Source organism: Paenibacillus sp. GCM10023252 (genome assembly GCF_042653305.1).
Classification (GTDB): Bacteria; Bacillota; Bacilli; order Paenibacillales; family Paenibacillaceae; genus Pristimantibacillus.
Genome location: NZ_JBHSHW010000009.1, coordinates 1 through 57,671, shown reverse-complemented (window position 1 = coordinate 57,671; position 57,671 = coordinate 1). Strand labels below are relative to the sequence as shown.

Here is a 57,671-nt window from a genome sequence, read left to right as displayed (position 1 = left end):
CGGCTCTATCACCATGTTCTGTAAGGAGCTGGTGGATGCATGCAGCGCCCAAGGGGCGTATGTATACTTCTTCACACCCAATCAGATCGGCAGCAGCCTGAATACGGTAGAGGGCTGGGTCTATACGGGCAGCTGGCGCCGTACAACGGTTCCTGTCGCCGATGTCATTAATAACCGGCTGACATCCCGTAAGCTGGAGAATAAACCCAGCGTACAACATTTCATAAGAGAAGTAAAATCCAGGCATGAAACGAATGTATTCAATGAGAAATTCCTGGATAAGACCGAGGTGTTCGATGCGCTTAAGCACGACTCCTCTCTAACGAAGTACTTGCCGGAGTCCCATCTGCTGAGGAATTACACCATGCTCAAGTCCATGTGCTCCAAGTACAGCAATGTATTCCTTAAGCCGGTTAGAGGCAGTCTGGGCAAAGGAATTATTCGCATAACGAAGCTCGAGACAGGAAGCTATCTCGCTCTGTTCACAACCGCAGGGGGGACTCGGCGGCAGCAATACGCAACGCTCATGAAGCTGTTCTCCACGATCTCTGCCAAGATGAAGACGGTCAAGTATCAGGTACAGCAGGGGCTTCAGCTAATTGAGATTGGGAAGCGGCCGGTTGACTTCAGAGCACTGGTCCAAAAAAATACGAGCGGGACGTGGACGATCACTTCCATCGTCGCCCGGACTGCCGGCTCCCAGCACTTCGTATCCAATCTGGCTCGAGGCGGCACGCTCAGCACGGTCAAGGAAGCTCTCGCGAAGTCCAATCTTGCCGCAAGCAGCAGCAGGCAGGATACCGCCGGCAAGCTCCAGCAGGCTGCTCTGGATATTGCAAGAGGAGTGGACACCCATATCCCCGCACACTTCGGAGAGCTCGGCATTGATCTTGCCATCGACGTCCACGGCCGGGTCTGGCTGCTTGAGGTGAATTCCAAGCCCTCCAAGAACGATAATACTCCGCTGACAGACAACAAGATTAGACCCTCTGTCCGCATGATGATTCAATATTCCCGATTCCTATCGGGCTTCTAAGGGAGGCAGCCATGTATCCCCTACTCCTTCAGCTAGGCATCTATGTCACTCGTATACCTGGAAGCAGCGCCTCCCCTGATTCGGTTCCATCTGTGCCGGAGGACAGCTTCTGCCGCTCCTTGAGCAAGGCCGCTGCTTCCATGGGCATCCTGCTGTTCCTGTTCTCACCCGAAGAGCTTAGCGGGGGGAAGTTCTACAGCTATCGCTTGCAGGGCGGGGTATGGAAGCGAGAGCTGTCGGCTCTGCCTGATCTTATCTATGATCGCTGCTTCTATAAGAATAATGTAGAGCGGATGCGATGCCGCGCCGTGCTCCGAGCCCTGCACACCCGCAAGCCGCATCTCATGTTAAGCGGAGAGCTGCCGAGCAAGTGGGATGTCTATGTGGCATGGAAGGATGATGTCCAGCTCAGCCCTTATCTTCCTCAGACACAGAGGTATGACACACTTCTTCGCGCATGCGTATTATGCAAGGAACAGCAGCTGTTCCTCAAGCCGTCCTCAGGTATGCAAGGCAAGGGAGTCATCCACCTGTCTTACTTGCCCTACGAGCAGCAATGGAAGCTTGCCGGGCGAACGAGGAGGAATCGTCCCTTCGAGATGAAGTTCAGCGACCAGACCGCTTGCGAGGCATGGATAGTCCGATTCATCGGCAATACCAAGTATCTGATTCAACCTTATCTAGAGCTCACGGGCACAGATCGCAAGCCGTTCGATGTGAGAGCTCTCGTGCAAAAAGACGATAAAGGCAGATGGCAAATGACCGGAACAGCCGTCCGAACAGGTGCGACTGGCTCTGTAACCTCTAACCTGCATGGAGGTGGCGACTCTTCTGACGCAGCAGGCTGTCTTGCCAGCTTATATGGAGCGAGGCAAGCGGAAGAGCTGCTGCAGCAGATTGGAGTCATCAGCGAGCTCGCAGCAGAGCGGCTGGAAGGTGCTTTTGGCCGATATGCAGAGTTCGGTCTGGACTTCGGAATCGAGCCCAGCGGCAGGCTCTGGCTGATCGAAGCGAATTCCAAGCCAGGCAGAGCCTGCTTCCGCCTGCAGCCTGATATTCAGAAGGAGTCGCTGGAGAGGCCGCTGCGTTATGCGAGGCTGCTGTCCAGAAGACTAGCAGCCACCCGAGAAACGCCTATCTTCCCACTTCCGTCCATCCGCCAATCCAGCCGTGACGCCAATGAGAACCCAACATCATCGGACAACGTTCAGGAGGTTCATCCATGAGTTTGACAACTTGCAACGTGCATTTCTCGCAACAAACTGACAAGGTTATCTATATCTCAAGTCCGCTCATTAGGCTGCTTAAGCTCTCAGGCAAGAAATCTGTCCAAGTGAAGCTGGGCGGCGAAGTTGTTCAAGCACCGCTGAAGACGATCAAGCGGCAGGGCAATCATCTCTATCTGTCCGCAGGCCTCAGACAGAACATTCGCGTCCCTAAGACAGGGAACGTCTACTTGCATAGCGGCAGTGATAATGAACTACAGCTAGGACCTCTCATCGGCATTCTAAGCGATGCAGCAGTCCGCTCCTCCGTCAGCCCCTTCGGTACGAGAACGGGGTTCATTAAGGAGCTTATTCGCACCGGTGAGAAGAAGGCCTACCTGTTCGCCTTCACCCCGAGCGATATTAATTGGCAGCAGGAGACGGTGAACGGATACTTCCTGAACGCTCAGGGCGGATGGTATCGCAAGGTTACCTCTCTGCCGGATGTTGTCTATAATCGCCTGCCTAGCCGCAAGGCAGAGACCTCGAATCCTATTAATTCCTTAAGAGAACGGTTCGTCCGCCGTAAGATTCCGTTCTTCAACTGGAGTTTCTTCAATAAAGCTGATGTGTATAAGCTGTTAGACAACGACCCGGAAGCGCTGCAGCACTTGCCCGAATCGGTATCCGGTCCTACCTCTGACAAGATCAAGGAGCTGCTGGAGAAGCATCAATTCCTGTACTTCAAGCCGACTGCAGGCAGTCTGGGCATTGGCATCTACCGGCTCACGTATCATCCGAAGAAGGGATATTTCGCCCGCTATCGCAAAGGCACCAGCAATGTCCTCCTAAGGTTCACGAACTTCCAGAGCCTCATGCGGATGCTGCAAGGCAGGCATGGCAGCTCGCTCAGCCATTATGTCGTTCAGCAAGGCATTCGCCTCGCAGAGATAGACAGCTGTCCGCTGGACTTCCGCTTCCATATGCATAAGAATGGTAAAAACGAATGGGTTGCTGCCGGCATAGGCGCCAAAAAGGCTGGCCGCGGAAGCGTGACAACACATGTGAAAAACGGCGGATCCCTAATGACGCCGGGCTATGCACTGAGCAGAACGTTCGGAGCGCAAGCAGACGAGGTGCTCGAGAAGGCCAAAAGGGTCGCCGTGAAGCTGAGCGAGGCGATTGAACGCAACTATCCTCATCGTCTTGGCGAATTAGGCCTCGATCTAGGCATCGACAAGGAAGGTGAAGTATGGATGTTCGAAGCCAACGCCAAGCCTGGCCGCTCCATCTTCAAGCATCCTTCGCTCAAGGGGGAAGGCCGTGCATCCCTCGGGTACATTCTGGAGCACTGCCTGTACCTGAGTCGATTCCAAGGAGGGGACAGCTGATGGAGAGCGTAATCCTCGAGGAATACAGCCGCTTGGATCTTACCGCCAGACGCCCTGTTCTCGCCATTCTCACCATTGAAGATGAGGTGCAGCTGTTCCGGGGCAACCGAAGCAACTTCGCGGACCTAATCTTGATGGGCCAGAGCATGGGCTTCATCGTCTACGTACTAACAGTGAAGAATCTGTATCTAACGCGCAGCCAGCTTCGCGGCTTCGCCTATGAGGAGGAGTCACAGAGCTGGAAGCTGCAGCTCTTCCCCTTCCCTGACATTATCTATAATCGAATTCCGCAGCGCGAGGATGAGCTTCTCCCGTCCGTGAGGAAGAAGCTGGCCGCGTGTGCGAAGAGCTCACGGGTGAAGCTTTTCAACCCATCCTTCTTCAATAAGTGGCATCTGTTCGAATGGCTCAAGACAGCGCACACGACGAAGCCGTTCATTCCCTGCACACGCAAGCTCGTGTCGCAGGTCGGTCTAGGGCGCATGCTTCGGACACATCCTTATCTCTACTTGAAGCCGGAGAGCGGCAAGGCCGGCAATGGCATAATGACGATTCGGGTGAACGGGGAGAAGGAACTCCCCTATCGCCTTAAGATACAGGAAGACAAAAAAAGCGCTACGTACAAATGCTCGAGCCTGTCGAAGCTGTGGACTCGCATTCAGAAGCAGACAGCAGGCGAAGCTTATATAGCTCAGCAAGGGATCGTCCTGGCGGCCTTCAACGAGCGCAGATTCGACCTGAGGGCGCTTGTTCAGAAGAATGGCAGAGGCCAGTGGGATATTACCGGAATAGGTGCAAGAGTTGCCGGCTCATCCAGCATTACTACCCATGTGCCGCGGGGCGGCAGCATTGAGGATCCGGAGAAGCTGCTCATCTCCTCCTTCGACGCTGATCTAGCGCGCAGAATTCTCATTCGGACGAAAAATACGGCACTGCTCATTGCGAAGCAGATTGAACGGGGAAGCGGAGCCATACTCGGGGAGATGTCCATGGATCTTGGCATCGATAGCAGCGGCAACATCTGGTTCTTCGAAGCCAACTCCAAGCCAATGAAGTTCGATGAACCGCATATTCGCAAAAAATCGCTGGAACGAATATTCCATTACGGACTATTCCTCACGCAAAAAAATGCCGAGCAGGCAGGAGGAGCATAGTGCGATGATCATTCAGCAGCTTACCCCGGAACAGTGGCTTAGCCTGCGCAAGAGACTTGTAGGCTGTGCCCGCAGCTTCGGGGATAAGCGGCTAACCGTTCATGCCCTCGATGCCTTCCAGCAGGTGCAGGCCGCATCGCTTCTTCCAGAGACGGCGGAGCCCCTGCGGCCTAGCCGCTCTATCATTCTTCTAGCGAGACAGGAGCGGCGATTAGTCGGTCTTAGCTTCGCTGAGGACGAAGGAGAGGGAGCTTGCATGCTCGCTGTTCATCCTGAAGCGAGGGGCCAAGGCATAGCGCGCGCCCTCCTCACAAGAATGGCGGAGCACTGGGGAGGACGCCTCGTCTGCCATGTGGCAATTGACAATACGCCAAGCATCGCCGCCTGCTTCGGTGCGGAGATGGTTGCTGTAGCCATGCATACCGGGCCAACCGGTAAGCCGACGCTTCGATTCGAAAGGAGCAATGTTCATGACGCGGCCCGTCCTAGGCATCCTCACACTATACTTGAATAATGACGGCTTGCTAGAGGAGAGAAGTATCTATCAGAAAATGACGCTCGCCGGCAAAAAACTGGGACTTGATCTATTCGTCTTCACCCCTCAGGATGTCAACTACAAGGAGAATCGCATTCATGCGATGATCTATGACCCTATAGAGCGGAAGTGGTCTAGGAAATGGACCTCCTTCCCCCATATGATCTATGACCGCTGCCGCATCCAGCGCTCCCCACGCTTCGAGCAGCTGAAGCAGTTCCGCTCGCAATACGGTCACCTTACCTTCCTCAACCGGACGCTTCGCAATAAGTGGACGGTTCATCGCACACTCTCCAAGGAGGACAGCTACCGGTCCTATCTGCCTGCTACGAGAATATACGATAGCATGGCGGATGTGACCGAGATGCTTCGCAAGTACCCGCTCCTCTACTTGAAGCCCATTAACGGTACGGGCGGGAGAGGGATACTGCGCATTGAACGGAGGCAAGACGGCAAGCTGCTGCTTCAGGGCAGAGATCAATCACGTAAGATCATTAAGCCGCGGCAAGTTCCGGCCGCTTCTCTCTCTGCTCATCTATCCACTTGGAATCTGAAGGGCGCCCGCTATATTATTCAGCAAGGCATTCAGCTCAAGCTCCCGAGCGGACGCGTGCATGATTATCGAATGCTCGTGCAGAAGAATGGAGAAGGTAAGTGGCAGCTGACAGGCTGCGCAGGCCGTATCGGTGCAGCGGGCAGCGTCACTTCGAACCTTCATGGCGGAGGCAAGGCTTCCTCGATGGATGAGTTGCTGGGCAAGTGGATTGGCGATGCGGATAAGGTGAAGGCTGTTAAGGAGGAGGCGGAACAGCTGGGGATCGGTGTAGCAGCCTGCCTGGAGCAGGCGTATGGCCGATTATGCGAGCTCGCGCTCGACCTGGCCATTGACCGGACCGGTCATATCTGGCTGCTTGAGGTGAACCCTAAGCCAGCTAGGGAAGTATTCGCTCAAGCCGGGGAGCTGGATACCTATAATAATGCCATTCTGCGCCCACTTGAATATGCCTTATGGATGTATGAACAGAAGATGAAGCGCAAGGATAAGAAGAAGACCTCTTCCTCCACTTAGGGGAAGAGGTCTTCTATGGTGTAGTCCAAGAGAAGGCTGCTAATCATTCACTACCTTACCGAACGTTCGTACAAGCTGAGCAGCTCACGGAAGTCGGAGAGCAGGACATCCGCACCGTCTAGCTCAGCCGCTCGCCCATAGACAGCATACGCGCAGCCGATAACAGCAAGACCATTCTCCTTGCCTGCCTCCACATCGGAGGAACGGTCGCCCACCATCCAGGCTTGCTCAATATGATGATCCTTAAGCAGACGCTGCACGAGGTTCACCTTGCTAACCGTCCCATACTCCCCTGCGCTGTACAGGCCGTCGAACAAGGGGGAGATACCCTTGTGCTGAGCTACTCCCTTCACGTAGTGCTCAAGACCGTTGCTCGCTACGAACAACTTCACCCCATGCTCCTTAAGAGCGGTAAGGGTCTGGGCAACATGCGGGTACAGCTCGCCCTCTCCGTTCTCCAGCCCTTCCAGCTCGTATTGCAGCAGCAGCTCGTCCGCTCTAGCGCGAGCTTCCTCTGAGCCGTCCGGCATCACTTGCCGCCATATATCTTCGAGCACCATGCCCAGACAGCCGAGCAATCGCTCAACGGGTGGTGTAGGCGAATGATAGAGCCCCTCTGCTCGAAGTGTCTGGAACAGCCTCTCATGCACTCCTATGAGCAGCGTATCTGTCTCGAACAAGGTTCCATCCATATCGAATATAATCGCTTGCGGCTTGTTCAGCTTAACGTTGTCAGGCATTGAAGCGTCACTCCTTATCCAGTATGTGCCTATCATACTGCATAGGAATAGATGGCTGCAATGCGCAGATGCAGACCTTCAGAGGAGACTGCTGTTCACCAATCTCCTGTAACGCTCGGGAGTCTGGCCGATCTGCCTCTTGAACACCCGGCTGAAGTGAGCGAGATGCTTGAAGCCAAGGGAATAACTAACCTCCGTTAAGGACAAGGACCCGTCAAGCAGCAGCATAATCTTCGCTTGGTTAATACGCCGCTGGTACACATAATCGAAGATGGTCACGCCGGTCACTTCCTTGAACAGCTTGGACAGATAGTGCTTGCTCATATGCAGCTCTGCCCCTAGATCATCGAGACCGAAGCTCTCTGTATAGTGAGCCTCCACATAGGTAATGATGGCTTGAACGGTGCTCTCACGATCATAGGATTGCTCCTTCTTGTCGCTCAGCGGGAGCTCGCACAGCTCGTAGATCAGGTAGAGCAGATCAGCGAACGCCAGCGCACATCGATTAGAGCCCAGTTCATCCCCCCGCTGCTGCAGCTCATGCATCTGTAACAATCTCTGTTCAATTCGCACACGATCCTCGCCATGAAGGCGAAGCCGGTAGTTGCCAAGCTCCTGGAATGGCTTAAGGAAGTTAATACTGCCGGAGAGCTGCAGCAGCGGCAGCATCCCCGAAGAATTGAAGTGAATCGTAGTCCGAATATAAGGCACGTCCGGGCCAATCTTCGGGCAATGAAGCGTCATGCCGTTCATAAGAATGAGATCGCCTGGAGCTAGCACATAGATTCGGTCGCCAATGAGATAATTACACTTGCCGCTATGGAAGTAATAGACCTCATAGAAGGGATGGGAATGGAAGACAGGCTCAATCGGTCTATCCGATCGGTAGGAGATATGAACAAGCTGTGAAGGGGGAAGCTGTGGTGTTCCTCCATCATAGGTCCAGTCTCCCATCTCCTTACAAGCTCCTCATGAAGTCAGCGAAGTTCTGAAGCATAGCAGGTGAAGTTGCATACTGTCCGCTGAAGTCCTCCACTCCATAATATCCATCGTAACCTGAAGCTCTAAGAGCATCAACGACCTGCTTCCAAGGCACCATGCCCTCATTCAGCGGGGCCCAGCCCGATTGCCACTTCGCAGAGCCGTCTTCATTCATGCCTTCCGTTATCCATGAAGCATTCTTGACATGTACATGAGCGAGGTAAGGACCAAGCAGCTCTATGCCCATCTTGTAATTCTCGAAGCCTTCATGAACCATATTGCCGGGATCGAACAGTACGCCAATGTGATCAGGGTCAAGCCCTTGAACGAGTGCTTGAGCTCCGCTGGCACTTGCGGTAATGGTCTTGTGATGGGTCTCAACTAACCCCTTCACTCCATACTCCTTGCATAGCGGCTGGACTACTTCGAGATAATCCCGTCCTTGCTTGTAGAGGTCACGGAAGTGAACGGTTCCGTCATAGACGGGAACACCAACCCGGATGAAGGACGCCCCCAGCTCACGGGCTGCCTGCAGCACTCGTTCCGTGCCGGCAACATCCCCCGCTCCTACGTATGGGGTCACAGCGAGGGAGATTAATCCTTCGTTCTCTGCAGCCTGCTTGTAGCGGCTCAGTTCAGAGAGCGGAAGATAGGGGGAGATGGAGCTGCGGTTGTTGCCCCAGAAGGAAGGCTCATCGTCCTCTGCACCTTCGGGTACTTCCTTGTAGCGCCACTCGATACCCTGCAAGCCTGCTTCCTTCGCTGCAGCAGCCAGCTCTTCAGGCGATAATTCCGGTGTTGCGACGGTGAATATGGATAACTTCATCTTGTACTGCCTCCTCTATCTTATCGTTCGCTATTATGAATCCGGATGGCATCTCTCTGGGCAATGAGGCACAGCTCCGCCGCCTTGAAGGTATGCTCCTGTGTCATGGCAAGTTCCGTTCGATTCAAGCAATCTAGAATGAGTTCACCGAAGTAAGGATAGCCGACCTTGCCTTGCAGATTCATATGCTTCTCTCCGCCAGCATTGACCAGGTACAGCTGATCCCCCCCGCCGCCGCGAGCAATATCGACATACTTACGCAGCTCGATGTAGCCTGTCGTACCCATGATGACCGTCCTGCCGTCTCCCCAAGTGCTTAGGCCATCCGGCGTCAGCCAATCGACACGGAAGTACCCGGCAGCCCCATTATCTCCTGTGAGCGAAGCATCGCCGTAATCCTCCAGCTCAGGATACTGATGATTGTTGTAGTTCGCGATACGAGCGCTGTTAATGTGAGCATCCTTAGCGCCGGTATAGTGCAGGAACTGCTCAATCTGATGGCTTCCGATATCACATAGGATGCCGCCGTACTTCTCCTTCTCGAAGAACCAGGACGGACGGGACGACGCATTCAAGCGATGAGGGCCAAGGCCAAGCACCTGAACGACACGCCCAATTGCCCCTTCCTTAATGAGCTCACCAGCATACACACCGCTCTCCGTATGAAGCCTCTCACTGTAGTACACGGCATACTTCCTGCCTGTAGAAGCCGTCGTCAATCTTGCTTGCTCCAGTTGATCAAGTGAGGTGAACGGAGTCTTGTCTGTGAAGTAATCCTTGCCATGCTCCATCACCTTCACGCCAAGCGGACCACGCAAGGAAGGGATAGCAGCGGCGGCTACGAGCGATACTTCCGCATCTTGCAAGATCTGTTCCTCCGACTCCGCAGCCTGCGCTTCAGGGTATGTCTCCAGGAATCGCTTCACCTTGTCTGCATCGGCATCATAGACCCACTTCAGCGTTGCTCCTGCTTCCCTAAGTCCGTTGCACATCCCATAGATATGTCCATGATCCAGTGACATGGCTGCGAAGATATAGTCTCCTCTGCCGACGACGGGCTGTGGCTTGCCTTGTGGTGCATAATTCATTCCATCCTTATTCGTCATAGCTCGTGTGCTCCTTAATGAGTTCCGCCTACGTTAAGCGTGACCGCTTCCGCTGACGGCTTCTTGTAGGATGAATTCGCAATCTTATCCTGCAGATGGGAATAGAACAGATCTTCATCAATCGGGAGGTCAACCCAGTTGTCCGTCCAAGTGGACAGCAGCATTGCATTAGAGATCATCAGACCCTTGATGCCTTCTTCACCTGGAGCAAGCAGAGGTGAACCTGTCAGTATAGCATTAACCCAGTTCTGCGTAATGCCTTGATGCTGTGGATTGTCACCTGGGGCTGGTATATCGAACTTCCAGCACTCCGGTTCACCGAATCCGCCTTGATAGGTCTGGTTGAATTCCGTCTCCGACACACGAGTACGCCAGAAGGTCATCTTGTCATCCTCAATGACGATCTTGCCGCGGTCCCCAGTAATCTCGAACCGATTCGTGCCCGGCGTCTCGCAGGTGGAGGTAACGAATACGCCTGTTGCGCCATTGTCATACTCGGCATATGCCGTTACTTCATTCTCAACTTCAATATCGCGATGCTTCCCGAAGGAGCAGAAGGCTCGGATTCGCTTCGGCATCAGGCCTGTCGTCCACTGCCACAGATCCAGCTGATGCGGATCCTGATTAATGAGCACACCGCCGCCTTCGCCAGCCCAAGTTGCCCGCCAGCCGCCGGAGTTATAATAGCTCTGGGAACGATACCAGCTTGTAATGATCCAGTTCGTACGGCGTATCTCACCGAGCTCTCCAGAGGCAATAAGTTCCTTCAGCTTCGCATAGAGCGGATTCGTCCGTTGGTTGTACATGATGCCGAACACTTTATCTGACTTCGCTGCTGCTTCATTCATCTCTCTAACCTGCTTCGTATACACACCGGCCGGCTTCTCTACGAGCACATGGAGACCTTTCCCCAGCACCTTAATGACTTGAGCTGGGTGATCATAGTGAGGAGTGTTCACGATTACTCCGTCAATTAAGCCGGAATCCAGCATTTGGTCCGCGTCCTTGAAGCAAGCAACGCCTTCGCCAAGATTCTCCTTCGCCCACTTCAGCCTATCTGGATTAATGTCGCATATAGCCGTAAGCTGACCGCCCTTCACCGCGTTTTTAATTAAATAATTGGCATGACCCGTTCCCATATTGCCTAGTCCAATAATGCCGATTCGTACGGTGCTCATTCGCGCATCATCCCTTCGTTATGCATGAATTGATTGATTAGTATAATACAATTGTATCATGTAAGCGTCCGCACAATTTCACTAGGGTTAATCAATATCGGCAATTCATTTAACTGTGGTTGTTGTCATAGAGATCGATGCGGATTCCACTAGCATAACAAGTTACATAACAAAAAGGTTATTCCTCAAACGGAATAACCTCGAATAGTCGTTATGTACCTGCTAGAACACCTTCTTCTTCCCTCTGTCGTCCTTAATAATCTCGACCGCTTCCCGGAAGCGAAGGGCATGAATAATCTCACGCTCCCGCAGGAACTTGAGACCATCCTGCAGGTCCACATCGTCCGTCATGTCGATTAGCCACTGATAGGTAGCTCGGGCCTTCTCTTCCGCAGCAATATCTTCATACAGATCCGCCAGAGGATCGCCCTTCGCCTGAATGTATGCGGCTGTCCAAGGTACACCCGAGGCATTGGCATAATAGAGTGCGCTATCATGGCTTACATAATGAGGACCTAGCCCTGCTGCCTCCAGCTCCTCCACAGTCGCATCCTTCGTCAGCTTGTAGATCATGGTAGCAATCATCTCCAAGTGTGCGAATTCCTCAGTTCCAATATCTGTCAATAACCCTACAACCTTGTCCGGAATCGTATAGCGTTGATTCAGATACCTCAGGGCTGCCGACAATTCACCATCTGCACCTCCGTACTGCTCGGTCAAGTACTTTGCCATACGCGGATCGCATTTGCTCACCTTGACTGGATATTGCAGTTTTTTCTCATAGATCCACATTCCTTAGCTCTCCCTTCTACACCTGCCACGGCCAAGGCCCAGCAGACCAAGCCCAAGGATATCTAGAATAACTGCGCCCGTACTGCAGCAGCGGACCATATTCCAGCTCATATTGCTGAGCGATTCCCTGTCGCTGCTGCGCCAGTTGATTGAACTGCTGCAGCGCCGTTAGGTCATTCGGATGGGTGTCCAGGTACAAGGTCAGCTCGACCAGGACGAAGTCCAAGCTCTGCAGCTCCTCCAGCTTCTTGTAATAGGCTTCATCCAGCGTAATACTCATTCGTCATGCCCCCCATGTCTCTTGGATGAATATGGGCTGTATAGAGCCGGCCACAGCGTTCCTAGACGGAGCGCCTCTCGCGGAGACCATTGCGGCAGATTCATCGGCTGATAAGGCATATATTGGTTAGGTGGTACGACATACGTTCTCACCCTCATAGGCGGACAAGGATCATACGGAGAGATGAACGGCTCCCATTCTCTAAGCTGGCTCCGATCGGACTCTGACTGGTTCACATCATGACCTCCTCGGTGTAGGTATAGCAGCATACTACATTATCCATTACTATCCAATCTATGCTTCGGTGTAATCCGTTATGTGGCGTGTGCATTCCATACCCAAAAAAAAAAGGCCAACTCCGAAGAGTCAGCCTTCTACCGCCCAGCAGCTAATAGCTGCTATAAGCGAATCTTGATCTGGAACAGTCCCGCCTTGCGGGCTGCCATATAAATAATGATAACAAGCGGGCCAAGGAACACGCCGATAACCCCGACCAGCTTGAAGCCCACATAGAGACTGATCAGCGCCGACAAGGCTCCAATACCGACGGCATCTCCTAGTATCTTAGGCTCAACAATTCGTCTGAACACCGTGATGAACACGAAGAGAATGATAAGTCCAACCCCGCCATATGCGTTGCCAGTAAGCAGCAGATACGTTCCCCAAGGTACTAGTACGGATCCCGTTCCGAGAATCGGCATGAGGTCCACAATGACGATGAGCAGCGCAATGGCCAGCGGATACTTGATGTCTAGAATTATCAACCCGATCAGGGAGATCACATACGTCATCGCACTTAAGATGAACTGGGAGCGAAGGAACCCGAAGATCGACCTCTTCAAGTTGTTCAGCACATCATTCACTTGGGGCCTGGAAGACTCTTCGAAGATAGAGAGAATAGAGCCCTTCATCGTATCCAGAGAGAAGCTGAACATATAGACAGCAACGATGAAGACGATGAAGAAGATGAACATGCCCGGTATCCCAGAGGCGAAGGCGACGATCGTCGTCGACAGTGAGCTGACCATCTTGCTCAGGTAGGAGGTAAGGCCGGTAATGGAATTCTCAAGCTGTACGACAGCCTCCGGTGACAAGTGATCGTACAGCGCCTTCGCTTGATCCATCTTCAAGGTAATGAAGCCGTTCGCATCTTGGAAGTATCCAGGGACCCGGTCCCAGAATGCAATAAGCTCGCCTACCAGCTTCACACCAAGCAAGCCGAACAGACCGAGCAGCAACAGGGTGAAAATACTGCTAGACACCGTCGCGGCCGCAAGCCGGTTCATTCTGAACTTGCTGATAAACAGCTGATTCAATGGCTCTAAAAAGATAGCGATAATAATGGCGAGCATGAATGGGGCGCCAACTGTGAAAAACAAGTACAAAAGAAACAGCCCAACTGCAATGAGCACTAACGTCTTAATGGACACATCCGGCCTCCTCTTCTAGTTATCCTTCCTCTTGATCCTCTTCCAGCTCTTGCTCTTCATCCTTGTTCCGGTAGATATGAACTCTAAGCACCCGCAGACGCTCGCACTCTGCTACCTCGAAGGTATAGCCTTCATGCCGAATGGATTGTCCAGGCGCTGGATGACCTTCGAGCAAGGTGAACATCCATCCGCCAATCGAGTCCACGTCCTGGTCCATAATCTCAAGTCCGAATAGGTCATTCACTTCTTCGATTAGCATCCGTCCATCTACGGAAGTGACATCCCCTGTTATTACAATACTCGGAAGCTCGTCATCAAATTCATCATGAATCTCTCCGACGATCTCCTCGAGAATCATCTCGGTTGTAAGCATCCCCGCAGTGCCGCCATACTCATCGACGACGATCGCAAGCTGAGAATGCTTGCGCTGCATGAGCTTCAGCACCTCGCTAATCTCCATCGATTCCGGGACACTCAGTATCGGGCGTAGGAACGAACGAAGATCATGAATCTCATCAGGGTCAGCAGTCAGTATATCTGTAATGTGAACGAAGCCGATAATCTGATCCTTGTCCTCCAGCCCCACTGGATACCGAGTATGCTTCGTCGTGTACACATGCTTCAGATTCTCTTCGTAGGTAACATGGCAGTAGAGGCAGTCCATATCTGTACGTGGGAGCATCACCTCGCGTGCCAGCCGATCGGAGAATTCGAAGATATTGTCGAACAGCTTCATCTCATCCTTGTCAATAATGCCGCTCTTCGCACTCTCATTCATGAGAATCCGAATCTCTTCCTCCGTATGTACGCCCTCCAGCTCCCCGGCCGGGGCAATCCCGATCAGCCGCAGCAGACGATTAGCCGCTCCGTTAAGGAGCCAGATTGCGGGCAGGAACAGCTTATAGAAGAACATGAGAGGCAGGGCCAGCCACAGGGACGCCGCTTCAGACTTCTGAATAGCGAAGGACTTCGGGGCAAGCTCTCCAAGCACGATGTGGAGGAACGTGATCACAAGGAACCCAATCACGATAGACAAGGTTGGAATGAATACACTCTGCGTAATTCCCAGCTGATAGAACATAGGCTCTACGATGAGATGTGAGATAGCAGGCTCTCCAACCCATCCTAGTCCTAGAGATGCGAGAGTAATGCCGAGCTGTGTCGCTGATAGGTAAGCATCCAGCTTGCTGTTCACCTTCAGCGCATAACGAGCCCGCCTATTGCCTTCATTAGACAGCTGAGTGAGCCTCGTCTGACGCACCTTAACTAGCGCGAACTCTGCCGCAACGAAGAACCCGTTCATCAAGACAAGAACCAGAACAATCAGCAGGTTAATTGCAATCTGTCCTGGCAGGAATTCGGTATGGTTCAATGCGACGTCTCTCCTTCAGTTCTAGAGTACAGCCCTGCGCTCATGAAATTCGATATCCTTGTAATACATATCCTTGACCAGCAGATTCGGTCCGCAGCAGTCTGCTCCAGCACAGAAGCAGTTCACGCTGCCCGCAAGTGAACCCGTAAGCCAGCTCTCGAAGATGTCGTCAAGCTTGTCATTCTGTATACGGCCGAAGGAAGGCACGCTTGAGAAGTCTGTCACGAACACTTCTCCGGTAAATAAATTAACGTTAAGCCGGTTGCGGCCGTCCGGATCATTGCGCATCGTCACATTCGGCTCCGCAGCCAGCCTCCTTAGAAGCATGCGCTCTGACTCATCCTCGCTGCATGCATAGAACGGCAGCGTGCCGAACAGCATCCATACGTCCTTGTCTCTCGCGTCCAGCAGCGACTCGACTGAGCGCTTCATCTGCTCCCTAGTAATGACAGGCAGATTCTCGGCGAATGAGCTTGGGTACATCGGATGCACCTCATGCCGCTGACAGCCCATCTCGAGAATAAGCTTATGAATGTCCGCCATCTTCGCATGAGTCCGATAGTTAATCATAGATTCAGCGGACACGAGTACTCCCGCCTCACTTAAGCGGCGAGCATTGTCGATCATCCGGTCATACAGCTTCACCGCGGTTGCGCGGGTTACTTCATGTCCGGAGCGCGCGAAGCCCACCTGATGGAAGTCATCTGCCGTCGTATAGTTGAACGAGATGTGCATGACATCCAGATAAGGAGCCATTGCTTCGTAGCGGCTATAAGGAAGAGTTACATTCGAATTAATCTGCGAATAGATCCCACGGTTACGTGCATAGCTCAGCAGCGGAACGATATAGTCATGAACCGTTCTCTCTGAGAAGGACGGCTCGCCGCCGGTAATAGAGATGGTCTCTAGGTGTTCGACTTCATTAAGCCGCTCCAGCATGAGAGGTAGGGGGATTTTGCCAGGCTCGGCTAGCACTAAGGTATCGCCTACGGCGCAATGCTCACAGCGCATGTTGCACAGGTTGGATACGGTCATCTCTACGGAGGTCAGCTTATGCCGGCCATGCCTGCGCATCGAATGGATGGGATCCCATGGATCATTAGTCGGGGATAGAGCTAGCGGCTGCGGAGCAGCCGTATTCTTGTACAATATATTCATGATTCAGCACCTTACTTATATCGTATATAGGATGATTATTCACTCTATTGTAATGTTCATATACGACAGAAGCAACTAGACCTGTTGGCCTTGGCAGGGAAGATCAGGCTGTCTGTACCAAAAAGGAGCCTCACCCGGGCTCCCGTTCACAGCTTACTGAAATCTATAGACTGACTGCAGCGGGAACGTCACACTGCTCATCATTGACGTTAACAATCATCGTATTGAGCTGCTTGGACAGATCCGTCTCATACGGACTGCGAAGTTCTTCCCCAGCTTCATTATAGAGAACCCTTACAATCGGACGATGCGGATAGGAAGAATTCAGATCAACGACAATCCCCTTCTCACCGGTGTGCAGCATGACGGTTATGCCAAGCGGATAGATGGCAACCTTGTCCCGGAATTGCTGCACCATATGCTGCTCATACAGCGTTCCCGTACCCGCATACAGCAGCTCAACGGCATGATGAGGCAGCATCGGAGAGCGGTATACTCGGTTAGTTGTCATCGCATCGTAAGAGTCGACTAGCCCGATCCACTTCGCGAAGTCATGAATCTCATTCCCGCGTATACCTCTTGGATAGCCGCTGCCGTCCAGCCGCTCATGATGCTGGTATGCACAATGAGCAACGACGAGAGGAACATTAGGCTCGTCCTTAAGCAGTCGATACCCAATCTCTGCATGCTGCTTCATCTGCTCGAATTCATCCTTCGTCAAGGAGCCTGGCTTCTTCAGCACATCTACTGCAATCTGCGTCTTGCCAATGTCATGAAGCAGGGCACCCATGCCAAGCATCATCAGCTCATCCCGTGTATACCCGTGGGCCATCCCGAGCATCGTCGTATAGATGCACACGTTCAGAGAGTGCTGGAACAGATAATGATCAACAATTCCCATGTCCATGAGCATAATCATCGCATCGTGATGAGAGGACAGATCATCAATAATCAGATTCATCATTTCCTTGAAGGGCTGAGCGATGTAGGGATACGTGACTCCCTTGCGCTGAGCCGGACGATTCATCATGCTGCGGAAGTTCGTTCGGATTTCCTTGAGGGCGAATCGCAGAGTCTCATCGCTGATGACCTCAGGCAGGATGACATCCTGCGTACGCGGATCAGCGACATAGACGTATTGAATTCCGCTTTCGGCTAAGCGGGTAATTAATCGTGAACTTAATTCGACATTTTCTCCTAGTAGGACCAGACCTTCCTGGGAGAAGATTTTTTTGGCCAGCTTCATACCCGGCCTGCACTGCGATATGGGCACTAACCGCATGGTACGCTCCTTCCCCTAACGCATTCCTACACTTAACATCGGTAAAAGATGGGCTAATTGTTAATGTTAATGTAAGGGAAAATGCAGGAAGAATCAAGGATTTATTTGCGATTATTCGACAAATTAAAACATTATTCCCCATCGTTCCAACGTCGCAGCTGACATTGCCTAAGTAAGTCCTCATTCTGAAGCTCCTCAGCGAGCACATCGCGGATGAATTCAGGCAAGAAGAACTTAGGCTGAGCTCCTAGGCTGAGCGTCTCGTAACCGACTCGGAACGTGAACATATCAATCGTTCCAACCGAATAGACCGCCTCGTTCACAAGCTCTCTGCCATTCACTAGGACAGAGGTTATTCGCTCCAGCGGCGGCCGCTTCAGATCATAGGCAATCGTGAGCCCGTCCACGGCCAGGCCGCCCAGCACTTCCCCCCGGAAGCCGAAGCCCTTAATCGGCTTCCGAGTGTACTCGCAGAGCAGCGACTGCTCCAGCGCTGCTCGAAGGTTCGTGCCGGAGAGGAGCAATCGGCACGGATTGATAGGCGAAGGACAGAGGGCGTGCAGCTGGCCCGCTGTCACTTCGCCAGAGGGCAGCCCGCCGAGCAGCTGCCCGGTGTTGACGATGCCGATCTCGGCATCGGTCCAGCGCCGCAGGCCTGCGGCTAGCAGGTTGCCGAGCGGTGACTCCCGCTCGGTGCTCGCGGGCAGCGGCGCACTCAGCCGGGTGATGATCCGGCTGAGGCGGCGGTCGCCCGCCTCCTTGAAGCTGCTGATGATCGCAGCAGCTTCGGGCTGCTCCTCGAGTGCGGCTACAGGTACGCAGGAGGCTCGGAACAGAGGGCGCGAGGTGATGGGATCAAGCCCAATCTCCACGCGCCCGAGCTGCTCGCCGAACTTGCCGGCAGCGCAGATGGTCGTATCCCCAATCACTAGCGGCTCTTCGAGCAGATGATGCGTATGACCGCCTAATATGAGGTCGACGCCATGAAGCTCTTCCGCAATTCGGCGGTCCATAGGCAAGCCCAGATGTGACATGACTACGATCACATCAACCTGCTCGCGAAGCCTCTTCACCTGCTGCTGAATGGTCTCAAGCGGATCGGACACCTCCCAACCCATCAGCGTGTAGAAGTCGGTGAATCTGGCGGTGACGCCGATTAAGCCTATGGTTAGGTTTTTTTTTACAAGTACAGTTGAAGGCACTGCCCATTCCGGGAGCTCTCCCGTGCTCTGATCAACCAGATTGGCACATACGACCTTGAATCTTCCATGGTTATAATAAGCCTCATGCAAGTCTTCAGCGGAGTAGGTCAAGCCTTCGTTATTGCCGATCGTAACGGCCTCATAGCCAGCTGAGTTCAGCAATGCAATATTGACCAGGCCATCGCTGCCCTCAGTCTCTGCGCGCATCCGGTCCATATGATCTCCGACATCTACGGCCAGCACTCGGCTGCTCCCGTACATCCGCCGTTCCTCTGCGATATAGGAGGCTATCTTGGCTGCATTCTCAAGACGACTGTGTATATCGTTACTATGCAGCAGCACAACTTCTGTCTTCATGCTAGCAGCCTCCTAGACTCCAATGTTCCTTATTCCTTCCTGCGCAAGTCGCTTAGAGAGAAGTGATTCTTGAACCCGTAGGAAGCCTCCTGCACGCCGCCGCTCGGCTCGGAGAAGCTGAAGGTCAGCTTGACCACACTCTTCACGTTCAGGCACTTACTGCTCCCGTTCGGCACGTACAAGCGGATAGGTCCGTTCTTGCTGAGCGGCATACCGCTCTCGTCCTCAGCGAACAAGATTGCCGCCTCCTTCAGCTCCTCCCAAGGGATGGCAGCCTCGAACGTATCTGCTGCCTCAAGCAGCAGCTGTGTGGGATTGGGCGACTGGCTATCCAGCCCGCCTGAGCTGCGCCACGCGTTGTACCACTGCAGGAAGTCGATAGCCTCTCCAGCTGTATCCGGAACCCTTAGTGCTATCGGGAACGTGTTCCCGGCAAGATCAGCCATAGCTCTCGGTGTAGTGCTGCTATCCTGCATGCCCTCATGCTTAATCGTTATGTTGGCCTCTGTCCATGCAGCGGTAGTAGTCGTTGAATCAGACATCTTGTTCAACCTCCTATCTGTGACATACGCCGTTCAGTCGGCACATGGGTCAATGCTTCATCAGCCAGCTTGGCGGCCATCTCGTGATTCTCCGGCTTAACTGCCATTGCCTTAGCGAACACCGCTTCAAGAGCAGCAGCATCTCCTAACGCTGGCTTAACGTTAAGCTCATCGACCCAGTAGAGACAAGGGTTAATGGAGCCGTCAGCGGTTAAGCGCAGCCGATTGCAGCTCTTGCAGAAGTGGTCGCTGACCGGATGAATCAGGCCGAAGGAGCCGATGCCCCCCTCCATCTCCCAATCATCAGATGGTCCATTACCCTTCACATTATGCTTGCGTTGAACGGAATATCCGGCCACGGCTGCTGCATCCAATACACTCGTCAGCGGCAGATAATGATTCTTCCAATTGTCATCGGCATGACCTATTGGCATATATTCAATGAACCGCACATGCAGCGGCTGTTCATAGGCGAGACGCAAGAAGTCGGTAATCTCGTCTTCGTTAATTCCCTTAAGTAATACACAATTCAGCTTGATTGGAGAGAAGCCGACACGTGCTGCCTCTTCAATGCCTTCCATCACACGCTTCAGATCTCCGCGCCTTGCGATGAACTTGAAGCGAACTGGATCCAGGGTGTCCAAGCTTATATTGACACGGGTTACTCCTGCAGCGCGCAAGGCCGCAGCCTGACCGGCGAGCAGAACCCCGTTCGTGGTTAGCGCGATATCTTCAATACCGGGAATTCCAGCAAGCCGGACGATTAACTGATCGAGATTCGCTCTTACAAGCGGTTCCCCCCCGGTAATTCGCAGCTTGCTAATGCCAAGCTTCGCTCCCGCCTCTACCACTTGGACAATATCATCGAAGCTAAGAAGATTCGAAGACTCCGTGAATGCCACACCTTCCTCGGGCATGCAATACAAGCATCGCAGGTTACAGCGATCTGTTACGGATATACGCAGATAATCATGTACTCTTCCCCATCGATCGGTTAATCCGGACATGCTGATGCACTCCCTTCTATGTCCCTCTACGTCCTTCTAGCATAACATTATTCGAATGATTATGGTATGCTATACCCATATTGTATAGAAGAGATGAGAGGTAATCTGCCATGAATTACAGATGGACTATTCACTTGTTCGCAGGACTTCAGGAGAGGCTGGGATCCTCTTCCATCGTACTGTCCCTTCCGAAGGAGAACATGTCTGCAGCAGAGTTGAAGGCTGAACTGACGGAACGCTATCCTGATCAGTCCGATAGCATTCGCATCAGCTTCATCGCCTGCAATCAAGCCTACGCGCAAGATGAGGCGATATTAAGCAACAAGGATGAGCTTGCGCTATTGCCTCCTGTCTCAGGAGGTCAAGATGGCACAGGGATTGAAGAAGAAGGAGACGAGTGCTCTAGTCGATATTCAGTAACGGAGGCTCCCTTATCTGTTGATGCTGTCATGTCCCGGGTCATCGTTCCTAAGCACGGTGCCTCACTCGTGTTCGTCGGTACCACGCGAGAGTGGACCCACGGCAAGCGTACCGTCAAGCTCCAGTATGAGGCCTATGTACCTATGGCTGTGAAGACTCTTCAACAGATTGGAGACGAGCTCGAGCAGCGCTGGCCCGGTACAATTGCCGCCATCTCCCACCGTATAGGCGTCGTTGAGATTGGCGAGGCCAGTGTCGTCATCGCTGTATCCTCGCCGCATCGTGACAGCTGCTACGAAGCTAGCCGCTACGCCATTGAACGGCTGAAGCAGATTGTCCCAATCTGGAAGAAGGAAGTATGGGAGGACGGCACCGAATGGCAAGGTCATCAACAAGGCAGCCCGTGGAATCCGATTCATGCTCTGTCAGAATGGCAGAGGAAGGACTAAGATGAATAGATATGCTAGACAGATCAGATATGCTCCAATCGGCGAGAGAGGACAGAGCGCGCTCGGAGGCAGCTCTGTTGCCATAGTTGGCGCGGGAGCGCTCGGCTCCGTCATTGCCCAGCATCTCGTTCGTTCAGGAGCAGGACGAGTTAGAATCATAGACCGCGATATCGTGGATTGGAGCAATCTGCAGAGACAGAGCTTGTATGATGAGGAAGATGTACGCCGAATGCTCCCGAAGGCAGAAGCTGCCGCCGTTCGCTTACGCGCTATTAACAGCTCCATCACCATTGAATCGGTCATTGCCGACGTCACTCCAGCCAATGCAGAGTCTCTGCTAAGTGATGTAGACTTGATTATAGATGGTTCAGATAACTTCACCGTTAGATATCTGCTGAACGACATCAGCATCAAGCATAATATTCCATGGATCTATGGCGGCGCTGTCGGGGCCAGTGGGATGTCCATGACGATTGTGCCGGGTGAGACCCCCTGCTACCGATGCATATTCCCCGAGCAGCCTGCCGCAGGAGCAGCCGATACGTGTGAGACAGCAGGCGTAATCTCACCTATAGTAGATGTAATCGGCTCACTTCAAGCGACGGAAGCGTTGAAGCTGCTTAGCGGCAACCGCCAGGCTCTCCATGGAACCTTATTCCAGGTTGATCTATGGCAAGGACAGTGGATGCCCCTTCAGATCAAGGAATCCCGCCGAGCAGACTGTCCTGCCTGCGGGAAGCATCACTACGATTATCTATCTGAAGAGATGAGTCATCGTGCTGCTGCCGCCTTATGCGGCCGTCACACGGTTCAGATTACGCCCAGCCGTCCGCTGGAAGCCCCCCTGCACGAGCTCGTCAATCGACTACGCCCTATCGGTCCTATTGAACACAACCCGTTCGTTATGCGGCTTCAGCTCGAACAGAACTTAACCTTCATCTTGTTCCCCGATGGCCGGGCACTCGTTCAAGGAACCGATGATCTAACGGCAGCTAATCGAATCTATACTGAATTACTAGGAATATAGTCTCATACGATTAACCTCATATTGCCAATCCTATGATTCATTGTTACTATAGAAGCTATTAACTACTATATTCCAATCAGGGGTGTCTTGATGAGGGTTCATGTCACAGACTTACAGAACGGAGACCGGTTAACGAATGATACATTCAACGGCTACGGCCTCCACGTACTGTCCAAGGGAACAATTCTTCACAGTAATGAGATATCTAAGCTGTTCCAGCATCAGATCGATTATGTTGATATAGAAGGACCCACATCTGAGGCAGAGTCTGAATCCCGAACGTTGGAATCTTCCGTTAATCCCAAGTGGCTTCCTGCGGTGCAGCCTAGCTATGAGAACGCTGTAAAAGGGTTCGAGACGCTGTTCAACAACGCTACAGCTGCAGGCGCCATCTCTGATGAAGAAGTTACGAGAGCATTCCAACCGCTAGTAGACAACTTCCAGATGGAACGTGATGTCGTCTCCATGTTGTTATTACTCAATACGGCTGATGATTATACGTACCAGCATTCTGTGCAAGTCGGGATGCTCGCCTACTATCTGGCTTCATGGCTCGGATACTCGAAGGAAGAATCCATTCATATCGGGAAGACCGGCTACCTTCACGATATCGGCAAGAGCCGAATAAGCGAAGCGATACTGAATAAGCCCGACAGATTGACAGATGAAGAATTCGAAGAAGTGAAGAAGCATACGATCTACGGCCATGAGATTATCGAGCAGTCATTCGGAGATCCTACTCTCGCCCTTGCTGCCCTTCAGCATCATGAGCGCAATGACGGCACCGGCTACCCGCAAGGTCTTACTGGCGAACGTATTCATCCCATCTCTAAGATTATTTCTGTCGTAGACATATACAGCGCTATGATATCGGAGAGAGTCTATCAGAAGAAGAGGGATTTGCTATTTGTATTGAAGGAGCTTCATAAGCTAAGCTTCGACCAGTTAGACCCCTTCACGACACATACCTTCATCAAGCACATGATACCGAACTTTATCGGCAAGCGGGTCGAGCTCGTCAGCGGCGAAGTTGGCGTCATTGTAATGACACATCCTACAGAATTCTTCCGACCTCTAGTGAAGATCGACGAGCAATTCATCGACCTGACGCTGGAGCGCCAGTATGAGATTAAGCATGTACAGCTGTAAGAGATAGACACATATGAGGGGCTGCCTAATCGGTTCATGACCGAGGAGGGAGCCCTTCGTTATTATCTAATAAAAATGCCTGCATTCCGATATACGCTAATCGCGTATTCCGAACTGCAGGCACTTATTGGCATAATCGCTTAATTAACCGATAGACCCTTCCATCTCGAACTTGATGAGACGGTTCATCTCAACCGCATATTCCATCGGCAATTCCTTGGTGAACGGCTCGATGAAGCCCATGACGATCATCTGCGTCGCTTCCGCTTCGGTAAGACCGCGGCTCATGAGGTAGAACAGCTGATCCTCAGATACCTTGGATACCGTTGCTTCATGCTCCAGCGTGATGTTGTCGTTCATGATCTCGTTGTACGGAATCGTATCGGAAGTGGACTCATTGTCCAGAATGAGTGTGTCGCACTTAATGTTCGCCTTCGAGCCTTCCGAGTTACGTCCGAAGGAAGCAAGACCGCGGTAAGTGACCTTGCCGCCGTGCTTGGAGATCGACTTCGACACGATGGTCGACGTCGTATCCGGAGCCAGATGGGTCATCTTCGCTCCTGCATCCTGATGCTGGCCCTTGCCCGCAACCGCAATGGAGAGAACCATACCCTTCGCGCCGCGGCCCTTAAGGACTACTGCTGGATACTTCATCGTCAGCTTGGAGCCGATGTTGCCGTCCACCCATTCCATCGTCGCATTCTCTTCCGCAACCGCACGCTTCGTAACGAGGTTGTAGATGTTCGGAGCCCAGTTCTGAATCGTCGTGTAACGTACACGAGCGTTCTTCAGAGCGAGGATCTCTACTACTGCGCTATGCAGAGAGTTCGTGCTATAGATCGGCGCTGTACAGCCTTCCACGTAGTGTACGTGGCTGTCCTCGTCCGCTACGATTAGTGTACGCTCGAATTGGCCCATATTCTCGGAGTTGATGCGGAAGTACGCTTGCAATGGAATCTCGCACTTCACACCCTTCGGAACATAGATGAAGCTTCCTCCAGACCATACGGCCGAGTTGAGCGCAGCGAACTTGTTGTCATTCGGAGGAATAATCGTACCGAAGTACTGCTTGAAGATCTCTGGGTATTCACGCAATGCCGTATCGGTATCGGTGAAGATAACCCCTTGCTTCTCCAAGTCCTCCTGCATGCTGTGATAGACAACCTCGGACTCATATTGAGCGGATACGCCTGCTAGGAACTTCTGCTCTGCTTCAGGAATACCAAGCTTGTCGAAGGTCTCCTTAATCTCAGTCGGAACCTCTTCCCAAGTCTTCCCTTGCTTCTCTGAAGGACGAACATAATACTGGATGTCATCGAAGTCCAGATCATCCATGTTGCCTCCCCAGTTCGGCATAGGCATCTTGTAGAACTGCTCGAGCGACTTCAGGCGGAATTCCAGCATCCATTCCGGTTCGTTCTTAATCTCTGAGATCGTACGTACGATCTCGGGAGTTAGACCCTTGCCAGATTGGAAAATTGCCTTGTGCTCATCACGGAAGCCATACTTATAATCTTCCATCTCGGGCATTTGCTTAGCCATCGTTCATTCACGCTCCTTCTATTATTCTCTATTGCTGTCGATTCCCTTGCGCAAGGCGTTCCACGCGAGTGTCGCACACTTAATTCTTGCCGGGAACTTGTTCACGCCGGACAGTGCTTCTATATCTTCGTAATCGTCGAATTCAACGGGTTCACCCTTCATCAGTCCGGAGAACTTATCCGCAAGCTCGAGCGCTTCATCGAATGTCTTGCCCTTCACTGCCTCAGTCATCATTGAAGCGGAACTAAGTGAGATTGAGCAGCCTTCGCCGCTGAACTTCGCATCTGTCACCGTTCCTTCGACTACTTGAAGCTGCAGCGTAATTCGGTCCCCGCACGTTGGATTGTTCAGATTGATCGTGACAGACTCAGCATCCATCGTTCCGCGGTTGCGGGGATTCTTGTAGTGATCCATAATGACTCTGCGATACAAATCATCCAATTGCATGGCCGAAGAACTCCCTTGTCTGTAGTAATCCTTCCACCAGTCGATCTACATCCGCCTCATCGTTGTATAGATAGAAGCTTGCCCTCGCAGTAGCCGATACATTCAGCCAGCGCATAAGCGGCTGACAGCAATGATGGCCTGCGCGTACGGCAATGCCCTTGGAATCTAATACGGTAGCGACATCATGCGGGTGAACGTCTTCCAGATTGAAGGTGACCAATCCTACCCGATTGTGAGCCGGTCCGTAAGCGGTCAAGCCTTCCAGCTGTGACAGTCTGGTATAGGCATATTCAGCGAGACGCTTCTCATGCTGATCAATCTCATCCAGACCGACTTCCTGCAGGAAGTCAATCGCGGCGCCAAGCCCTACCGCGCCTGCTATGATAGGCGTTCCGCCTTCGAAGCGCCATGGTAGATCCTTCCATGTTGATTCATACAGATCAACATGATCAATCATCTCGCCGCCGAACTCGATCGGCTCCATCTTCGACAGCAGCGACTTCTTCCCGTACAAGGCGCCGATACCGGTCGGACCGCACATCTTGTGCCCGGACAAGGCATAGAAGTCACAATCGAGGTCACGTACATCTACCTTCATATGAGGTGTGCTCTGTGCCCCGTCGACGACCATAACCGCTCCATTGCGATGTGCAATCTGTGTAATCTCACGAATAGGATTAATGACGCCAAGAACATTCGATACGTACATGACCGATACAACCTTAGTACGAGGAGTAATCGTTGCTTCTACATCGGCAATAGAGATCGTCCCGTCAGGCTGCAGCGGAATGTACTTCAACGTTGCTCCAGTAGCCTTCGCCACCTGCTGCCAAGGAATGAGGTTGCTGTGATGCTCCATCGGAGTAATGACAATCTCGTCCCCTTCGCTGCAGGCAGACCGGGCATAGGAGGATGCGACTAGGTTAAGGGCAGTTGTGGTCCCCCGGGTGAAAATAATCTCATCCGTGCTGGCTGCATTCAGCAGCTTAGCTACCTTCTCCCGAGCTCCCTCATAGGCATCGGTCGCTCTGGAACCAAGCGTATGAACGCCGCGATGCACATTCGCATTATCCAGCTCATAATAACGCTTCATGGCATCGAGGACGGAACGCGGCTTCTGCGAGGTCGCAGCACTGTCCAGATAGACGAGCGGATGCCCGTTAATCTCTTGGTTCAGGATAGGGAACTGTTCTCTAATCGCTTGTATATTCATCCCTCAAGCTTCCTTACGAGCAAGCGCTGGAGCTGAACACGAACCGTATCGATAGGAATCTCAGACACAACAGGTGCCAGGAAGCCGTATATGATGAGCCTCTCCGCCGTCTCCTTCGAGATGCCGCGTGACATCAGGTAGTAGACTTGCTCCGGATTCACTTGTCCTACGCTTGCTGCATGTCCAGCCGTTACATCGTCTTCATCGATGAGAAGAATCGGATTCGCGTCTCCGCGTGCCTTAGGGCTCAGCATGAGGACCTTCTCGGTCTGCACGCCGTTAGCCTTCGTAGCGCCCTTCTCAATCTTCGTAATGCCGTTGATAATGGCTGTAGCTTCGTCCTTCATCACAGCTCGAGTAACCATGTTGCTGTCCGAGCTGCGACCGAAGTGAACAGCTTCTGTCGTCAAGCTCATCTTCTGCGCATTCGCCCCTACAGAGATAACCTTCGCATCGGAAGTGGATCCATTGCCCTTAAGCACGGACTTCGTCTCTGACAACGTAACCCCGTCATGAAGATCGCCGAGCACCCATTCAATGCGTCCATCGTTCTCAACGATTGCACGGCGAACCGTCAAGTCAGCACCTGATTCAGCCATGTGGTGAACCGAACCGAATCGAACGAGCGCACCCGGCTTCACGAACACTTCGACGACAGAATGATGAACGAACGGAGTCGTAATCTTGCCGGGATCTGTAACTACATAATCTACATAAGTGACGCGGCTGTTGTTGTCCGCTACGATTAAGATATGCGGCGCGAACGAAGCATCCGCGTTGTCATTGTACAGCACCGCCTGCAGTGGCAGCTCTACCTCTACATTCTTCGGCACGTATACGAATACGCCGCCGTTCCAGAGTGCCGCATGCATCGCCTGCAGCTTGCTCTCATCCTTCGCTACTGCTTGGAACAAGTACTTCTGAACCAGATCGCCATGCTCCTTGCAAGCCGTCTCCAGATCGGTGAAGATAACGCCCTTCGCCTTAAGCTCCTCACTAAGCTGCTTCAGCACAGCGCCTGAGTTGCGCTGCACGAGCAGGTTCTCCGTGCCTTCCGCAACCAGCTCTCTTACAATCTCAGGCAGTTCAGCTACGGAACCCACTGCTTGCTGACCTTCATAGCTGCCGACAGCGGTAAGATTCCAGCGGTCAATCCGCATCTTCTCCGGCTTCGGCCATTCCAACGTGCCGGCCAGCTCGGCTGCCTCGCCGCGCAAGGCTACGAGCCATTCCGGCTCTCCCTTGGAGCGTGCAAGCGCCTCAGCGGACTGACGGTCAGTTGGAGTCGTTAGTTGTGTACTCATACGTTATGCCCCCTTCTTCGCGCCTTAAGCCTGGCCGACAGTCTCATCTTCAATGCCTAGTTCTTCCTTCACCCAATCATAGCCTTCGTTCTCCAGACGCTCAGCGAGCTCAGGGCCGCCGGACTTGACGATGCGGCCTTGCATCATGACGTGAACGAAGTCAGGTGTAATATAGTTCAGCAAGCGCTGATAGTGTGTGATGATCAAGAAGCCGCGGTCCTCGGAACGCATCGCGTTCACGCCGTTCGATACGATCTTCAGGGCATCGATATCGAGGCCGGAATCAATCTCGTCGAGTACAACAATCTTCGGATCCAGCATCGTCATCTGCAGAATCTCGTTACGCTTCTTCTCGCCGCCGGAGAAGCCTTCATTCAAGTAGCGATGAGCGAACTCCTTGTTCATCTCCAGATCCTTCATCTTGCCCTCCATCTGACGGATGAACTTAATGAGGGAGATCTCGCTGCCTTCCTCGCGTCTTGCATTAATTGCGCTGCGAAGGAAGTCAGAGTTCGTTACGCCTGTGATCTCGCTTGGATATTGCATCGCCAGGAACAGACCAGCGCGTGCGCGCTCATCCACTGCCATGTCCAGCAGGTCTTCCCCATTAAGCGTAGCAGTACCTTCTGTTACTTCATATTTAGGATGCCCCATCAGTGCAGAGGCTAGTGTACTTTTGCCTGTTCCGTTCGGTCCCATGATGGCATGAACTTCTCCACCCTTAATCTCGATGTTAATCCCCTTCAGAATTTCTTTTCCTTCGATGGCTGCTCTTAGGCCTTCGATAGCGAAGTGTGTTGCCATAATATGCTGATCCCTCCACGGTTAGTTATAAGTGTCGTATACTGCACGGAATGTAAGCACCTTAGCGAATGCCGTCCCTCATACAGTGATTCTCACTGATTCTCATCTATTAGTTTATAATAATTCTAGTTATAAATCAATGCAGGTTATGCCTTCATCAAGCGCAGCAAGGCATCATTCATGCGCTTCTCCTGGCTGAATAGACAACGCATGAGTAATGAGCTTCAACTGCTCTTCGAAGGCAGAATCACTTAATGCAGGTGTCATCTTCGTCCCCTCGGGCAGCTTGTCCTCGATTCTGACCCATGACTTGCATCCGTTGTAGGCGTCGCGCATCGGAATCTCGATAGGTGTCTCCAGCTTGTACACGCGCAGCAGCAGCAGATGGAGCGGCTTCGTCTTCTTCCACTTCAACCGCTCTTCGGCGAACGTATCTGTCCATATATGATAGGCACGCAGTGAATCCAATGTCTCCTGGTCTCTAATCTCAATGTCCAGCGCCACCTCGGCATACGCATCAAGCTTCACCTTGTCCCTGTCCAGCCCTCCTTGCTCCAGCAGATCACTCAGCTTAGCCTTATGGCTGTCCTTCAGCAGATGCTCCTTCTGATGCTCATGGGCAGGCATAAGATAGAACGCTTGGCTGATCAGCTCGAAGTCTCTCGTCTCCTCAATAATACCGCCCTTGCGCATGACCATAATCTGCTCGCCTTCAGCAAGCGCTTGTACGGTAATGGCCCATTCCTTAAGCGCAATCGGCCCCTTCTCTACTAGGTCTGACATATGTACTCTCCTCTCCGTCTTCACACAATAGCTTTTATTATAACAAATGAAAGTATTCCACGGCGAAATAATATCCTTTATACTATAGGGCAGGACTATTCTACAAAAGAACGCCTTGCTAAACCAACATAAAATCGGAGGTGGACGTATGTCTGCTTATCATCCCTTAACTGAACAACAAGCCGTAGAGCTCGCTAGAACGCTCCCTGAATTCTTCTCGGAAGAGGCTAAGCTGGTGAGCCGTGAGATTGGTGACGGCAACTTGAATCTCGTGTTCCACATTCAAGATACGTCAAGCGGGAAGAGCCTCATCATGAAGCAAGCTCTCCCTTATGCGAAGGTCGTGGGGGAGTCTTGGCCTCTAACACTGGACCGCGCGCGCATTGAGAGCGAAGCACTGCTCCTGCAGAACAAGCTGGCGCCCGGGCTAGTCCCGCAAGTGTATCATTATGATGCGGAGATGGCTCTCACGGTCATGGAAGACCTGAGCGATCATGTCATTATGAGACAAGGCCTCATGGACGGCGTACGATACCCGCTCTTCGCGGACCATATCTCTACGTTCATGGCTCAGACCTTATTCTTCACTTCAGATCTTGGATTGAATCAGCAAGAGAAGAAGCAGCGTGTGCAGCAATTCATCAATCCCGAGCTGTGCAAAATTACCGAGGATCTCATCTTCGATGATCCTTATACGGTATCGGACAATAACTCCTTCGATGAGGCGATTGCAGACGAGGCCGCGGCCCTTCGAGAGGACAACAGGCTCCATCTTGAGGTCGCCATTCTACGCCATAAGTTCCTGACGAATGCTCAGGCGCTCCTCCACGGCGACCTTCATACAGGCAGCGTGTTCGCCACTCCGGAGTCTACCAAGGTCATTGACCCTGAATTCGCCTATTACGGTCCGATGGGCTTCGATATCGGAGCGGTGCTGGCGAATCTGCTGCTGAACTATGCTGGTCAAGAACACTGGAGTGCAGCCGATCTGCGCGGAGAAGTCCGCAGCGAGCTGCTTCAGATGATTCGTGACATATGGACAGGCTTCGAGGCGAAGTTCCGTAAGCTATGGGATGAGCATGGAGTAGATCGGCTCGCTAATGACACAATCGGCTATCAAGACTTCTATATGAAGCAGCTGCTGCAGGATGCCATCGGCTTCGCAGGCTGCAAGATGGTACGCCGCATCGTCGGACTGGCCCATGTAGCAGATATCGACCGCATCCCAGATGCAGCTGCCAAGGAGTCCGCGCAGCGGCTTGCACTGCGCATAGGCAAGGAGCTTATCCTGACGAATCGCTCGGCCCATTCTATTGAGAGCTTAATTGATATTGCACAAGGCGCAACAAAAGCAGCATCAGCTGTAAGCACCTAGAGAGGAAGCGAAGCATTATGACTACAGAATCAATCGGCCTGCAGTCCGTCATATGGGCGGGTGACAGACTGGACCTGCTTGATCAGCGGCTCTTGCCTGGCGAGATCGTGTATCTTCCGCTGACGACTGCAGAAGAGGTGTGGGAAGCCATCCGGCATCTGAAGGTACGTGGAGCTCCTGCGATAGGCATCGCGGCTGCATATGGTGTTGTTCTCGGAAGCAGCGGGGAGCAAGCTTCCATGGAAGCTTGGCAGGCAGAGGTGACTAAGCAAGCAGAGTACTTAGCCACTTCACGGCCAACAGCGGTTAATCTATTCTGGGCACTCGACCGGATGAAGGCCAGAGCGGCGTCTCTTGCCAAGGAAGAGCACAGTCCAGCCAAGTGCCAAGAGCTGCTCCTGCAGGAGGCGATTGCCATCCAGAGTGAGGATGAGGAGACGAACAGGCTAATTGGCGAGCATGCTCTTACTCTATTCAAGGATGATATGGGTGTACTCACTCACTGTAATGCTGGAGGACTAGCTACGGCGAAGTACGGTACCGCACTCGCTCCCTTCTACCTGGCGAAGGAGAAGGGCATGTCCATCCGCGTATTCGCCGATGAGACGCGGCCTGTCCTTCAAGGCGCGCGATTGACCGCCTTCGAGCTGCAGCAAGCAGGAGTTGACGTTACCCTCATCTGCGACAATATGGCCGGCATGGTCATGAGCAAGGGCTGGGTCGATGCTGTAATCGTAGGAACCGACCGCGTCGCAGCGAACGGCGATGTCGCCAACAAGATTGGCACATACAGTGTAGCTGTGCTAGCCAAGGCGCACGGCATTCCGTTCTATGTTGCTTGTCCCTTGTCCACCATTGATCTTACTACTCCTACAGGCGCAGAGATCCCGATTGAAGAGCGCCCGGAGGAAGAGATTACTGAAGCGTTCGGCAAGCGTACAGCGCCTGAGGGCGTGAAGGTGTACAATCCTGCCTTCGACATTACTCCGCATGAGTATGTCACGGCCATCATTACGGAGAAGGGCATCGTTACTGCCCCCTATGCGGACAACCTGAAGAAGCTGTTCGAAGCTTAATTCCTTCATAGATAGAGCCCCTGTGGGAGCAGCCTGCCGAAGGCAGCTAGCAGCAGGGGCTCTTACTAGGTATGGCGTTATATCATGAGCAGAAGGGCGTCAGCACCCTTCATTCCAGGTGTAATACCTAATGCCTCGGCAGACGTGGTTACCGATTCCAGCGGCGCTTCCATTAATTCTTCTAGCGTCTTGACCCCGACTGCACGGCCGGCTATAATAGCGCGGTCACGCAAGCGTTCATTGAGCAGACCAACATCCAGGGCACCGCACATGATATACCCTTTGTCCGTCGTCACAGCTAAGAGAGTTGTCTTAGGCAGCTTCACTTCTACTCCAAGCACAGTACTTCCATCTGAGAGCGTGTAAGGAACCATCCTCATCATCTCGTCCACCTCCTCATCGCGCATACGAGTGTCCATCCCTTCACTATATGCGTATTTGGGGGAGCGGCCCCCTGATATATGCTTATTTTTACGAAGGCTACATCAACGGGGGGATCAGTGGTATATTAGATGTATCTGAATAAGCCGGAGGAACTAACATGCCTTCTCAATCACCTTATATATTCCAAGTCGAACTATTAATAGAAGAAGAATCTAGTGCCAAGGCACTAGAGAAGCTCATTCACAGCCTCAATCAGGGTAACTTCATCGACTATCGGATCCACTCCGGGGTAGAGCTCGGACGACAACTGGAGCAGGTGAAGGCAGCAGCCTCAACTGCCATTCCAATTCCGGTACAGAAGCCCGCCGCCGAAGTTAACAATCCAAGTAATTCTGACAGACAGACTGAGGAGCAAGCCTCTGATGCCTATGATCGAATGAAGGCCTTCATGAAGTCGAACAAGCTGATTCGCTTAATTGTCAATAAGGGTCTCGGCATTAAGCTGAGCATTCCCTGCCGAATTATTAATCTGGATGTATCAGCTAACGTCATTACGGTCTACCACGTAGATGAGAAGCAAGTCTATACGTTCCGATTGAACGAGATTGAAGACATCATAGATTAATAGAACGATAGAGCTGCAACCCGGCCTAATCCCCCCCCAAAAAAAACCCGTTACTACACAGAAGCCTTACAGCTTCTCGTGGTAACGGGTTTTGATCATCAATAAACCTGGTTCTGCATGCTTAAGCATCCATTCTGAGCATATCTGCCATGTGAGCGCTTGTTACAGGAGGACTCCAATAATAGCCCTGCATCTCATCACATTGATGAGCCCGCAGGAATTCCATCTGCTCCTCTGTCTCTACTCCCTCAGCAATGACTTGTATATTCAGATTATGAGCCATAGCGATAATGGCGGCAACAATCTCCGCGTCCCCCGGCACTTGCTGGATGTCCATTAAGAAGGAACGATCAATCTTAAGCCGATCGATCGGGAAGCTCCTTAAGTAATTGAAGGAGCTGTAGCCAGTTCCGAAGTCATCTACACTAATGCCTACTCCCAGCTTGGTCAGATCATTGAGACATCTGGATACGTAGTCCATATCCATCGACATGGACTCTGTGATCTCGAGATCCAGATAGTCCGAGGACAATCCAGTACGGATCAGTACATCTTCAACCTTGCGGGCCAGGTCATGCTGCAGGAACTGACGAATGGAGAGATTAACCGATACGGGGATCGGCGGCAATCCCTCGTCCTGCCAGGACTTGTTCTGCCTGCAAGCTTCTTCAAGCACCCAATCCCCAATCTGCACAATCATTCCGCTCTCCTCAGCTAGAGGTATGAACTGGCCTGGTGGAATAATTCCTCGCTGCGGATGATGCCATCTGACCAGAGCTTCAACACCGACAATTGTTCCAGTCAGCATGTCATATTGAGGCTGATAATGAAGGACGAACTCTTCTCGTTGAATGGCCCGGTACATCTCATGCTGCAAGGTAAGGCGCTCTAAGGAAGAATTATTATTCCAGCTGTCTGAATAGAGCAAGCAATCGTTAATGGCCCCTTCCTTAACCTTGCAGAGAGCGATATCTGCCTTCTTAAGCAGGGCCAAGGCATCCTCTTCAACTCCGCTTGTTAGAGATAACCCTATGCTTACCGTAATATGAATCGGAGAGCCCTGCAGGACGAATGGCTCCTCCATCCTGCGAAGCAGAATTCTTGCCAGCTCGATCAGCTGCTCCTCCGATTGAAGAGCATTGTACAGAACAACGAATTCATCCCCTTCCATCCTCGCAGCGATAGACTCATCCGTTAGACTGCTGGCAAGCCTCTCTGCAATCTGCATCAGAAGCATGTCGCCATATTCTCTGCCATAGGAGGCATTGACAAGCTTGAATCGATCTACATTCAAGTAGCAGAGTCCAACCCGATTGCCATAATTCTTACTCTTGGTGAGCTCCTCGCTAAGCATATGCTGGAACAATGTCCGGTTAGGAAGCCCTGTCATATCATCATAGTTCGCCATATACCGAAGCCGCTCTGCATGGCGCTTCCGGTCGCTTAAGTCATGACTGATAATGGCTATTCCCACTACCTTGCCGCGCGAAGTCATCGGTGAGCAAGTCATCTGGACATCCAGCGGGAACCCGGATCGATGAAGCATACTGATGGACACTTCTCGGTATTCGCCATGCAACGCAGCCTTCATAGCTTCCGCAAGCGGTGCCCGGCTGGCCTGCTCTGCGAAGGTGATATATGGACACCCTAGCAGCTCCGCCTTCTCGTAACCAAGGGCACGGCTTGCTGCTTCATTCATCTCTAGGAAGGTGCCATCCTCGTTCAATACCGCAAGGGGCAGCGCATTCGACCTGAGCAGTGTCTCCACTAATGGTGTATGATACAAGCGGAAGGAATTATAGAAGCCTCGCCTTGTGTAGGGAGCATATATAAGAGAGGCAAGTAAGATTAAGAAGCCAATAGCCATGGATGACCACTGAATGACCTTAGTGTCAATGAGCATGAATGAACCTATCATCCACACGGCTGCTAAGCTCTGCATAATTAGGCTAATTCTATAGGATTCAAGGAAAAGCTTAGGCGCCTGCTGTTCCTCTGCTCTAGGCGAACTCTCTAATCGGCTGTCAAGCACCAGCTTCCCTCCCTAGTCGACGTCTAATGAACAACATTCTCATTATAAACGATGGGAAGCATTCGGTATAGAAATTTTTACTAGTTTGCTCTGATATTATGGCGAAATATATAGATTAATGTCGATTAATGTCATCCCTTCGACTTGAATGCCGTGATGATCAAGAGTACCCAAGCGGTAATGAAGGCAACACCGCCAAGCGGGGTAATCGCACCAAGTACCTTAATACCCGTCAGACTGAGTACATAGAGGCTGCCGCTGAACAAGATAATACCTGTCTGCATCAATCTTCCGGCCCAGATAAGCCGCTTAGGCTGATTCAACCGATCTGCGAATAAGGCAAGCAGGATCAAGGCGAGGCCATGGTACATCTGATAACGGACTCCTGTCTCGAACACCGTCAGGTAATGCTCGGAGATTCTGCCTTCCAGTCCATGAGCGCCGAAAGCGCCTAGAGCAATAGCAAGGGCGGCATGAATCGCGCCGATTGCAACATATTTTGGAAACATCTGTATTCTCATCCCTTCCATTATTATGTATAATCTAACCGTACTACCTAGCATCTCCAAAATCGCGACCAAAAAGAGCAAAAAAAGGAGCAGATGGACAATGAACGATCATAATCGTATAGAGTCAGAATCGGGGAACATGACGAATAACCAAGAGCATCCAGTCGAAGGACATGGCCAGGCGCCAAAAAAAGCTTCCGGGTTAGGTATTGCTTCCTTCGTCATCTCGCTAATTGCAATCGTCACCATCATAATCGGAATCGTCCTGCTTACTCAAGGGATCATGAACAGCACATTCGTCACAAATCCCGAGCTGCTTGACAGCATGAACCAAGATGAGCTGCTGAATGAGCTAGGCCCTTCCGTCATCATCGGTGCTCTGCTGCCATTCGGGTCTATTGCCATAGCGTTCGTTGGACTGATTCTAGGCATAATCGGCGCAGCCTCCAAGAAGCATAGCAAGGCGCTCGCCATTGTCGGTATCGTGCTTAACAGCTTGATTGTGCTAGGCTTCATAGGCCTCATTGTCATCGCTCTAGCCTCCCTCGGAGGCGGCGCTGGAGTAGGGGGTATTTCTTCGGTATAGACCCTCCAATTATACCACCCTGGGAGATCAAAGTCTGTCGTGCTTGCCGCGGCAGGCTTTTCTTTATTTTACTCATCTATGGATGAGAGGATTCTCATGAATTTCTCACAATAGGGTAAGAAGTCTTGCCCTGCATGGTTCTATGGTCTCAGAGGAAAGCATTGGCAGGATTCATCTATGTTATTGTGAGTTTACGAGATTCATCGGCTCACCAATTCATAGCAGAGAGGAATTATACCATCATGAATAAATACTCCCTAAGAACTAGATTGACGACTGTAGCCCTGAGCCTTACCCTTGCCTTCGGAGGGGCAGCTGCCGTCCTGCCTGCACAGCATGCATCGGCTGCAACCGCTAGTGAGAAATCCAAAATTGTGTCCACCGCCAAAAGATACATCGGCGTAAAATATAAGTTCGGCGCTTCAACAAGCACAACTCGTTACTTCGACTGTTCTTCCTTCACGAAGCATGTCTTCAAGCAGATCGGCACAACCTTGCCTCGTACTTCCAAGGAACAGTCGAAGCGCGGCAGCTATGTAGCTAAGAAAAATCTGCAAGTTGGCGATCTTGTGTTCTTCTACTCTCCTATTCACCATGTCGGCATCTATATCGGCAACGGTAAATTCATCCACACGTACGGCAAGCCAGGCGTTACCGTGTCCTCTCTGACTTCCGGTTGGTGGTCTGATCACTATACGACAGCTCGCAGAGTGGCATAGCAGCTCTAAGCAATTAATGAAGCGAATTCCTCGAGGAAGAGGGATTCGCTTTTTTTTTCGGGGTCATGAAGGCATATCCAAGATCGATTATTGCCTAGGGAATAGACTGATAGATTCATGACGACCGGCCAATGATTGTTCACATAACCTCAGAGGACTTGAATATATTGATTAACATAGGACGAAGAGAGCAGGGAGGTGTTCCATAGCTTGAGTTCACATCAGGAACCGTTGTTCACCGTGTCCCGTGAGGACTGGTCGCTTCACCGCAAGGGGTATCAGGACCAAGCCCGGCATCAGCAGAAGGTGAAGGATGCTATCAAGCAGAATCTGCCTGATCTAGTATCCGAAGAGAGCATCGTCATGTCCGATGGCAAGCAGGTCATTAAGGTGCCGATCCGCAGCCTCGATGAGTACCGATTCGTATACAATCACAACAAGAATAAGCATGTAGGTCAAGGGGATGGAGACAGCCAGGTGGGCGATGTGCTCGGAGTCGATCCCGCATCTGCCCAGAAGGGCGGCAAGGGCGAAGGCGCCGGTGATCAGCCAGGCGAGGATTATATGGAAGCCGAGATTACACTTGCTGAGCTGGAGACGATGCTCTTCGAGGAGTTGGAGCTTCCCTTCCTGAAGCAGAAGGACAAAGACCAGCTGGAGACGAAGGAGATACGCTTCAACGACATTCGCAAGAAGGGAATTATGTCCAACATCGATAAGAAGCGGACGATTCTCGAGAACCTCCGCCGCAACGCTACATCAGGCAGTCCTGGCATTCATGGCATCTCCCCTGATGATCTGCGCTACAAGACCTGGGAAGAGATTGTGAAGCCTCAATCCAATGCGGTCATTCTAGCCATGATGGATACGTCTGGCTCTATGGGCTCCTTCGAGAAGTATGTGGCTCGCAGCTTCTTCTTCTGGATGACCCGCTTCCTGCGGCATCAGTATGAGAAGGTAGATATCGTGTTCATCGCGCATCATACCGAGGCGAAGGAAGTGACAGAGGAGGAGTTCTTCACCCGCGGCGAGAGCGGCGGCACGATCTGCTCCTCGGCCTACCTGAAGGCCATCGAGATTATCGACAGCCGGTTCCCGCCCAGCATGTACAACATCTACCCGTTCCACTTCTCTGACGGTGACAATCTCACGTCTGACAATGAGCGCTGCGTCAAGCTGATCGGGGAGCTCCTGAAGCGAGCGAACCTGTTCGGCTATGGGGAAGTGAATCAGTACAACCGCTCTTCCACGCTAATGTCTGCTTACAAGAACATTAATATGCAGCACTTCATGTATTACGTCATTCGTGAGAAGGGCGAAGTGTACAACGCGCTGAAGTCTTTCTTCCGCAAGCGAGAGAGTGTGCCGGGATAATAATGAAGGGACCGAAGTTAGCTTGGGTAATGGCTAACTTCGGTCCCTATGTTGATGCGCAAGTCTAGCTATGCACTGATGACATCTGCAAGGCATGCCTCTATTCCCTCTACTCCTGTTCCAGCATGGAAGCGAACTTGCGCACCTGACTCGTAATCGCCTTCTCCGTTGGCAGCCGCTCGATGCTTGAAGCTCCGAAGAAGCCTGCCACGCCTGTTGTCCGCTTCAGCACATATGCCGCATCTTCCGGCTCCGAGATTGGACCGCCGTGACAGAGCACGATAATATCTGGATTCACCGCTTTGCCCGCGTCATGAATGCGCTGTACAAGCTCTATCGATTCATCGAGCGTTAGAGCTGTCTTCGCACCAATTGTGCCTTTGGTGGTCAGACCGACATGTGCAACGAGAATATCCGCACCGGCTTCGGCCATTTTCCGAGCATCCTCTTCATCGAAGACATATGGAGAGGTTAACAGTCCCAGCTGATGCGCCTTGGCGATCATCTCCACCTCCAGATCATAGCCCATGCCTGTCTCCTCCAGGTTCTGACGGAATACGCCATCCATGAGGCCTACGGTCGGAAAGTTCTGTACACCTGCGAAGCCCATACGCTGCAGCTCAGGCAGGAACACATCCATCCTGCGGAAGGGGTCGGTGCCGCATACGCCGGCAAGTACCGGAGTGTGTTCGACGATGGTCAGCACCTCGCTGCCCATGTCCACTACGATCTGGTTCGCATCTCCGTATGGAAGCAGTCCAGCCAGAGAGCCTCTGCCGGCCATCCGGTAGCGGCCTGAGTTATATATAATGATTAGGTCAATTTCGCCGTCCTCGGCACATTTGGCTGATAGCCCTGTTCCTGCACCTCCACCGATAATAGGCGCACCCTGCTTGATTTTCTCACGAAAACGTTCAATGATTGCTTCTCTAGACATGTCTAGCTCCTCTTTCTTGTTCGAATTTGTGTGATTAACTAGCAAGCTATATCGATTCACTATTCTGTTCGTTATTGATGTTAATATGAGTAATAAGCGCTTCTACAGAGCGAGCCGCAAAGGCTGGATCGTTAATTGTGCAATCCAGCTCGATAACGGGAATATCCTTGCGCAGCTCCGACTTCAATGTCTCGAACAGCATAGCGTCCGCCTCAGGCCAATGGAACGCTCCGCCTTCCTCGCTGATGACGCTGATCCCGCGCTTCGGCAATAGGACAGTAACTGGGCCCGTGCTTGGATTCAGCTTCTCTGCAATGAGCAGGCCGAGCTTACGATTCTCTTCCACATTGGTACGCATAAGCGTGACATTAGGGTTGTGGGGATAGAATAATCGACCCTCAAACACCTTCAGCACCGTCTGGGGCGCCCCGAAATTCACCATATCCAGACAGCCAGGAGCAATGACCGCCGGTACGCCGCTGCTCGCTGCCGCAGAGAGTCGATCTGGGCCGGCTGCGAAAACGCCGCCAATGAGCTCATCCGCCCATTCTGTCGTCGTTAGATCCAATACACCTGCGATCATTCCAGAAGCAATAAGCGCTTCCATCGTGCGTCCTCCGGCACCTGTCGCATGGAACACCAACACCTCGTAGCCGGCTTCCTCTAGCCGTCTTCTTGCTTCCTCTACCGCCTTGGTCGTATTGCCGAACATTGTGGCCGCAATCAGCGGCTTGCTATCCAGCTTGGGAATGCTGGCTGTAATCATGCCGCATATGGCTCCTGCCGCCCTGGACAGAATCGTGCCGCTTATCTGGTTAATGCCCGCAATATCGACGATGCTGGGATACATGACAATATCCTTCCCGCCGGTATAGGCCGACACATCCGAGCCTGCCACCGTGGATACCATCAGCTTAGGGAACCCAATCGGCAGCGCTCTCATACCTTGGCATGCTACAGACGTTCCACCCGTTCCTCCAAGCGCTATGACCCCTGAGATTTGCTTGTCCCCATATAGCTTGACAAGCATGGCTTCCGCTGCGCGTCCCATAGCGGCTACCGCCTGTCCGCGATCCTGGGCGGCAGCAAGCTCCGCCAGATCAATGCCTGCCGCTGCTGCTGCCTCTTCTCTTGTGACATCCGGCACGATACGCAGCGTGTCCAGCACGCCTACGTCAATCAGCAGCGCTTCATAACCGTGATCCTCTACACATGCCTTTAAGTAAGCGTATTCTTCCCCCTTAGTGTCTAGCGCTCCAAGCAAGGCTATTTTTGACATGTCAATCCCTCCTTGGTTTATGCGTTAACGGATCGGGTCGATCCACGAAGGGATAGAACTCGCCGTCCGGATTCTGTGTCACAATCTGATGGAAGCGAAATTCGCTTGGCCATACCCCGGTTTCTTTGTGGAACATTTTGCTGAAATACCCTGCATCCTCGTAGCCGACCTGAGGTGCAATCTCCGAAATCCGCAGCTCGCCTCGTTCCAGCAGGCGCTTGGCCTGCTCCATCCGCAGCCATCGAACATACTGCTGAAGCGTGCGGCCGGTCGCTTCCTTGAATACCTTGCGCATGTATTCGGGATGCAGCCCGCAATCAGCAGCCACCCGGCGGACGTCCATCGGTTCGGCAAGGTATGCTCTCAGGTGCAATATAATTTCCTGAGCGAGCATATGTCCCTTATTCCCAGCGGACTGCTCTTTCTTCCTGCCGCTCGCCTGTCTGCCTAGCTCCCAGATAACCTCTGCTACGCCGAGCTGAAGACCGAGCTGAGAGCCCGACTTTTGGTGTATGCGCCAGAGCAGCCGTTCGAACACCCTCTTGGCTGCCTCGGGATCCTCGAGCGACCCGACGATGGGGAGCCGCACCTCCGAATGCAGCGTCTTGGCACCGCTCTCATCAAATATAATCCACCAGAATCGGTCTCCCTCGCAGGCAGGGCTGGTCCCTTCCCACAACGATCCGCTGGGCACTATCGCATATTGTCCAGGCTGCAGGGAGATAGGCTCCTCGTCAACGACGATATGGAAGACGCCTTGCTCGCTGACCAGCAGCTTATGATGCGGTTGGCATTCCTTGCTGTGAATCCAGCCTGCGCGAACCACGCATTCTCCGGCGCCCACCAGCACCGGCAGCGGATCCAGATGAATACTGATGGAATCCTCAGAAGCTACCATGTGAACACAACGCCCATCATCTCATGACTTCGGTCTCTAAGCCGTATATACTGTTCCTCGGCCTCCTCGATGCTCACTTTGTCCTGTATGACAGGAGCGGTTTGTATCGTCCCTTTGGCAACCAAGTCGGTTAGAGTTAGTAGGTCGATACGATCAAAGTGACCAACATGAAGAACGTTTAATTGCTTGGCCTGAGCGGCGTTAAAGTTATAATTGACCTCTTTGCGTCCCGCCACCATGACCACAGTACCATGCATTCTCACAAGCCCCCCGGCCCAGCCTTCGCCGATCAGGCGATCCAGCACCGGCGCGCCGCTGTCTTCAAAGACGATATCGAACGGACCGGCCTCCTTCAGCCTCTCCCATCCTTCCTCTGTACCCGTGTTAATGGCCTCGTCCGCACCTAGCTCAAGGCTAAGCGCCAATCGGGATTCCACTAGATCGCAAGTGGTGACCCTGGCACCGGCAGCTCTTGCCGCCTGAGCTGTAAACTGTCCGATCGGACCCAGTCCGACGACGAGCACGTGGCAGCCTAGACCGGCCCCGCTCCGGCGCACATTGTTAACCGCCACACTGGCCATGCCGAACATCGCGGCATCCTGCGGCTCCAGCCGCTCGGGGAGCTTGACAATCAAGCTGCTGCTGTCCCCGTCGTTAGAGCCGGATACTGCAATATATTCGCGGTGACCCTGTCCCCCTTGCCCGGAAAAAACAAGATCGCCTATGCGCAGCTTCGTGTTAGTCTTCTCTCCTATCATGACGACCTCCCCTACATTCTGGTAGCCGTAGGACAGTGGAAAACGTCCGCCATAGTTGCCCCCAATAAGCACATTGCGCTCCGTGCCGTTCGTAATGCCGGAGTACATCGTGCGAATCAATATTTGATCGTCCCCGCACGCGGGAACGGGCAGGTCGGTCCTGAACCGAGGACTGCCAATCGCTTCGAATACCACCCCGCGCATGCCATGCGGCAGCTCGACACGCTTCCGGTAGCGTTCCGAAGGCACCTTGCGCAGCTCCAGCTGAGGAACATAACCTTCCTCTTCGACGTAATAATGTCCTGGCTTGTGTGCACCTGCCGGCATCGTCCCGTTAAATACACTAATGATAAAATCAGCGCTGTTGGGCCCATCCGACCCATGCTCATACCCCGCTGGAATGAGCCACGCATCGCCGGCTTGAAGATTGAAATCAGCGCGGATTCCCGAGTGGTCGATATAGTAGCCGGTTCCTTGACCTCCAATAATTAGCCAGGTTTCATCATGGTCGTGGAAGTGTTTTTCACATTGCGGCAGGGTGAAGCCGTTGATCATTTTTTGTTCATAGAGCGGCATAGTCATATCCTCCTTTGTATTTAAGCTCATTATATAATGGGCTTAGACACGGATATATGGACGAATCCGGACATTACATGGATGATCTGGCTTGCTCCAGCAGCTCCTGGACGTTAACCGGCTGCCCAGACTTGCTGCTCTCGATGGCGGCAAATATGAGCGCCACGGATTGCAGATTCGCCTCCACATTGGTTGCCATCTCGGGCCCCCCATCAAGCCACTGAGTAAATTGCTCGATTAGCCAGGAATGACCCCACTTGGCCTGCTGCAGCAGAGGCACCGTCTCCCCTTGTCCTTCAAGCTTGTTGTTGCCGGTGCCGTGTGCGAACTTCTCGACCTGCTGATGGCTCATAATGAGCGTCGATCTCTCGCATTCTGCCCGGATATATTCATGTCCCCAGCCATTCAGGCCAGCCGCGTTCGTCTTGGCACCCTCATACACCGCCTTGACGCCGTTGCCCATATGCATCATGACAAGTCCCTGGGAATCACCGGCATATTCTCCCCACGGCGGATTCCAGGTCTGAGCATATACCGTGTCGCAAGTATGCCCGGCGAGATCGGCCAATATATCAAGGTGATGCACCGCACCCTCGACCATCAGAGCATCTGCAATCTCATGCCTGAACTTGCCCCAGCTGGCGAACTTGCGACAGTCCATCGTGAATCGGCACATCAGATAGTCGAGCGACCCATGACGTCCGGAACGCAGCTCTTCCCGTAGCGTTGTCTTGTCCTGCGCATAGCGATGGCTCATGGTAACGGCCATTTTCTTGCCTGCCTGCTTCACCTTCTGTGCAATACGCAGCGAGCCCGCCAGCGTATCTGCAATCGGCTTCTCCGAGAGAATATGCATATCGTGATGGAGAGCAAGGTCGACGACTTGCTCGTGGAAGGCAGGAGGCACCACGATTGTACAGAAATCCGCCTTCACCTCCGCGAACGCTTTCTGTATATCGGTGTAGCATTGATCGTCTCGCAAGCCGAGGTGCTGCTTCGCATTATGCAGCGCATCCGTACTCAGATCAACCGCTGCAGCCACCTCAATGAGACCATCCTTCACATTATCCGGGAGAAAGTTCTCACACCATAATCTTCCAAAACCACCTGTTCCCACTTGAATTACTTGATAAGCCATTCCGTTATCCCCTTCCCTCTACGGGCTCGGCCAAGCCGTGCGTATGCTCCCACAGATGACCCTGCCGCTTCAGTCCTTCCATCGTCGTCTCAAAATATACCGCTTTCACAGGCTCGTAGACGATTGGGAAATCGTGATGATAACCTCGCCCAGTCGCAATGCAGTCGCCGGCATTAACCTCGTAGTGCTTACCCTCGGATACCGCTGCTCCGCGACCCTCCACCACAATCCAATATTCGTCGCAATCGTGAAAGTGGCTGTCAAAGTTGGTCTTCTTCAGGTAGGACACTGCATCTCCCTTATCCTTCGGCTCCTCGGTTGCAGCCACACGAAATATCCCGCTCCCGCCAAGCTCATCCCCCCATCGCCCGCACATCCGAACGATAGTCGTCTCCTCTACAGCCTCATCGGCCTGCCAGCCTGCCATGGCTGCAACCAGTTCCACTTGGGTCCCCTCTTCAGCCATAAGGCTTTGACCACTGACGAGGATACGGCATCTCCCCCCCGTCACAATCAGCTTCTCCTTCTCCGTTACTCTGTCAGATTGATACTGCTCGCCGGGCTTCAAGCTGATGATCTCGAAAAACTCCAGCTCGCACCAAGACGGAGCCTGGCCGATTCCGCTTTGAAACAAAGGCATGTTTGCTCACATCCTGTATCGTTCATTCATGCACGGGGGAGGAAGAAGACGATGCACCGATCTTCCTTACCGCCATGTTAAGCTTAGTATAGGTGCTTAAGTCAGCGCGGTGAATATGCGAATGAGTAGAATACATACATGATTTTCAGATTAAGGATGATGACATATAATGAGCTATAGAGCCTGAGAGAATTGGAGGAATCGAACATGATCAATCAAGTTCTACTGCGTTATGACAGTATTCCGCTAGTCAAGGATATCGGATATGGCAATCCAGCCGAACTGTGGACACACCCCGACCGCATACTGGATTTTCATGTTTTTCTATACATCATTAGCGGAGAGTTCCAGGTAATCGAAGAGGGCATAGAATATATTCTTCACGGGGGGGAGGCCTTCTTCCTGCGGAAGGGACTTCATCATTGGGGTCTGCCGAAAACATTGCCGGGGACATCTTGGTACTGGATTCACTTCTACGATAAATCGGATGCAGATTACTATGGATTAGACGAAACGACCGCCTTCATGGTCGGACCGTCCGCAGGGCATATAAACGCGGAGCAGTATCAGGTTAAGCTTGCACTGCCCAAGCGTATGAAGCCCGCTGTCTCTCATCTGCTGCAAGTGAGGCTCAAGGAGCTGAAGGAGCTGTACGAGCTGCCCGGCAGCTGCCGTCCCATGATACTGAGTCTGAAGACCGCCGAGTTACTGCTGGACTTGTACCAAGAAGCGGCAGCAAATGCAACGTCGAAGGCAGATGTCACCATAGGCAAGATAATCCAATATTTAGAGGCGTGCGACCCTGCAGGCAAATTCGACAGCAAGCAGCTTGCCGACCGCCTGAACATGAATTACGCCTATTTGAGCACTTTGTTTACGAAGAAGGTTGGAATGAGCATCCAAGCCTATCATACCCGCCTTCGGATTCATCAAGCGATGGAGCTGCTTCGTCATTCCTCCAGCAATATCTCTGAGGTAAGCGATAGACTTGGATTCTCTAGTCCCTATCATTTCAGCCATGTGTTCAAGAAGACGAACGGAATAAGTCCTACGCAATATCTGAAGCAGATCTACCGGTCATAGGCGTGTGGATATCCATACAATTATTCGTCCCAGGAAAATAGATTCGCGTCAGGAGCAGGCTCGCCCAGATGCTGGATATCCATCCATGCGCCTTCCTCAAGAATGGATTGGTAGGCCATGATTCCAGGGGCGTTATATTTGGCAGCCATCCAAATATTGTTGATCGGCAGCTTGTTCTCCTTACAGCATCGTATAAATTCATGCACCAGGAACGGATGGGAGCCGGCGTGCATGGATGATCCCCAGTCCGCTCCCCTCGGCTCCGGCATCTGTGACAACAGCTCCTTGTGGGGGTGACGGTCGTCCAACTCAGCAGGAAACCTTGCGCCTTGATAAGGATCAAACAGCCACTCCAGATTTTCCACCGTACCTCCGCTGCAAAGCGTCTTATTAGCCGTCTCATTGTTGCTGTATAACGCCTCGGTTCCATAAATACTGAACATCTCATCACCGAAGCCAACATACCGAAACTCGTTGATCTCACTGCAGCAGCCGTTCTCCATGACCATTCTGGCAGACATATTCGAGAATACATTCGTCTCAAAATGAGGTAACCGTTTATGAACAGCGACCTCTGGATGTAAGCGGGTATTGGCATGAGCGGTAACCTTGGTAAATCTGGAGCCAACCGTACCCAGCACTCTAGCAGTTGAGTGTGAGACGTACAGCATCGAGGGCAGATTGCCGTAATAATCCCTTTTCCAAAAATTATATTTGCTGTAATCAGGTGAGTAACTGTATGCAGCTCTCGCAAAAACAATATCTCCAAATCTGCCTTGCTTATGCAACTCTCTGCAGTAAATAACATCCGGATAATAGTAGGACGTCTCCGCCGTCATATAAACCTTACCGGTATCGCGTACTGTATTGAGAACCTGAATTAAATCCTCCATATTCAAAGCAGCTGGAATCGCACAAAGGACATGCTTGCCTGCCTTCATCGCCTGTATCGCGTGTCGAGCATGAAGCCACGGAGGAGTGAATATGGCTATGGCATCTACATTGGAGTCGCACAGTTCATCCATGGTAGCGACCACTCTGGTCAGCTTCAGCTTCCTCTGTGCTATGAGGCGCTGCTCTTCATTCCTCTCGGCACCGACGATCTCCAACACATCCTCATGCAGCTGCATTGTACTCGCAATGGTCTGTCCGAACCCCCCAAGCCCGCAGATCCCTACTCTCATGACTCCGGCCTCTCTTGTTGACCTTCTCCGCTGTAAAGCTTGTCATCCCTCAGCGTAGCCTGGAATCGGAGCGGCTTCCCGGCAAGCGCAGCCAGCGCATCCACACAAGCATCTGTAAAGCAGCGGCGATGGCAATACAGCGTGTCCCCCGCAACGTGCGGGGACGGCAGCACGTGAGGATCAGTACGGAACGGCGCATCCTCGGGAGGCGGTTCCGGCTCGAACACATCAATGGCGGCCCGAATCTCGCCCGCACTTGTGCGTTCCCATAGTGAAGCTTGATCCATCACAGCCATCCGCGTAACCAGAACGAGCAGCGCCCCCATGGGCAATGCCTGGATGACTTCGCGGCTAATGATCTGCTGGGTGGCCGGAGTCGGCGGAATCCCTACGACGAGAACTTCACTGTGCTCAGCAAGCTCCACTAACGAATCCGCCCTTACGCTACCGTATTGACCAATGGCTTCATCGGACACATAGGAGTCATACACCCGTATGTCGCAGCGGAACGGAGCCAGCAGCTCAGCGTAGCGGCGGTTGATGCTGCCTAACCCGGCCAGCCCCACCCTGCGCCCCGTCAGATCGCCAAATACAAAGCCGGGATTGCTCCAAGGCGCCGATTTCCAGCTTCCACTTCTTACGAGCTCCAACGAGGCCGGAATATCCCGAATCAAATTCAAGGTCATGGCCAAGGCGAACTCGGCCACCGAAGGGGTCATGCTTCGCGAAGTGTCGACAACGACCGTGCCTGCAGTTAGCCGCTCCTGCAAATCGATCCAGCCGTTGAATCGATTGTCGAACGTACCCGCAATCACCTGTAACTTGGCTGCTTCCTTCCAGACAGCTGCACCGTGAGCAGGTCGATACCACGGACTGAACAAGACCGCATCCGCTTCCGGCAACTCTTTACGATAAGTGTCCCACCCCGTATCCTCCGGCGATTGCACCGTGATTACCTTGACTTCGCCGGAAGATCTTAGCAGCTCCACTCCCTCTTCCACATAACCATGCTCTTTGGACCACTGATTCTGTACGACCAAAAACTTCAATCTGTACACCTCCATGATTTACTTAAGACATGATCTAGTATAAATCCGCTTCATGCAATTAAGCTTCCAGCATTATGTCAATGGATTCCGGAAAACGGCTAAGCTGGCTTCGCCCGTTGCGGTATTCCCCCGGTGTCTGGCCGACCAGCCTGCGGAACGTCTCATAGAAAGCAGCCTGACTCTGGAAGCCACATAGAAATACAATGTCCAAGATCGTTCGATCGGTGTTAACAAGGAGCGATTTAGCCTCATCGATACGCAGCTGAAGCAAGTACTCCTTGAAGCCTCTCCCAACAACCTCAATAAATAAATGGCGCGTACGTGAGGAACTTAGATATAACTGCTCCGCGATATGCTCCAGCCGAATAGGCTCCCTAAAATGCTCAAGGATGTAGTCAAGCGCAGGCTGAAGCTGTTCAAGCCGCAGCTTCTGCTTGTTCCAAGCTTCTGGGGTTAGAGCTTTTCTGTAATATCTAGATAGCAGAATACAGATTATGGTCAATGAATGCTTCATAAATTGGCGATAAAACTCACCCGTATCGCTCTGCTCGATGAGCATGCGTTCAACAAGAGTTCTTATCTCACCTGCCACAGTCTCCGAGGATTGGATACGGCGGCTTATATGCGGAGAACGGCAGGCAAAGGGCATCAGCAGTTCGATCTCTTCCCTCATTAGTACAGAGGGTGAGAAATGAATGAAGATGTAGCGGCTGGGATCCTCAGCGTCCGCTTGACACATGTGCCTCTCTAGATGGGTCGCCAGAAATACGTCACCGGCTTCAACGGGATACGATATGTGCTCGAAGTGAAATTGTCCTCGTCCCGAGAGACAAACACCGACTTCCATGAACGAATGCCAATGCAGTGGGGTATTCGCGGTATGCGGTGTCCATTCCGATAGAGACATTTGAAGCTGCTCGTCAAAACTGACCTGAAATCTCAAGCGGCTTCCCTCCCATCATAAAGTCATCTCCTATTTTCTCGCTGTGCGGAAAACACTCTTAGAATTGAATGGTTAGGGTGGGCGAGCAAGCCCTAGGGTGCATGGATTGTATATAAATAAGGCCTGGCTGCTTCCTTCATGGGAAGTAAACCGGGCCTATGCGTTAGGCTCTTCCTGTCAGCGAGCGGAAGATGCCCTTCTTCACTTCACTAAGGACTGGCAGCTCCTTCGCCAAATAACAAGGCAGCTGCAGGGCAGCAATAACAGGATGCAGATAGCGGAAGATTCGCTCATCGACCGCCATTAAGCTGGAAGGAATCATTCCTGCCTGCTCCAGCAGCTCCAGGAATTCTTCCTGAACGACTGAGGCCATCTCCGTCTTGTTGTCATTGACATCGACATGAAGCACTTGTCCGGAGTTCTGATCCGCTACTAGGAAGATGATGGGGTAGTAGGGTCGGTCTCCCTCCATCACAGGACTTGGCATATAGAAGCATCCGACCTCCCATGCTCCGCCTTGGCCGGTCAGCTTCTTCTTCAGCTTCGCCAGCCTCAGCTCGTTCACTGGCGCAGGGAGAATGACATCTTCCTCTTGGGGCGCGGGCTCTACAAGCTCCGTTCGCCATGACAAGCTGCCGTCTTCGCTCCGCTGCGATACCCTTGTTGGGATCATCCTCCCCTGCGGGGCGGTCATCGCTTCCGAATCAGGCTTCACTTCCTTCGCCATCGCAAGCGACTGCTGAATCGCCGTCGTCATGAGCCTCAGATCACGATCCTCCTGCAGCATCCACGGATAATACCCTGGCTCATACAGTCGGAAGGTAGGCCAAGCATGCTTGCCTCGGAACTTCAGCCCCAGCTCCTTCATTAGAGCATACTCCTCATTCGACAAGTCCTCCCGGTTGTCCAGCGACAGCATGTAGGCATGCTGGGTATACTCTGGTTCAACCAAGTCCCCGCTCAGCGTAGCCATGAACTGCAGCAGCCCGCTCGTGCCGGGATACACCGCAATGCCGAACATCTCTCCTCCAGAGCCCATCACGCAGCAATAGTTAATCCTATCTGAATCCGGGTCTTGGACACCGAATACTTGTGCACTGTCCATCCAATCCCATGGCCGCTCCGCCTTGAACGCCGCTGCCGCTTCGAACAGGTCGATCCATAACGCTCTCGTCGTTGCCAGCATCGTCTCATCTCCCTCATGAATGCTCTCTTCTCTCTTAAGAGGAATCATAACCCAGCTCCTTGCAAAAGTCACCAAGCACGCTCTACGGCCTGATATCCGCTCGGCATAGGGAGGAGAGATGACGCTCCAGCAGCTCCTTCATCCGCTCTGGCGGCAGCTTCTCCGCATTCATCAGATGATGCAGCGCCATCCCGTCTATTAGCGCATACAGACGCTCCGTCTCGAACGCATGATCCAGCTGGGGCAAGGCGAGCTCGGACTTCACTAACAGGTCGACAGCTGAATTCGCTGCCCGGTACAAGCCATCCTGCATATCGGCGCTCAGCCCCTTGAGCTCGGGTGCTAGGAGTGCACGCGTCGTGAAGGACAGCCATACTTCCATCTCCAGCTTCCGCTCCTCATCCATAGGCAGGAACTGCTGCAGCAGCAGGTTAACAGCAGGCAGCACTGGTCCGGAGAAGTCCATGCGGGAGAGACGTTCCTCGATCTGCTCCAGGAACAGATTCATGACGAAGGCGAACAGCTCAGCTTGAGAGGAGAAGTAATGCCGCATAGAGCCGACGGACAGCCCAGATTCTACAGCAATTTTCCTGACGCTGGCCTGTTCCAGTCCATCTCTTCTTATGACGCGCAAGGCCGCTTCGGCCACCAGCGTTTTTTGTTTTTCGTGATCGACGATTTTTGGCATGACCCAAGTATACCATATTGATTTATATAATACAGTGTGTTAGATTGTTTTTGGCACACTGTATTATATACGATGAGGAGTTTAAGGAGATGGATAAGGGTGAACAAGGTGACAGTCCATTCTGCTAGCCGCATTAGGCTTTTGGACATTTTACGAGGATTCGCTATATTGGGAACGTTGGGCACGAACATCTGGGTATTCGCTCACCTGGGTGACCTTAACTACTTGTTCAGCTTCGAGCACAGCCAGTGGTGGACGTCTGATCAAGACTTGATTCGCATGCTCTCCCTCGCACTCGTGAACGGGAAGTTCCTCGGCATGCTCGCCATTCTGTTCGGCGTCGGGCTGGAGATGAAGTATCGGCAATCTGTTCGGTTAGGACGGCCTTGGCCGGGCGTGTACTTGTGGATATGCGGAATCCTGATGGCAGAGGGACTCATTCATTACTTGCTTGTTATGGAATTCGATATTCTGATGGGCTATGCGATGGCAGCTATTATCGTGTCATTCCTTGTCAGAGGGGGAGAACGCAGCATGAGACGAGGACTCTGGTGGCTCGGCAGCGTTCATCTCACTCTGATTACGCTCCTATCTGGGGTTATTCTGCTCATCCAGCTGGATGGTGCTGAGGTGTCGCTGGGCAGTATGGAAGAGACGATTGCCCTGTACCAGCAGGGGAGCTGGTTCGAGCAGCTTAGCGTCAGGCTGAGCGACTTCCTGCTGCTTCGCATTGAGGTTATTTTCACTATCCCACTCAACGTATGTCTCATGCTTCTTGGTGTTCGGCTGATGCGCTCGGGTGCGTTCGGGGATGATGACAAGGGCAGGAGCATTCGGTCACGGCTCATGAAGTGGGGAATTGGGCTTGGTCTGCCGCTGAACCTGATGCTGCTCATTCCTGGAGGCTTGTTCGACTTGCCCGTCAGGTATGTGTTCGCTCCGCTGCTGTCGCTCGGCTATATTGCGGTCATTGGACTCGTAGTGGAGAAGAGCAAGCAGCTTAGCATATGGAGCTGGCTTGCGAATACAGGCCGAATGTCGCTAAGCTGCTATGTTGCTCAGAATCTGCTCTGCACCGTCATCTTCTACGGCTGGGGGTTCGGCTTGGGCGGGCAGTTGAATGCCTATGGGGTAATCGGGATGTGGCTGCTGCTCTGCCTCGTTCAGATCGGATTCGCGACACTGTGGCTTCGTCTGTTCAAGCTCGGTCCGATGGAGGCCTCTCGGCAGAAGGTTGCTGGACTGTTCAGAGCCTGACCGGATTCAAGAAGAGCCTCGCACCAGATTGGTACGAGGCTCTTCGTCGTTCATCGATCCAGCTTCCTGATCTGCTTGTCATGGAGAGGATCCAGGAGCAGGATGCTCGTAAGCCCGCCGCAGAACGCCCATATCATATCCCACTGCGCGTCCCACTCGTCGCCTTGAAGCCCAAGGAACTCATTCGCATCTCCTCCGAATACCAGCAGGGCGAGGAACTCAATAATCTCATACATGCCGCTGACAGCTAACGTGAAGGCAAGCGCGACGATGGCCCGAACGTTCCGGTGCATGACCAGATTAAGTCTCCAAGCCAATTCCTTCACGGCCAGAGCAGGGATAATGCCCTGCAGGAAGTGTCCGATCCGGTCGAAGTGATTGCGATCTTGACCGAGCTCATCACGAATCCAATTGAACAGCGGCACTCGCTCATAAGTATAATGGGCGCCTATGAGCATCCAGACGAGACTAATGAAGAGAAGGGTGTACAGCAAGGTTGAGAAGGTGAACCGCTTGTATGTAACAATAAGGACCGCCACCATCCCAAGCGCAGGCGTTGCCTCCGCGAACCAGATGAAGTAGCGGCTCGCTCCGATGAAGGACCAGATAAGTACGGCTAACCATAACAATAACAGAATCAGTACCAGACGGCGGTTACCTGCTGCCTCAGACATGAGATCCCCCCCTCTACAATGCATGTCTGCCATGATAGGACAGCAACCAATTGTATTATACTCACCTGCTGGCTGCTCCATGCAGGGGTAGGGTCTTCATCCAGTTACCTCGGGGAGACGATGAGCACATCCTTGTCATCCAGCGTGAAGAGATTCCGGCATTCCCACATGTACCCCTGTGTCCCGTCGGTCTCTTTGCTTCTATGACCCCTGTGAATCGCAAGCGCATAGGCGTAAGCGAGTACGGGACACACTAATTAGGGCTGATTGAACACATTCTTCTCAAGAACGTCGAATTTATTCTCGTACATTTTTTTAATGTGCTGTTCGCCCCAGTCGCACATGGCATCCAGAACCTTCTGCAGACTCTGCCCGTATTCTGTCAGCTCGTATTCTACTTTCGGGGGCATTTGGTTGTAGCTGATTCGATTAACGATGCCGTCCTGCACGAGCTCGCGCAGCTGCTGCGTCAACATCTTCTGAGTCAGATTCGGAATGTTCTGGAGGAAGTCACATTGGCGCTTCCTGCTTTTCGTAAGATAGCACAGAATGAGCGGCTTCCACTTGCCTCCAATGACATCCAGCGTAGCTTCGACGGCTACATTATATTTTTTGTTCACGGTATCATCCTCCAAGCGGTCTAAAAGGAACTTATAAGTACCTGCCTTACAAAAAAGTGCGTACTGTTCATTAGACAGGTATTCAACCATAATAACACGTATCGGCTGGATGGATTACATCAATGTCATAGGAGAGAGAGGAACGATTATGCAGGCAAGGAAAAATAAATTAGCGTTATTGTCTCTAGCCATTAGTGCCTTTGCGATCGGGACAACTGAATTTATCAGCGTCGGTCTGCTGCCATTAATCGCGGATGATTTGAACATATCTGTCTCAATGGCGGGTCTCACGGTTACGCTGTATGCACTCGGTGTAATGTTCGGCGCGCCGATTCTTACTTCGTTGACCACTTCTATGCCGCGGAAGACGCTGTTGATGTCGATCATGCTTGTATTCATCGCAGGGAATACGCTGGCCGCGTTCTCGACCGGATTCGCGATGCTGCTGATCGCACGCGTCGTCTCAGCATTTGCCCACGGGGTATTCATGTCGATCGGTTCAACGATAGCAGCGGATCTGGTAACGGAGGACCGCAGGGCCAGCGCGATTGCTACCATGTTCTCTGGGCTTACAGTTGCTACAGTGACTGGCGTACCAATCGGCACGTTCATCGGTCAACAGATGGGCTGGCGGGCTGCTTTTATCGCGATTGTCATGATAGGAATCCTATCCATACTATCCGCATGGATTTTGGTGCCCTCTGACCTTCGTCGAGCGGTGCGAACACCGGTTCGCGACCAGGTTAAGCTATTTGCCAGCGGCAGGCTTATGCTCGCCTTCTTAATTACAGCGCTCGGCTACGGGGGTACATTCGTCGTCTTTACTTATTTATCTCCAATGCTGAACGAACTAACCGGATTCAAGGAATCGTCGATTGCATGGATATTGCTCTTCTACGGCATAGCAATAGCAATCGGCAACGTGCTTGGAGGTAAGGCAGCCAATCGGAAGCCGCTTCCTGCGCTCCTGGTTATGTTCATCATCCAAGCATTCGTCCTGGTCATCCTAATGGCGGCGATTCCTTATAAAACAGCCGGTCTAATCGCTGTCTTCGCCATGGGTCTGCTGGCCTTCATGAATGTGCCGGGGCTGCAATTGTATGTCGTTCAGATGGCCGAGCGATACGCTCCGAAGGCAGTTGATGTTGCCTCTGCCGTGAATATTGCTTCTTTCAACGCGGGAATCGCGCTTGGTGCATGGCTTGGCGGTGTTGTTGCCGATCAATGGGGACTTATTCATACCACGTGGGTTGGCGCTATTATGGTTACTGCCGCTGTATTACTCACTCTATGGAGCTTACTGCTGGAGAAGAAAAAGAATCGAGCCGATGAGGAATTTTCGTCGGTTCAGCAAAAAGTCGGCTGACAGCCATGGTGCATCTCCTTGCGCGTCTTGCTTGAGTATTCGAAGTTCTCCAGCTGGGGGTGCCGGACGATATTCCGACGATTTTCCAAGGGGAGTTGAAGGGTCTGTTATCCGTCATTGCGCAGAATGTGAAGCTGACAATCACACCGGCAAGCGGAGTCGTCTCTTATGGGCGGAGCCGGAAAAGTTGTTGAGTCAGATGGTGTATAAGCTAATTCAAATTCTAATCTGGATTAGACGGACTTAAGGTATATTAAAATTAGCGAACAAAGGCTATAAATAAGCAGCATTTCTGCTTGTTTATAGCTTTTTTCATACTCAGAATGAGGTATACTGTCATTGAATCAATCCCTAGGAGGACTTGCTCATGACGACAACTGGACACGAATTGGACCTCATTAAGCAGCATCTGCCTGCCTGGCTGGAGACGAGCCGGCAGCGCGCTGGACATGGCATGGTTGCCTCATACATACCTGAATTATCGAAGGCTCCTAAGGAAGCGCTGGGCATAACACTAATTGGCGCAGACGGGGAGTGTGTCACGGCTGGAGACTGCGGCATCCCCTTCACGATGCAGAGCATCTCGAAGGTGTTCACCCTTATCCTCGCCCTCATGGACAATGGAGAGGATGCTGTCTTCGACAAGGTCGGCATGGAGCCGACGGGCGACAACTTCAACTCGATGCTCAAGCTGGAGCTCGTGCAGCCGGGCATTCCCTTCAATCCGCTTATTAATGCAGGCGCGATTGTCATCTCATCTCTTATACAAGGAGCGAGTCCAGCGGAGAAGTCGGCTCGGGCACTCGAGTTTTTCCGGAGGCTGGCGGGTAATTCGGATCTGGATTATGACCTTGATGTGTATCGTTCGGAGGCGGCGACGGCGAATCTGAACCGTTCGATGGGTTATTTCCTGAAGGATAATGGGGTGCTGGTCGGAGATGTGGAGGAGGTGCTTGAGGTCTACTTCCGGCATTGTTCGATTAGTGTGACCTGTGCAGATCTCGCTCGGATGGGGCTGGTGCTCGCGATGGGCGGCGTGGATCCGGTAAGTGGGGAGAGGCTCATTCCGCGGCGTTATGTGCAGATTGCGAAGACGTTCATGATTACTTGCGGGATGTATAACGCCTCTGGGGAGTTCGCGATTGGCGTGGGACTGCCTGCGAAGAGCGGCGTGTCGGGCGGAATCCTGACGATGGTGCCGGGCAAGTATGGTATCGGTGTCGTCGGGCCTGCGCTCGGAAGCAAGGGCAACAGCATAGCTGGTGTACATCTGCTGGAGACGCTGTCCCACCATATGGATTGGAGCTTATTCTAGGGCCAGAGTGCTGCAATAGATGCACAATAACAAGAGAGGAAGTACACCATCATGATCTTAACTGTAGACCAGGTAAGACCTTATATCCTGCATGAGGATGTGCTGGTAAGCAACGCGGCCATGGAATATATGGCGATGAGCCGAGCCTATCGGGATGATGCTGAGCTCATGCCGCTCGTGATCGAGAGGCTCGAGAGGAATCTGAATGAGAGCTTCCATCTCTTCCATGCAAGGCGCTTCAAGCAGACGGAGAGTACTATAGCAGCGTTGGTGAGCCTGCTGAATAACCCCGATACCAAGAGTAACTACCTTCATCATATTATCCAAATGTTATCTGCAGCCGATCTGAATCTGCTCGCTCCCTACATGGAACAGCTTAGTCAGAACGAAGAGATAGGTGTACTGGTTGATACCCGCCAATCTGTTGCCGACATGAATGATACGGACCTCCTGCAGACTTGGCATTCCTATACTGATTGCTTACAAGACTTGTCTATGGATACTCGATCTACGGTATACGAGACAGAGCTTGTTGAGCAGATGGCTACGCGCGGCTGTCTGACAGCCGCTGCTGTATTGGACAAGCTGCAGGAATTCGAGCAGAACGGTTACGATTATGACCGTAATCCTGAGATGTCTATGTACTTTCCGTTGGCAGGTGAGATGCGGCTCGAAGCAGCGATTCCATACCTGTGCGAGGCGCTGGACCTTGAGGAGGATGACTACATTCCTGAGCTGGCTACCGAGGCACTCGTCACCATTGGCACGGAGGCTGTCGTTACTCATCTGGAGAATCAATATCAAGGAGTTAACAGTGAATATTACGGTCTATATGCGTCAGAGATTTTCGGCAGAATACCCGTCCCTCTCTCTGAACAGGCAGCCTTACGACTACTGGAAGCGGATGACAATCTCACCTACTCGACTAAGCTTGCTCATAGCTTGTGCGTGTTAGGATCAACCGAAGGCATTCCAGCTGTCGAAGCTATGGTTCGGAATGATGACTATGATCGAGGGTATCTCCATCTTGGTAAGTCGCTCTATACCTGTTGCATCATGACGAACACGGAGCTGCCGGAGCTTGCTTCTATTCGGCTTGAGATAGACAAGGAAGAGCAGATAGTAGCTGCTCGCAGTGCAGAGCTTAGCAGGCTATTGGCTGGTAATGCGAAGAAGACAGCAGGCGGCAAGACTCTGCCAGGCACAGGCTTATACGATGCTAAGCCATACGTAGCAGAGGCTAAGGTTGGACGCAATGACCCGTGCACTTGCGGCAGCGGCAAAAAGTACAAGAAGTGCTGCGGAAGCGCGTCTTAGCAGCCCACGAGCTGCCGCCGCCCAATGAGGTGCACTTTTGCATATCGTTGGCCTCCAGCAACCTCCCGCCGGCCCAATGTGGTCCATTTTTGCACCTCGTTGGCCTCCAGCTAGCTGCCACCCGTCCAATATGGTGCACTTTTGCACCTCGTTGCCCTCCAGCAACCTGCCTTACGCCCAATATGGTTCATTTTTGCACCTTGTTGGCCCCGAGCAACCTGCCGCCGCCCCAATATGGTGCACTTTCTCCTAGGCCCCGTAATGGAACTGGAGTCTCTCCTAACAATCTATTATTCTATAGA

The 57,671-nt window shown here is 52.4% G+C and carries 57 protein-coding genes (1 of these 57 running past the window's edge); 20 read left to right on the top strand and 37 right to left on the bottom strand.

Going from position 1 to position 57,671, the window contains the following annotated elements:
* The 6 genes in view from ACFO9Q_RS06215 to ACFO9Q_RS06190 are tightly spaced (at most 11 nt apart) and all read left to right on the top strand, a layout consistent with a single transcriptional unit that may run on beyond the window.
* Positions 1–1,036 carry the 3' portion of a YheC/YheD family protein gene (locus ACFO9Q_RS06215; protein ID WP_379179822.1) on the top strand. The gene continues 335 nt to the left of window position 1, outside the view, so 1,036 of the gene's 1,371 nt are visible here — the last part of the coding sequence; its start codon lies off the left edge, out of view; its stop codon occupies positions 1,034–1,036.
* 11 nt (positions 1,037–1,047) lie between these two features.
* On the top strand, positions 1,048–2,262 hold the full coding sequence (locus tag ACFO9Q_RS06210) for a YheC/YheD family protein (RefSeq protein WP_379179820.1): 1,215 nt from the start codon (positions 1,048–1,050) through the stop codon (positions 2,260–2,262).
* Positions 2,259–3,632, top strand: coding sequence for a YheC/YheD family protein (locus ACFO9Q_RS06205; RefSeq protein ID WP_379179818.1), 1,374 nt, complete (start codon positions 2,259–2,261; stop codon positions 3,630–3,632). Before ACFO9Q_RS06210 ends, ACFO9Q_RS06205 begins: the two co-directional genes overlap by 4 nt.
* Positions 3,632–4,786, top strand: a complete 1,155-nt coding sequence (locus ACFO9Q_RS06200; protein ID WP_379179816.1) for a YheC/YheD family protein — start codon at positions 3,632–3,634, stop codon at positions 4,784–4,786. The genes ACFO9Q_RS06205 and ACFO9Q_RS06200 overlap by 1 nt, the downstream gene beginning before the upstream one ends.
* A gap of 4 nt (positions 4,787–4,790) precedes the next feature.
* Positions 4,791–5,300, top strand: a complete 510-nt coding sequence (locus ACFO9Q_RS06195; RefSeq protein ID WP_379179814.1) for a GNAT family N-acetyltransferase — start codon at positions 4,791–4,793, stop codon at positions 5,298–5,300.
* Positions 5,257–6,390, top strand: coding sequence for a YheC/YheD family protein (locus ACFO9Q_RS06190; protein ID WP_379179812.1), 1,134 nt, complete (start codon positions 5,257–5,259; stop codon positions 6,388–6,390). Before ACFO9Q_RS06195 ends, ACFO9Q_RS06190 begins: the two co-directional genes overlap by 44 nt.
* Before the next feature lie 50 nt (positions 6,391–6,440).
* Here the strand turns inward: ACFO9Q_RS06190 and ACFO9Q_RS06185 are convergent, their stop codons facing one another.
* The 15 genes from ACFO9Q_RS06185 to moaA all read right to left on the bottom strand — a co-directional run bounded on the left by ACFO9Q_RS06185 (position 6,441) and on the right by moaA (position 20,643).
* Positions 6,441–7,130 (bottom strand): HAD family hydrolase, encoded by a 690-nt coding sequence (locus tag ACFO9Q_RS06185; protein WP_379179809.1) that lies wholly within the window; start codon positions 7,128–7,130, stop codon positions 6,441–6,443.
* A 78-nt stretch (positions 7,131–7,208) separates the two neighbouring features.
* Complete coding sequence (locus ACFO9Q_RS06180; protein WP_379179807.1) at positions 7,209–8,084, bottom strand: AraC family transcriptional regulator; 876 nt, start codon at positions 8,082–8,084, stop codon at positions 7,209–7,211.
* Between the two features lie 4 nt (positions 8,085–8,088).
* Positions 8,089–8,937: a sugar phosphate isomerase/epimerase family protein gene (locus ACFO9Q_RS06175; RefSeq protein ID WP_379179805.1), complete on the bottom strand. Its 849-nt coding sequence runs from the start codon at positions 8,935–8,937 to the stop codon at positions 8,089–8,091.
* A 20-nt stretch (positions 8,938–8,957) separates the two neighbouring features.
* Positions 8,958–10,043: a Gfo/Idh/MocA family protein gene (locus tag ACFO9Q_RS06170; protein ID WP_379179803.1), complete on the bottom strand. Its 1,086-nt coding sequence runs from the start codon at positions 10,041–10,043 to the stop codon at positions 8,958–8,960.
* Between the two features lie 14 nt (positions 10,044–10,057).
* Positions 10,058–11,221 carry a Gfo/Idh/MocA family protein gene (locus ACFO9Q_RS06165; protein WP_379179801.1) on the bottom strand — a complete coding sequence of 388 codons (1,164 nt, stop codon included), beginning with the start codon at positions 11,219–11,221 and terminating at the stop codon, positions 10,058–10,060.
* A gap of 222 nt (positions 11,222–11,443) precedes the next feature.
* Positions 11,444–12,013, bottom strand: a complete 570-nt coding sequence (locus ACFO9Q_RS06160) for a manganese catalase family protein (RefSeq protein ID WP_379179799.1) — start codon at positions 12,011–12,013, stop codon at positions 11,444–11,446.
* A gap of 16 nt (positions 12,014–12,029) precedes the next feature.
* Positions 12,030–12,293: a spore coat protein CotJB gene (locus ACFO9Q_RS06155; protein WP_379179797.1), complete on the bottom strand. Its 264-nt coding sequence runs from the start codon at positions 12,291–12,293 to the stop codon at positions 12,030–12,032.
* Positions 12,290–12,451 (bottom strand): spore coat associated protein CotJA, encoded by a 162-nt coding sequence (locus ACFO9Q_RS06150; protein WP_379180596.1) that lies wholly within the window; start codon positions 12,449–12,451, stop codon positions 12,290–12,292. The genes ACFO9Q_RS06155 and ACFO9Q_RS06150 overlap by 4 nt, the downstream gene beginning before the upstream one ends.
* 240 nt (positions 12,452–12,691) lie before the next feature.
* Positions 12,692–13,723 carry a sporulation integral membrane protein YtvI gene (ytvI, locus tag ACFO9Q_RS06145; protein ID WP_379179795.1) on the bottom strand — a complete coding sequence of 344 codons (1,032 nt, stop codon included), beginning with the start codon at positions 13,721–13,723 and terminating at the stop codon, positions 12,692–12,694.
* Between the two features lie 19 nt (positions 13,724–13,742).
* Complete coding sequence (locus tag ACFO9Q_RS06140) at positions 13,743–15,095, bottom strand: hemolysin family protein (protein WP_379179793.1); 1,353 nt, start codon at positions 15,093–15,095, stop codon at positions 13,743–13,745.
* Between the two features lie 21 nt (positions 15,096–15,116).
* Complete coding sequence (yfkAB, locus tag ACFO9Q_RS06135; protein ID WP_379179791.1) at positions 15,117–16,253, bottom strand: radical SAM/CxCxxxxC motif protein YfkAB; 1,137 nt, start codon at positions 16,251–16,253, stop codon at positions 15,117–15,119.
* A gap of 163 nt (positions 16,254–16,416) precedes the next feature.
* A complete protein-coding gene (locus ACFO9Q_RS06130; protein ID WP_379179789.1) occupies positions 16,417–17,535 on the bottom strand; it encodes an HD-GYP domain-containing protein in 1,119 nt (372 codons plus the stop codon).
* 131 nt (positions 17,536–17,666) lie between these two features.
* Positions 17,667–19,094, bottom strand: coding sequence for a bifunctional metallophosphatase/5'-nucleotidase (locus ACFO9Q_RS06125; protein WP_379179787.1), 1,428 nt, complete (start codon positions 19,092–19,094; stop codon positions 17,667–17,669).
* Between the two features lie 29 nt (positions 19,095–19,123).
* Positions 19,124–19,636, bottom strand: a complete 513-nt coding sequence (locus tag ACFO9Q_RS06120) for a hypothetical protein (protein ID WP_379179785.1) — start codon at positions 19,634–19,636, stop codon at positions 19,124–19,126.
* A gap of 5 nt (positions 19,637–19,641) precedes the next feature.
* On the bottom strand, positions 19,642–20,643 hold the full coding sequence (gene moaA, locus ACFO9Q_RS06115; protein WP_379179783.1) for a GTP 3',8-cyclase MoaA: 1,002 nt from the start codon (positions 20,641–20,643) through the stop codon (positions 19,642–19,644).
* Positions 20,644–20,753: 110 nt separating this feature from the next.
* Between moaA and ACFO9Q_RS06110 the strand changes: the two genes are divergently transcribed.
* The 3 genes from ACFO9Q_RS06110 to ACFO9Q_RS06100 all read left to right on the top strand — a co-directional run bounded on the left by ACFO9Q_RS06110 (position 20,754) and on the right by ACFO9Q_RS06100 (position 23,688).
* Positions 20,754–21,512, top strand: a complete 759-nt coding sequence (locus ACFO9Q_RS06110) for a molybdenum cofactor biosynthesis protein (RefSeq protein WP_379179781.1) — start codon at positions 20,754–20,756, stop codon at positions 21,510–21,512.
* A 1-nt stretch (position 21,513) separates the two neighbouring features.
* Positions 21,514–22,539, top strand: coding sequence for a ThiF family adenylyltransferase (locus ACFO9Q_RS06105; protein WP_379179779.1), 1,026 nt, complete (start codon positions 21,514–21,516; stop codon positions 22,537–22,539).
* 90 nt (positions 22,540–22,629) lie between these two features.
* A complete protein-coding gene (locus ACFO9Q_RS06100; RefSeq protein ID WP_379179777.1) occupies positions 22,630–23,688 on the top strand; it encodes an HD-GYP domain-containing protein in 1,059 nt (352 codons plus the stop codon).
* Positions 23,689–23,832: 144 nt separating this feature from the next.
* On the opposite strand, the gene sufB is transcribed toward ACFO9Q_RS06100, so the two are convergent.
* From sufB to ACFO9Q_RS06070, 6 genes are all read right to left on the bottom strand, one after another.
* Positions 23,833–25,230 (bottom strand): Fe-S cluster assembly protein SufB, encoded by a 1,398-nt coding sequence (gene sufB, locus ACFO9Q_RS06095; protein ID WP_379179775.1) that lies wholly within the window; start codon positions 25,228–25,230, stop codon positions 23,833–23,835.
* Positions 25,231–25,251: 21 nt separating this feature from the next.
* Positions 25,252–25,677 (bottom strand): Fe-S cluster assembly sulfur transfer protein SufU, encoded by a 426-nt coding sequence (gene sufU / locus ACFO9Q_RS06090; protein WP_379179773.1) that lies wholly within the window; start codon positions 25,675–25,677, stop codon positions 25,252–25,254.
* On the bottom strand, positions 25,664–26,890 hold the full coding sequence (locus ACFO9Q_RS06085) for a cysteine desulfurase (RefSeq protein WP_379179771.1): 1,227 nt from the start codon (positions 26,888–26,890) through the stop codon (positions 25,664–25,666). The genes sufU and ACFO9Q_RS06085 overlap by 14 nt, the downstream gene beginning before the upstream one ends.
* On the bottom strand, positions 26,887–28,194 hold the full coding sequence (gene sufD, locus ACFO9Q_RS06080) for a Fe-S cluster assembly protein SufD (RefSeq protein WP_379179769.1): 1,308 nt from the start codon (positions 28,192–28,194) through the stop codon (positions 26,887–26,889). Before sufD ends, ACFO9Q_RS06085 begins: the two co-directional genes overlap by 4 nt.
* 24 nt (positions 28,195–28,218) lie before the next feature.
* Complete coding sequence (sufC, locus tag ACFO9Q_RS06075) at positions 28,219–28,998, bottom strand: Fe-S cluster assembly ATPase SufC (protein WP_379179767.1); 780 nt, start codon at positions 28,996–28,998, stop codon at positions 28,219–28,221.
* 174 nt (positions 28,999–29,172) lie between these two features.
* Positions 29,173–29,781: a DUF1802 family protein gene (locus tag ACFO9Q_RS06070; RefSeq protein ID WP_379179765.1), complete on the bottom strand. Its 609-nt coding sequence runs from the start codon at positions 29,779–29,781 to the stop codon at positions 29,173–29,175.
* 148 nt (positions 29,782–29,929) lie between these two features.
* Between ACFO9Q_RS06070 and mtnK the strand changes: the two genes are divergently transcribed.
* Positions 29,930–31,156, top strand: a complete 1,227-nt coding sequence (mtnK, locus tag ACFO9Q_RS06065; protein ID WP_379179763.1) for an S-methyl-5-thioribose kinase — start codon at positions 29,930–29,932, stop codon at positions 31,154–31,156.
* A gap of 17 nt (positions 31,157–31,173) precedes the next feature.
* Positions 31,174–32,232, top strand: coding sequence for an S-methyl-5-thioribose-1-phosphate isomerase (gene mtnA, locus ACFO9Q_RS06060; RefSeq protein ID WP_379179761.1), 1,059 nt, complete (start codon positions 31,174–31,176; stop codon positions 32,230–32,232).
* 77 nt (positions 32,233–32,309) lie between these two features.
* Here the strand turns inward: mtnA and ACFO9Q_RS06055 are convergent, their stop codons facing one another.
* Positions 32,310–32,615 (bottom strand): YunC family protein, encoded by a 306-nt coding sequence (locus ACFO9Q_RS06055; protein ID WP_379179759.1) that lies wholly within the window; start codon positions 32,613–32,615, stop codon positions 32,310–32,312.
* 158 nt (positions 32,616–32,773) lie between these two features.
* On the opposite strand from ACFO9Q_RS06055, the gene ACFO9Q_RS06050 reads away from it, so the two are divergent.
* On the top strand, positions 32,774–33,241 hold the full coding sequence (locus ACFO9Q_RS06050) for a hypothetical protein (RefSeq protein WP_379179757.1): 468 nt from the start codon (positions 32,774–32,776) through the stop codon (positions 33,239–33,241).
* A 121-nt stretch (positions 33,242–33,362) separates the two neighbouring features.
* On the opposite strand, the gene ACFO9Q_RS06045 is transcribed toward ACFO9Q_RS06050, so the two are convergent.
* The gene (locus tag ACFO9Q_RS06045) at positions 33,363–35,273 is read right to left on the bottom strand and encodes a putative bifunctional diguanylate cyclase/phosphodiesterase (RefSeq protein ID WP_379179755.1); all 1,911 of its coding nucleotides are present in this window, start codon (positions 35,271–35,273) and stop codon (positions 33,363–33,365) included.
* Between the two features lie 131 nt (positions 35,274–35,404).
* The gene (locus tag ACFO9Q_RS06040) at positions 35,405–35,782 is read right to left on the bottom strand and encodes a DUF423 domain-containing protein (protein ID WP_379179753.1); all 378 of its coding nucleotides are present in this window, start codon (positions 35,780–35,782) and stop codon (positions 35,405–35,407) included.
* A gap of 100 nt (positions 35,783–35,882) precedes the next feature.
* On the opposite strand from ACFO9Q_RS06040, the gene ACFO9Q_RS06035 reads away from it, so the two are divergent.
* From ACFO9Q_RS06035 to yhbH, 3 genes are all read left to right on the top strand, one after another.
* A complete protein-coding gene (locus ACFO9Q_RS06035) occupies positions 35,883–36,368 on the top strand; it encodes a hypothetical protein (RefSeq protein WP_379179751.1) in 486 nt (161 codons plus the stop codon).
* 242 nt (positions 36,369–36,610) lie between these two features.
* Positions 36,611–37,087 carry a C40 family peptidase gene (locus ACFO9Q_RS06030; protein ID WP_379179749.1) on the top strand — a complete coding sequence of 159 codons (477 nt, stop codon included), beginning with the start codon at positions 36,611–36,613 and terminating at the stop codon, positions 37,085–37,087.
* A gap of 210 nt (positions 37,088–37,297) precedes the next feature.
* Positions 37,298–38,461 (top strand): sporulation protein YhbH, encoded by a 1,164-nt coding sequence (yhbH, locus tag ACFO9Q_RS06025; RefSeq protein WP_379179747.1) that lies wholly within the window; start codon positions 37,298–37,300, stop codon positions 38,459–38,461.
* 109 nt (positions 38,462–38,570) lie between these two features.
* Here the strand turns inward: yhbH and ACFO9Q_RS06020 are convergent, their stop codons facing one another.
* The 6 genes from ACFO9Q_RS06020 to ACFO9Q_RS05995 form a co-directional block, all read right to left on the bottom strand.
* Complete coding sequence (locus tag ACFO9Q_RS06020) at positions 38,571–39,398, bottom strand: phosphoenolpyruvate hydrolase family protein (protein WP_379179745.1); 828 nt, start codon at positions 39,396–39,398, stop codon at positions 38,571–38,573.
* Positions 39,399–39,444: 46 nt separating this feature from the next.
* The gene (locus ACFO9Q_RS06015; RefSeq protein ID WP_379179743.1) at positions 39,445–40,677 is read right to left on the bottom strand and encodes a Tm-1-like ATP-binding domain-containing protein; all 1,233 of its coding nucleotides are present in this window, start codon (positions 40,675–40,677) and stop codon (positions 39,445–39,447) included.
* Position 40,678: 1 nt separating this feature from the next.
* On the bottom strand, positions 40,679–41,575 hold the full coding sequence (locus ACFO9Q_RS06010; protein WP_379179741.1) for a helix-turn-helix transcriptional regulator: 897 nt from the start codon (positions 41,573–41,575) through the stop codon (positions 40,679–40,681).
* Positions 41,569–42,909 (bottom strand): zinc-binding dehydrogenase, encoded by a 1,341-nt coding sequence (locus ACFO9Q_RS06005; protein ID WP_379179739.1) that lies wholly within the window; start codon positions 42,907–42,909, stop codon positions 41,569–41,571. Before ACFO9Q_RS06005 ends, ACFO9Q_RS06010 begins: the two co-directional genes overlap by 7 nt.
* Positions 42,910–42,982: 73 nt before the next feature.
* Complete coding sequence (locus tag ACFO9Q_RS06000; RefSeq protein ID WP_379179737.1) at positions 42,983–44,047, bottom strand: Gfo/Idh/MocA family protein; 1,065 nt, start codon at positions 44,045–44,047, stop codon at positions 42,983–42,985.
* Between the two features lie 4 nt (positions 44,048–44,051).
* Positions 44,052–44,687, bottom strand: coding sequence for a cupin domain-containing protein (locus tag ACFO9Q_RS05995; RefSeq protein WP_379179735.1), 636 nt, complete (start codon positions 44,685–44,687; stop codon positions 44,052–44,054).
* A 207-nt stretch (positions 44,688–44,894) separates the two neighbouring features.
* Here ACFO9Q_RS05995 and ACFO9Q_RS05990 point away from each other — a divergent pair, with 207 nt between their 5' ends.
* Positions 44,895–45,770: an AraC family transcriptional regulator gene (locus tag ACFO9Q_RS05990; RefSeq protein ID WP_379179733.1), complete on the top strand. Its 876-nt coding sequence runs from the start codon at positions 44,895–44,897 to the stop codon at positions 45,768–45,770.
* Between the two features lie 20 nt (positions 45,771–45,790).
* Here the strand turns inward: ACFO9Q_RS05990 and ACFO9Q_RS05985 are convergent, their stop codons facing one another.
* The 5 genes from ACFO9Q_RS05985 to ACFO9Q_RS05965 form a co-directional block, all read right to left on the bottom strand.
* Positions 45,791–46,954 carry a Gfo/Idh/MocA family protein gene (locus ACFO9Q_RS05985; RefSeq protein WP_379179731.1) on the bottom strand — a complete coding sequence of 388 codons (1,164 nt, stop codon included), beginning with the start codon at positions 46,952–46,954 and terminating at the stop codon, positions 45,791–45,793.
* Positions 46,951–48,003, bottom strand: a complete 1,053-nt coding sequence (locus tag ACFO9Q_RS05980; protein WP_379179729.1) for an NAD(P)-dependent oxidoreductase — start codon at positions 48,001–48,003, stop codon at positions 46,951–46,953. Before ACFO9Q_RS05980 ends, ACFO9Q_RS05985 begins: the two co-directional genes overlap by 4 nt.
* Before the next feature lie 58 nt (positions 48,004–48,061).
* Positions 48,062–48,946, bottom strand: coding sequence for an AraC family transcriptional regulator (locus tag ACFO9Q_RS05975; protein WP_379179727.1), 885 nt, complete (start codon positions 48,944–48,946; stop codon positions 48,062–48,064).
* A 163-nt stretch (positions 48,947–49,109) separates the two neighbouring features.
* Entirely contained in the window at positions 49,110–50,180 is a 1,071-nt protein-coding gene (locus tag ACFO9Q_RS05970) for a DUF7309 domain-containing protein (RefSeq protein ID WP_379179725.1), read from the bottom strand.
* A gap of 34 nt (positions 50,181–50,214) precedes the next feature.
* On the bottom strand, positions 50,215–50,820 hold the full coding sequence (locus tag ACFO9Q_RS05965) for a TetR/AcrR family transcriptional regulator (RefSeq protein WP_379179723.1): 606 nt from the start codon (positions 50,818–50,820) through the stop codon (positions 50,215–50,217).
* Between the two features lie 168 nt (positions 50,821–50,988).
* Here ACFO9Q_RS05965 and ACFO9Q_RS05960 point away from each other — a divergent pair, with 168 nt between their 5' ends.
* Positions 50,989–52,077 (top strand): DUF418 domain-containing protein, encoded by a 1,089-nt coding sequence (locus ACFO9Q_RS05960; protein ID WP_379179721.1) that lies wholly within the window; start codon positions 50,989–50,991, stop codon positions 52,075–52,077.
* 50 nt (positions 52,078–52,127) lie between these two features.
* On the opposite strand, the gene ACFO9Q_RS05955 is transcribed toward ACFO9Q_RS05960, so the two are convergent.
* Complete coding sequence (locus tag ACFO9Q_RS05955) at positions 52,128–52,751, bottom strand: DUF2238 domain-containing protein (RefSeq protein WP_379179719.1); 624 nt, start codon at positions 52,749–52,751, stop codon at positions 52,128–52,130.
* Positions 52,752–53,008: 257 nt separating this feature from the next.
* Positions 53,009–53,371, bottom strand: a complete 363-nt coding sequence (locus ACFO9Q_RS05950) for a winged helix-turn-helix transcriptional regulator (protein ID WP_379179717.1) — start codon at positions 53,369–53,371, stop codon at positions 53,009–53,011.
* Positions 53,372–53,519: 148 nt separating this feature from the next.
* On the opposite strand from ACFO9Q_RS05950, the gene ACFO9Q_RS05945 reads away from it, so the two are divergent.
* From ACFO9Q_RS05945 to ACFO9Q_RS05935, 3 genes are all read left to right on the top strand, one after another.
* Positions 53,520–54,737 (top strand): MFS transporter, encoded by a 1,218-nt coding sequence (locus ACFO9Q_RS05945; RefSeq protein WP_379179715.1) that lies wholly within the window; start codon positions 53,520–53,522, stop codon positions 54,735–54,737.
* A gap of 367 nt (positions 54,738–55,104) precedes the next feature.
* Positions 55,105–56,052, top strand: coding sequence for a glutaminase A (glsA, locus tag ACFO9Q_RS05940; protein WP_379179713.1), 948 nt, complete (start codon positions 55,105–55,107; stop codon positions 56,050–56,052).
* Positions 56,053–56,103: 51 nt separating this feature from the next.
* Positions 56,104–57,369: an SEC-C metal-binding domain-containing protein gene (locus tag ACFO9Q_RS05935; protein WP_379179711.1), complete on the top strand. Its 1,266-nt coding sequence runs from the start codon at positions 56,104–56,106 to the stop codon at positions 57,367–57,369.
* Positions 57,370–57,671 lie beyond the last annotated feature (302 nt).

Coding starts and splice junctions, on each gene's coding strand:
- ACFO9Q_RS06005 (WP_379179739.1), bottom strand. CDS start 42,909: ATGCCGCTCTATGAACAAAAAATGATCAACGGCTTCACCCTGCCGCAA.
- ACFO9Q_RS06110 (WP_379179781.1), top strand. CDS start 20,754: ATGAATTACAGATGGACTATTCACTTGTTCGCAGGACTTCAGGAGAGG.
- mtnK (WP_379179763.1), top strand. CDS start 29,930: ATGTCTGCTTATCATCCCTTAACTGAACAACAAGCCGTAGAGCTCGCT.
- ACFO9Q_RS06190 (WP_379179812.1), top strand. CDS start 5,257: ATGACGCGGCCCGTCCTAGGCATCCTCACACTATACTTGAATAATGAC.
- sufD (WP_379179769.1), bottom strand. CDS start 28,194: ATGAGTACACAACTAACGACTCCAACTGACCGTCAGTCCGCTGAGGCG.
- ACFO9Q_RS06040 (WP_379179753.1), bottom strand. CDS start 35,782: ATGTTTCCAAAATATGTTGCAATCGGCGCGATTCATGCCGCCCTTGCT.
- ACFO9Q_RS06000 (WP_379179737.1), bottom strand. CDS start 44,047: ATGGCTTATCAAGTAATTCAAGTGGGAACAGGTGGTTTTGGAAGATTA.
- ACFO9Q_RS06165 (WP_379179801.1), bottom strand. CDS start 11,221: ATGAGCACCGTACGAATCGGCATTATTGGACTAGGCAATATGGGAACG.
- ACFO9Q_RS06055 (WP_379179759.1), bottom strand. CDS start 32,615: ATGATGAGGATGGTTCCTTACACGCTCTCAGATGGAAGTACTGTGCTT.
- yfkAB (WP_379179791.1), bottom strand. CDS start 16,253: ATGAATATATTGTACAAGAATACGGCTGCTCCGCAGCCGCTAGCTCTA.
- ACFO9Q_RS06175 (WP_379179805.1), bottom strand. CDS start 8,937: ATGAAGTTATCCATATTCACCGTCGCAACACCGGAATTATCGCCTGAA.
- ACFO9Q_RS06120 (WP_379179785.1), bottom strand. CDS start 19,636: ATGTCTGATTCAACGACTACTACCGCTGCATGGACAGAGGCCAACATA.
- ACFO9Q_RS06035 (WP_379179751.1), top strand. CDS start 35,883: ATGAACGATCATAATCGTATAGAGTCAGAATCGGGGAACATGACGAAT.
- ACFO9Q_RS05995 (WP_379179735.1), bottom strand. CDS start 44,687: ATGCCTTTGTTTCAAAGCGGAATCGGCCAGGCTCCGTCTTGGTGCGAG.
- ACFO9Q_RS06030 (WP_379179749.1), top strand. CDS start 36,611: ATGAATAAATACTCCCTAAGAACTAGATTGACGACTGTAGCCCTGAGC.
- ACFO9Q_RS06160 (WP_379179799.1), bottom strand. CDS start 12,013: ATGTGGATCTATGAGAAAAAACTGCAATATCCAGTCAAGGTGAGCAAA.
- ACFO9Q_RS06155 (WP_379179797.1), bottom strand. CDS start 12,293: ATGAGTATTACGCTGGATGAAGCCTATTACAAGAAGCTGGAGGAGCTG.
- ACFO9Q_RS05990 (WP_379179733.1), top strand. CDS start 44,895: ATGATCAATCAAGTTCTACTGCGTTATGACAGTATTCCGCTAGTCAAG.
- sufU (WP_379179773.1), bottom strand. CDS start 25,677: ATGCAATTGGATGATTTGTATCGCAGAGTCATTATGGATCACTACAAG.
- ACFO9Q_RS05945 (WP_379179715.1), top strand. CDS start 53,520: ATGCAGGCAAGGAAAAATAAATTAGCGTTATTGTCTCTAGCCATTAGT.
- ACFO9Q_RS06130 (WP_379179789.1), bottom strand. CDS start 17,535: ATGCGGTTAGTGCCCATATCGCAGTGCAGGCCGGGTATGAAGCTGGCC.
- ACFO9Q_RS06100 (WP_379179777.1), top strand. CDS start 22,630: ATGAGGGTTCATGTCACAGACTTACAGAACGGAGACCGGTTAACGAAT.
- ACFO9Q_RS06180 (WP_379179807.1), bottom strand. CDS start 8,084: ATGGGAGACTGGACCTATGATGGAGGAACACCACAGCTTCCCCCTTCA.
- mtnA (WP_379179761.1), top strand. CDS start 31,174: ATGACTACAGAATCAATCGGCCTGCAGTCCGTCATATGGGCGGGTGAC.
- ACFO9Q_RS05965 (WP_379179723.1), bottom strand. CDS start 50,820: ATGCCAAAAATCGTCGATCACGAAAAACAAAAAACGCTGGTGGCCGAA.
- ACFO9Q_RS06210 (WP_379179820.1), top strand. CDS start 1,048: ATGTATCCCCTACTCCTTCAGCTAGGCATCTATGTCACTCGTATACCT.
- ACFO9Q_RS06050 (WP_379179757.1), top strand. CDS start 32,774: ATGCCTTCTCAATCACCTTATATATTCCAAGTCGAACTATTAATAGAA.
- ACFO9Q_RS06070 (WP_379179765.1), bottom strand. CDS start 29,781: ATGTCAGACCTAGTAGAGAAGGGGCCGATTGCGCTTAAGGAATGGGCC.
- ACFO9Q_RS06085 (WP_379179771.1), bottom strand. CDS start 26,890: ATGAATATACAAGCGATTAGAGAACAGTTCCCTATCCTGAACCAAGAG.
- ACFO9Q_RS06200 (WP_379179816.1), top strand. CDS start 3,632: ATGGAGAGCGTAATCCTCGAGGAATACAGCCGCTTGGATCTTACCGCC.
- ACFO9Q_RS06195 (WP_379179814.1), top strand. CDS start 4,791: ATGATCATTCAGCAGCTTACCCCGGAACAGTGGCTTAGCCTGCGCAAG.
- ACFO9Q_RS06205 (WP_379179818.1), top strand. CDS start 2,259: ATGAGTTTGACAACTTGCAACGTGCATTTCTCGCAACAAACTGACAAG.
- ACFO9Q_RS05985 (WP_379179731.1), bottom strand. CDS start 46,954: ATGAGAGTAGGGATCTGCGGGCTTGGGGGGTTCGGACAGACCATTGCG.
- moaA (WP_379179783.1), bottom strand. CDS start 20,643: ATGTCCGGATTAACCGATCGATGGGGAAGAGTACATGATTATCTGCGT.
- ACFO9Q_RS06015 (WP_379179743.1), bottom strand. CDS start 40,677: ATGTCAAAAATAGCCTTGCTTGGAGCGCTAGACACTAAGGGGGAAGAA.
- sufB (WP_379179775.1), bottom strand. CDS start 25,230: ATGGCTAAGCAAATGCCCGAGATGGAAGATTATAAGTATGGCTTCCGT.
- sufC (WP_379179767.1), bottom strand. CDS start 28,998: ATGGCAACACACTTCGCTATCGAAGGCCTAAGAGCAGCCATCGAAGGA.
- ACFO9Q_RS05935 (WP_379179711.1), top strand. CDS start 56,104: ATGATCTTAACTGTAGACCAGGTAAGACCTTATATCCTGCATGAGGAT.
- ACFO9Q_RS06105 (WP_379179779.1), top strand. CDS start 21,514: ATGAATAGATATGCTAGACAGATCAGATATGCTCCAATCGGCGAGAGA.
- ACFO9Q_RS06020 (WP_379179745.1), bottom strand. CDS start 39,398: ATGTCTAGAGAAGCAATCATTGAACGTTTTCGTGAGAAAATCAAGCAG.
- ACFO9Q_RS05970 (WP_379179725.1), bottom strand. CDS start 50,180: ATGATTCCTCTTAAGAGAGAAGAGAGCATTCATGAGGGAGATGAGACG.
- ACFO9Q_RS06170 (WP_379179803.1), bottom strand. CDS start 10,043: ATGACGAATAAGGATGGAATGAATTATGCACCACAAGGCAAGCCACAG.
- ACFO9Q_RS06185 (WP_379179809.1), bottom strand. CDS start 7,130: ATGCCTGACAACGTTAAGCTGAACAAGCCGCAAGCGATTATATTCGAT.
- ACFO9Q_RS05955 (WP_379179719.1), bottom strand. CDS start 52,751: ATGTCTGAGGCAGCAGGTAACCGCCGTCTGGTACTGATTCTGTTATTG.
- glsA (WP_379179713.1), top strand. CDS start 55,105: ATGACGACAACTGGACACGAATTGGACCTCATTAAGCAGCATCTGCCT.
- ACFO9Q_RS06150 (WP_379180596.1), bottom strand. CDS start 12,451: ATGAGGGTGAGAACGTATGTCGTACCACCTAACCAATATATGCCTTAT.
- ACFO9Q_RS06010 (WP_379179741.1), bottom strand. CDS start 41,575: ATGGTAGCTTCTGAGGATTCCATCAGTATTCATCTGGATCCGCTGCCG.
- ACFO9Q_RS06125 (WP_379179787.1), bottom strand. CDS start 19,094: ATGAAGACAGAAGTTGTGCTGCTGCATAGTAACGATATACACAGTCGT.